At 60.1% G+C, this 57,671-nt stretch carries 52 protein-coding genes and 3 pseudogenes (2 of these 55 only partly in view); 32 read left to right on the forward strand and 23 right to left on the reverse strand.

Features of this window, described 5'->3' with window-relative positions; genetic code table 11:
• From ACA044_RS12565 to ACA044_RS12610, 10 genes are all read left to right on the forward strand, one after another.
• Positions 1-401: the 3' end of a GNAT family N-acetyltransferase gene (locus ACA044_RS12565; protein ID WP_497446621.1), read on the forward strand. 610 nt of this gene lie to the left of the window's left edge; the window shows 401 of its 1,011 coding nt (coding positions 611-1,011); its start codon lies beyond the left edge, outside the window; it ends in the stop codon at positions 399-401.
• A 62-nt stretch (positions 402-463) separates the two neighbouring features.
• Positions 464-1,294 carry a class I SAM-dependent methyltransferase gene (locus ACA044_RS12570; RefSeq protein ID WP_497446622.1) on the forward strand — a complete coding sequence of 277 codons (831 nt, stop codon included), beginning with the start codon at positions 464-466 and terminating at the stop codon, positions 1,292-1,294.
• Positions 1,295-1,301: 7 nt separating this feature from the next.
• Positions 1,302-2,048 carry an SDR family oxidoreductase gene (locus tag ACA044_RS12575; RefSeq protein WP_497446623.1) on the forward strand — a complete coding sequence of 249 codons (747 nt, stop codon included), beginning with the start codon at positions 1,302-1,304 and terminating at the stop codon, positions 2,046-2,048.
• Between the two features lie 78 nt (positions 2,049-2,126).
• Entirely contained in the window at positions 2,127-3,008 is an 882-nt protein-coding gene (aepX, locus tag ACA044_RS12580; RefSeq protein WP_497446624.1) for a phosphoenolpyruvate mutase, read from the forward strand.
• A 29-nt stretch (positions 3,009-3,037) separates the two neighbouring features.
• On the forward strand, positions 3,038-4,138 hold the full coding sequence (gene aepY, locus ACA044_RS12585) for a phosphonopyruvate decarboxylase (protein WP_497446625.1): 1,101 nt from the start codon (positions 3,038-3,040) through the stop codon (positions 4,136-4,138).
• 38 nt (positions 4,139-4,176) lie between these two features.
• On the forward strand, positions 4,177-5,409 hold the full coding sequence (locus ACA044_RS12590) for a pyridoxal phosphate-dependent aminotransferase (protein ID WP_497446626.1): 1,233 nt from the start codon (positions 4,177-4,179) through the stop codon (positions 5,407-5,409).
• 31 nt (positions 5,410-5,440) lie between these two features.
• On the forward strand, positions 5,441-6,286 hold the full coding sequence (locus ACA044_RS12595) for a phytanoyl-CoA dioxygenase family protein (protein WP_497446627.1): 846 nt from the start codon (positions 5,441-5,443) through the stop codon (positions 6,284-6,286).
• A 56-nt stretch (positions 6,287-6,342) separates the two neighbouring features.
• Positions 6,343-7,464 (forward strand): 2-aminoethylphosphonate--pyruvate transaminase, encoded by a 1,122-nt coding sequence (locus tag ACA044_RS12600; RefSeq protein ID WP_497446628.1) that lies wholly within the window; start codon positions 6,343-6,345, stop codon positions 7,462-7,464.
• Positions 7,457-8,548 carry a pyridoxal-phosphate-dependent aminotransferase family protein gene (locus ACA044_RS12605; RefSeq protein ID WP_497446629.1) on the forward strand — a complete coding sequence of 364 codons (1,092 nt, stop codon included), beginning with the start codon at positions 7,457-7,459 and terminating at the stop codon, positions 8,546-8,548. Before ACA044_RS12600 ends, ACA044_RS12605 begins: the two co-directional genes overlap by 8 nt.
• Positions 8,545-9,435, forward strand: a complete 891-nt coding sequence (locus ACA044_RS12610; RefSeq protein WP_497446630.1) for an EamA family transporter — start codon at positions 8,545-8,547, stop codon at positions 9,433-9,435. Before ACA044_RS12605 ends, ACA044_RS12610 begins: the two co-directional genes overlap by 4 nt.
• A gap of 106 nt (positions 9,436-9,541) precedes the next feature.
• Here ACA044_RS12610 and ACA044_RS12615 read toward each other — a convergent pair whose 3' ends face one another.
• From ACA044_RS12615 to ACA044_RS12635, 5 genes are all read right to left on the reverse strand, one after another.
• On the reverse strand, positions 9,542-10,561 hold the full coding sequence (locus tag ACA044_RS12615; RefSeq protein WP_497446631.1) for a branched-chain amino acid aminotransferase: 1,020 nt from the start codon (positions 10,559-10,561) through the stop codon (positions 9,542-9,544).
• A gap of 318 nt (positions 10,562-10,879) precedes the next feature.
• Positions 10,880-12,262, reverse strand: a complete 1,383-nt coding sequence (gene lpdA / locus ACA044_RS12620; RefSeq protein ID WP_497446632.1) for a dihydrolipoyl dehydrogenase — start codon at positions 12,260-12,262, stop codon at positions 10,880-10,882.
• 18 nt (positions 12,263-12,280) lie between these two features.
• Complete coding sequence (locus ACA044_RS12625) at positions 12,281-13,561, reverse strand: dihydrolipoamide acetyltransferase family protein (protein WP_497446633.1); 1,281 nt, start codon at positions 13,559-13,561, stop codon at positions 12,281-12,283.
• Positions 13,562-14,626 (reverse strand): alpha-ketoacid dehydrogenase subunit beta, encoded by a 1,065-nt coding sequence (locus tag ACA044_RS12630; RefSeq protein WP_497446634.1) that lies wholly within the window; start codon positions 14,624-14,626, stop codon positions 13,562-13,564. It lies immediately after the preceding gene.
• Between the two features lies 1 nt (position 14,627).
• Complete coding sequence (locus tag ACA044_RS12635) at positions 14,628-15,863, reverse strand: 3-methyl-2-oxobutanoate dehydrogenase (2-methylpropanoyl-transferring) subunit alpha (RefSeq protein ID WP_497446635.1); 1,236 nt, start codon at positions 15,861-15,863, stop codon at positions 14,628-14,630.
• 185 nt (positions 15,864-16,048) lie between these two features.
• Between ACA044_RS12635 and bkdR the strand changes: the two genes are divergently transcribed.
• Positions 16,049-16,537 carry a Bkd operon transcriptional regulator BkdR gene (gene bkdR, locus ACA044_RS12640; RefSeq protein ID WP_017339472.1) on the forward strand — a complete coding sequence of 163 codons (489 nt, stop codon included), beginning with the start codon at positions 16,049-16,051 and terminating at the stop codon, positions 16,535-16,537.
• Between the two features lie 161 nt (positions 16,538-16,698).
• Here the strand turns inward: bkdR and ACA044_RS12645 are convergent, their stop codons facing one another.
• Entirely contained in the window at positions 16,699-17,562 is an 864-nt protein-coding gene (locus ACA044_RS12645; RefSeq protein ID WP_497446636.1) for an MBL fold metallo-hydrolase, read from the reverse strand.
• A 104-nt stretch (positions 17,563-17,666) separates the two neighbouring features.
• Between ACA044_RS12645 and ACA044_RS12650 the strand changes: the two genes are divergently transcribed.
• From ACA044_RS12650 to nahK, 5 genes are all read left to right on the forward strand, one after another.
• A complete protein-coding gene (locus tag ACA044_RS12650) occupies positions 17,667-18,002 on the forward strand; it encodes an ArsR/SmtB family transcription factor (RefSeq protein WP_026331709.1) in 336 nt (111 codons plus the stop codon).
• A gap of 175 nt (positions 18,003-18,177) precedes the next feature.
• A complete protein-coding gene (locus ACA044_RS12655; RefSeq protein ID WP_497447216.1) occupies positions 18,178-19,422 on the forward strand; it encodes an NAD(P)/FAD-dependent oxidoreductase in 1,245 nt (414 codons plus the stop codon).
• A 9-nt stretch (positions 19,423-19,431) separates the two neighbouring features.
• Complete coding sequence (locus ACA044_RS12660) at positions 19,432-20,238, forward strand: sulfite exporter TauE/SafE family protein (protein WP_497446637.1); 807 nt, start codon at positions 19,432-19,434, stop codon at positions 20,236-20,238.
• 437 nt (positions 20,239-20,675) lie between these two features.
• Positions 20,676-21,839 carry a nitric oxide-sensing protein NosP gene (gene nosP / locus ACA044_RS12665; protein ID WP_497447217.1) on the forward strand — a complete coding sequence of 388 codons (1,164 nt, stop codon included), beginning with the start codon at positions 20,676-20,678 and terminating at the stop codon, positions 21,837-21,839.
• The gene (gene nahK / locus ACA044_RS12670) at positions 21,769-24,402 is read left to right on the forward strand and encodes a hybrid sensor histidine kinase/response regulator NahK/ErcS' (RefSeq protein WP_497446638.1); all 2,634 of its coding nucleotides are present in this window, start codon (positions 21,769-21,771) and stop codon (positions 24,400-24,402) included. Before nosP ends, nahK begins: the two co-directional genes overlap by 71 nt.
• Before the next feature lie 127 nt (positions 24,403-24,529).
• Here the strand turns inward: nahK and ACA044_RS12675 are convergent, their stop codons facing one another.
• From ACA044_RS12675 to ACA044_RS12695, 5 genes are all read right to left on the reverse strand, one after another.
• Entirely contained in the window at positions 24,530-25,195 is a 666-nt protein-coding gene (locus ACA044_RS12675) for a response regulator transcription factor (RefSeq protein ID WP_008005351.1), read from the reverse strand.
• A gap of 402 nt (positions 25,196-25,597) precedes the next feature.
• A complete protein-coding gene (locus tag ACA044_RS12680; protein ID WP_497446639.1) occupies positions 25,598-26,389 on the reverse strand; it encodes an ABC transporter permease in 792 nt (263 codons plus the stop codon).
• Positions 26,386-27,129, reverse strand: a complete 744-nt coding sequence (locus ACA044_RS12685) for an ATP-binding cassette domain-containing protein (RefSeq protein WP_497446640.1) — start codon at positions 27,127-27,129, stop codon at positions 26,386-26,388. The genes ACA044_RS12680 and ACA044_RS12685 overlap by 4 nt, the downstream gene beginning before the upstream one ends.
• Positions 27,126-28,085, reverse strand: coding sequence for a YVTN family beta-propeller repeat protein (locus ACA044_RS12690; protein WP_497446641.1), 960 nt, complete (start codon positions 28,083-28,085; stop codon positions 27,126-27,128). Before ACA044_RS12690 ends, ACA044_RS12685 begins: the two co-directional genes overlap by 4 nt.
• Positions 28,086-28,128: 43 nt before the next feature.
• The gene (locus tag ACA044_RS12695; RefSeq protein WP_497446642.1) at positions 28,129-29,313 is read right to left on the reverse strand and encodes an ABC transporter substrate-binding protein; all 1,185 of its coding nucleotides are present in this window, start codon (positions 29,311-29,313) and stop codon (positions 28,129-28,131) included.
• Between the two features lie 249 nt (positions 29,314-29,562).
• Between ACA044_RS12695 and pedF the strand changes: the two genes are divergently transcribed.
• The 11 genes and pseudogenes from pedF to ACA044_RS12750 all read left to right on the forward strand — a co-directional run bounded on the left by pedF (position 29,563) and on the right by ACA044_RS12750 (position 41,356).
• Positions 29,563-30,024 carry a cytochrome c-550 PedF gene (gene pedF / locus ACA044_RS12700; protein WP_497446643.1) on the forward strand — a complete coding sequence of 154 codons (462 nt, stop codon included), beginning with the start codon at positions 29,563-29,565 and terminating at the stop codon, positions 30,022-30,024.
• 3 nt (positions 30,025-30,027) lie between these two features.
• Positions 30,028-30,903, forward strand: coding sequence for a substrate-binding periplasmic protein (locus ACA044_RS12705; RefSeq protein ID WP_497446644.1), 876 nt, complete (start codon positions 30,028-30,030; stop codon positions 30,901-30,903).
• Positions 30,904-30,909: 6 nt separating this feature from the next.
• Positions 30,910-31,044: pseudogene (locus ACA044_RS12710) on the forward strand (quinoprotein relay system zinc metallohydrolase 1); the annotation flags it as partial.
• Positions 31,045-31,242: 198 nt separating this feature from the next.
• Positions 31,243-33,018: a PQQ-dependent methanol/ethanol family dehydrogenase gene (locus tag ACA044_RS12715; protein WP_497446645.1), complete on the forward strand. Its 1,776-nt coding sequence runs from the start codon at positions 31,243-31,245 to the stop codon at positions 33,016-33,018.
• A 304-nt stretch (positions 33,019-33,322) separates the two neighbouring features.
• Positions 33,323-34,843 (forward strand): acetaldehyde dehydrogenase ExaC, encoded by a 1,521-nt coding sequence (gene exaC, locus ACA044_RS12720; protein ID WP_497446646.1) that lies wholly within the window; start codon positions 33,323-33,325, stop codon positions 34,841-34,843.
• 318 nt (positions 34,844-35,161) lie between these two features.
• A complete protein-coding gene (gene pqqA / locus ACA044_RS12725) occupies positions 35,162-35,233 on the forward strand; it encodes a pyrroloquinoline quinone precursor peptide PqqA (protein WP_010455123.1) in 72 nt (23 codons plus the stop codon).
• A 53-nt stretch (positions 35,234-35,286) separates the two neighbouring features.
• Entirely contained in the window at positions 35,287-36,201 is a 915-nt protein-coding gene (gene pqqB / locus ACA044_RS12730; RefSeq protein ID WP_497446647.1) for a pyrroloquinoline quinone biosynthesis protein PqqB, read from the forward strand.
• A 155-nt stretch (positions 36,202-36,356) separates the two neighbouring features.
• Positions 36,357-37,109, forward strand: coding sequence for a pyrroloquinoline-quinone synthase PqqC (gene pqqC, locus ACA044_RS12735; RefSeq protein ID WP_497446648.1), 753 nt, complete (start codon positions 36,357-36,359; stop codon positions 37,107-37,109).
• Complete coding sequence (pqqE, locus tag ACA044_RS12740; RefSeq protein WP_497446649.1) at positions 37,106-38,239, forward strand: pyrroloquinoline quinone biosynthesis protein PqqE; 1,134 nt, start codon at positions 37,106-37,108, stop codon at positions 38,237-38,239. The genes pqqC and pqqE overlap by 4 nt, the downstream gene beginning before the upstream one ends.
• Before the next feature lie 242 nt (positions 38,240-38,481).
• Positions 38,482-39,645, forward strand: a complete 1,164-nt coding sequence (ercA, locus tag ACA044_RS12745; protein WP_497446650.1) for an alcohol dehydrogenase-like regulatory protein ErcA — start codon at positions 38,482-38,484, stop codon at positions 39,643-39,645.
• On the forward strand, positions 39,629-41,356 hold the full coding sequence (locus ACA044_RS12750) for a PAS domain-containing hybrid sensor histidine kinase/response regulator (protein WP_497446651.1): 1,728 nt from the start codon (positions 39,629-39,631) through the stop codon (positions 41,354-41,356). The genes ercA and ACA044_RS12750 overlap by 17 nt, the downstream gene beginning before the upstream one ends.
• A 92-nt stretch (positions 41,357-41,448) precedes the next feature.
• Here ACA044_RS12750 and ACA044_RS12755 read toward each other — a convergent pair.
• From ACA044_RS12755 to ACA044_RS12780, 6 genes and pseudogenes are all read right to left on the reverse strand, one after another.
• A pseudogene (locus ACA044_RS12755) lies at positions 41,449-41,539 on the reverse strand (aldose 1-epimerase); the annotation flags it as partial.
• 191 nt (positions 41,540-41,730) lie between these two features.
• Positions 41,731-43,011, reverse strand: a complete 1,281-nt coding sequence (locus tag ACA044_RS12760) for a TRAP transporter large permease (RefSeq protein ID WP_497446652.1) — start codon at positions 43,009-43,011, stop codon at positions 41,731-41,733.
• On the reverse strand, positions 43,012-43,539 hold the full coding sequence (locus tag ACA044_RS12765; protein ID WP_497446653.1) for a TRAP transporter small permease: 528 nt from the start codon (positions 43,537-43,539) through the stop codon (positions 43,012-43,014).
• Positions 43,540-43,615: 76 nt separating this feature from the next.
• Positions 43,616-44,599: a TRAP transporter substrate-binding protein gene (locus ACA044_RS12770; protein WP_497446654.1), complete on the reverse strand. Its 984-nt coding sequence runs from the start codon at positions 44,597-44,599 to the stop codon at positions 43,616-43,618.
• 60 nt (positions 44,600-44,659) lie between these two features.
• Positions 44,660-45,553, reverse strand: a complete 894-nt coding sequence (locus tag ACA044_RS12775; protein WP_497446655.1) for an SMP-30/gluconolactonase/LRE family protein — start codon at positions 45,551-45,553, stop codon at positions 44,660-44,662.
• 44 nt (positions 45,554-45,597) lie between these two features.
• Positions 45,598-46,422 (reverse strand): NAD-dependent epimerase/dehydratase family protein, encoded by an 825-nt coding sequence (locus ACA044_RS12780; protein WP_497446656.1) that lies wholly within the window; start codon positions 46,420-46,422, stop codon positions 45,598-45,600.
• Between the two features lie 203 nt (positions 46,423-46,625).
• On the opposite strand from ACA044_RS12780, the gene ACA044_RS12785 reads away from it, so the two are divergent.
• Positions 46,626-47,003: a hypothetical protein gene (locus tag ACA044_RS12785; RefSeq protein WP_497446657.1), complete on the forward strand. Its 378-nt coding sequence runs from the start codon at positions 46,626-46,628 to the stop codon at positions 47,001-47,003.
• Here the strand turns inward: ACA044_RS12785 and copD are convergent.
• On the reverse strand, positions 46,993-47,853 hold the full coding sequence (gene copD / locus ACA044_RS12790) for a copper homeostasis membrane protein CopD (RefSeq protein WP_497446658.1): 861 nt from the start codon (positions 47,851-47,853) through the stop codon (positions 46,993-46,995). The genes ACA044_RS12785 and copD overlap by 11 nt on opposite strands.
• 3 nt (positions 47,854-47,856) lie before the next feature.
• Positions 47,857-48,222, reverse strand: a complete 366-nt coding sequence (gene copC, locus ACA044_RS12795) for a copper homeostasis periplasmic binding protein CopC (protein WP_497446659.1) — start codon at positions 48,220-48,222, stop codon at positions 47,857-47,859.
• A 139-nt stretch (positions 48,223-48,361) separates the two neighbouring features.
• On the opposite strand from copC, the gene ACA044_RS12800 reads away from it, so the two are divergent.
• On the forward strand, positions 48,362-48,982 hold the full coding sequence (locus ACA044_RS12800) for a TetR/AcrR family transcriptional regulator (protein WP_497446660.1): 621 nt from the start codon (positions 48,362-48,364) through the stop codon (positions 48,980-48,982).
• A gap of 140 nt (positions 48,983-49,122) precedes the next feature.
• Here the strand turns inward: ACA044_RS12800 and preA are convergent, their stop codons facing one another.
• From preA to hydA, 3 genes are all read right to left on the reverse strand, one after another.
• Entirely contained in the window at positions 49,123-50,397 is a 1,275-nt protein-coding gene (gene preA, locus ACA044_RS12805) for an NAD-dependent dihydropyrimidine dehydrogenase subunit PreA (protein ID WP_497446661.1), read from the reverse strand.
• Positions 50,398-51,765, reverse strand: a complete 1,368-nt coding sequence (locus tag ACA044_RS12810) for an NAD(P)-dependent oxidoreductase (protein ID WP_497446662.1) — start codon at positions 51,763-51,765, stop codon at positions 50,398-50,400.
• Positions 51,766-51,912: 147 nt separating this feature from the next.
• Positions 51,913-53,352 carry a dihydropyrimidinase gene (gene hydA / locus ACA044_RS12815; protein ID WP_497446663.1) on the reverse strand — a complete coding sequence of 480 codons (1,440 nt, stop codon included), beginning with the start codon at positions 53,350-53,352 and terminating at the stop codon, positions 51,913-51,915.
• Between the two features lie 623 nt (positions 53,353-53,975).
• Between hydA and ACA044_RS12820 the strand changes: the two genes are divergently transcribed.
• Both ACA044_RS12820 and ACA044_RS12825 read left to right on the forward strand, forming a co-directional pair.
• Complete coding sequence (locus ACA044_RS12820) at positions 53,976-55,460, forward strand: NCS1 family nucleobase:cation symporter-1 (RefSeq protein WP_497446664.1); 1,485 nt, start codon at positions 53,976-53,978, stop codon at positions 55,458-55,460.
• Positions 55,461-55,601: 141 nt separating this feature from the next.
• On the forward strand, positions 55,602-56,885 hold the full coding sequence (locus tag ACA044_RS12825; RefSeq protein WP_497446665.1) for a Zn-dependent hydrolase: 1,284 nt from the start codon (positions 55,602-55,604) through the stop codon (positions 56,883-56,885).
• A gap of 184 nt (positions 56,886-57,069) precedes the next feature.
• Here ACA044_RS12825 and ACA044_RS12830 read toward each other — a convergent pair.
• Positions 57,070-57,177, reverse strand: a pseudogene (locus ACA044_RS12830) (OprD family outer membrane porin); the annotation flags it as partial.
• 152 nt (positions 57,178-57,329) lie between these two features.
• Here ACA044_RS12830 and ACA044_RS12835 point away from each other — a divergent pair.
• A protein-coding gene (locus ACA044_RS12835) for a LysR family transcriptional regulator (protein ID WP_497446666.1) crosses the window boundary here: on the forward strand, positions 57,330-57,671 show its start. 606 nt of this gene lie beyond the right edge of the window; the window shows 342 of its 948 coding nt (coding positions 1-342); the start codon lies at positions 57,330-57,332; its stop codon lies beyond the right edge, outside the window.

Raw genomic sequence — 57,671 nt, forward strand, 5'->3', positions numbered from 1 at the left:
TGGTACAGTCACTGCCGGTGTCGAATGTGGCACAAATCGCCGAGTTGGTATGTGTCACCAGTGCGCGGCATGGCACCCCGGATTATTATCCTCCGGCGGCGTTCAAGCCGTTTGTCGAAACCTGCGCAGGTCTGGTGCGGTTCATTACCGTGCAAGAACAAGAGCAAGTCGTTGGCGTGATGGTTTGTTTCGTTCATGGCAACACCCTGCATATATGGGCGGCCGGCATGTCTTATGACAAAACCGACTTTAGCCCTTACAGCGTGTGTATGCTCGAGGCTTTCCGTTATGCCAAACAGGAAGGGCTGGATACCATCGAAATCGGCAGGACCAACCACAAAATAAAGACCCGCATGGGTTTTAAAGCAAAAGAGCTGTTTTCCCTTATCGCGCCTGCCTGAACCTGTTTATTGGTTGTCAGAGACAGGCGTCAATACACTGTTAAATAAGACGAGAATGCCTTGTGAGTAAATACGAGCACTATAATGCGACGTCCGTCAATTATGATAAGACCCGAACAGCTGTCGGTATTGAAATTGTGTTGGGTTATCTGGCCAGGTTGAATAAGCCAGCTCATCTTATGACGGTGTTGGACGCGGGTTGTGGTACGGGGAACTATGCCCTTGAATTGGCGCAATCAGGCATTAATGTAGTGTGTGCAGACTACAGTGAAAACATGCTGGCGCAGTGCAAGCAAAAAATAGAAAGCCACGGCTTGAATAATGTTGTCTGGAAACAGTGTGACTTGTCGCTGTATTTGAGCGAAGGTCAGGTTTATGACGCGGTAATGTGCAATCAATCATTGCATCATCTGGATCCTGCGGATGACTTCAAGGCGGTGAAGCACTTTCTCGGCGAAGCGGTAAAGTCGCTCAAAGACGATGGAGTCATTCTCATCAACACCATTACGCATGACCAATTGGAAGACGGTGTGTGGTGGGGCCAGTTGATTGAAAAAGCGGTCGAGCGAATGAAACCGCGTTTTATCGAATATGAACCGTTGCAGGCGTTCTTGCGGAGCATCGGGTTCGAGATCACCGATCGTGTGGTCAACATCGACAGCATTATTCAGAAGTCAGGTTATTTCGATCCCCAATCCTTGGCCTCACTCGAGTTTCGTCAGGGTGACTCTCACTTTGCCTTGCTGGATGAAAAAGAACTCGAGGGCGTATTGAACCGACTGGAGCAGATGGTAAGCGACGGGTCCATCCAGGGTTATATTCTCGACCGGGATCGACTTCGCCAGCAAATCGGCCAGTTCACGTATTACGTGATCAAAAGGATCGAGGAGTGAACGAGCCATGTCTAAAGTGATGCTGATCTCCGGTGGTAGTCGCGGCATTGGCGCGGCCAGTGCCGTGCTGGCAGTGGAGCAGGGATATGCGGTATGCATCAACTACCTTCGGGATGTCCGGGCCGCCCAGGAACTGTGCCAGCGACTGGAAGCCTTGGGTGGCAAAGCCATTGCGGTGCAGGCCGACGTCAGCGTGGAGGAGGATGTCCAAAGGCTGTTTCTGGAAGTCGACAAGCGGTTGGGGCCGTTGACGGCGCTGATCAACAGCGCCGGCACGGTGGGCCAGGCGAGTCGACTGGAAAGCATGGACGGGCAGCGAATCAGCCAGGTTTTTGCCACAAATGTGTTTGGCACTGTGTTGTGTTGCAAGCACGCGATCCTGCGAATGTCGAACCGGCACGGCGGGGCGGGCGGTACCATCGTCAATGTATCTTCTGCCGCTTCCCGCTTGGGGTCGGCGGGCGAGTACGTGGATTACGCGGCCTCCAAAGGCGCAGTGGACAGTTTAACCATCGGCCTGGCCAAGGAGCTTGCGCCGGATGGCATCCGGGTCAACGCCGTACGCCCCGGTTTCATTCGTACCGGTTTTCACGCCTTGAGTGGCGATCCCGACCGCGTCGAGAAGCTCAAGTCCCGGTTACCCATGGGACGTGGAGGTGAACCGGAAGAAGTGGCAGCCGCTGTTCTGTGGTTGCTGTCTGAACAGTCCTCTTATGTGACGGGCAGTTTCATCGATCTGGCGGGAGGGTTGTGATCCGTCGGCAGTGGTAGTGCCTTGTCAGTGCAACAACGCTGTTCTTCATGGAATGCCCCCCCTTAAAGGAATACGACAATGAAAAAAACAACAACGTTGAAGTCATTGATTCAGGAAAAAAATACCAGTTTCCTCATGGAAGCCCACAACGCGCTCAGTGCTCGCATCGCGCAGGAGAGTGGTTTTAAAGGGCTCTGGGCATCGGGTCTGTCGATTTCTGCATCCCTGGGACTTTGCGACCGCAATGAAGCGTCCTGGACGCAGATTCTCGATATCGTCGAATTCATGAGCGACCACACGTCGGTGCCCATTCTGGTTGATGGAGACACCGGTTTCGGCAACTTCAACAACGTTCGTCGCTTGACCAAAAAACTTTGCCAGCGCGGCATTGCGGGGGTTTGTCTGGAAGACAAACTCTTTCCCAAGGTCAATTCGTTCATCTCCGGTGGCAATGACCTGGCCAACGCCGACGAGTTCTGCGGCAAGTTGCGCGCCGCCAAAGACAGCCAACTGGACGAAGACTTCATCGTCGTGGCTCGCGTGGAAGCGCTGATCAGCGGGCTGGGCATGGATGAAGCTCTGGAGCGGGCGCACAAGTATCACGGCGCCGGTGCCGACGCGATTCTGATTCACTCCAAGCGCAAGGACGCGAGCGAAGTGCTTGAGTTCAAGCAGCTATGGAAGGACCAGTGCCCGGTCATTATCGTGCCGACGAAATACTCAAGTGTGGAGACCAATCTTTATAAAGAGGCCGGCATCAGTACGGTCATCTGGGCAAACCATAGTTTGCGCGCCTCCATACATGCCATGAAGCGTATTACGCAACAGATCCAGATGAACGAAAACGTCTCGTTCATCGAAAAAGACATCGCCACCCTTGAAGAGATCTTCATGTTGACCGGCGAAGCAGAAGCGCAACTGGCTGAAGACAAGTATCTGTCGATGTCTGCAACCGCCTGACGTCATCACTGGCTAAATGAGGGATCACCATGATTGACGCATCTGATTTTGTCGATGAACTGGTCAGGGGTGGCATCCGCTATCTCACGGGTGTTCCCTGCTCATTCCTGACGCCTCTGATCAACGAAAGTATCGAGCGGCAAGATACCCGTTATCTTATCGCCTCAAGTGAAGGCGACGCCCTGTCCATTGCCAGCGGTCTGTGGCTGGGCGGTCAATCGGCGGCCGTGATGTGCCAGAACTCGGGGCTGGGGAACATGGTCAATCCGTTGACCTCCCTGAACGATACGTTCCAGATTCCGACGCTGCTGTTGGTGACCTGGCGTGGAACGCCCGGGGAAAAGGATGAGCCACAACATGCTCTGATGGGGAAAATCACGCCCGACTTGCTGACATTGCTGGGTGTACCCTGGCAGGTTTTACCGAAAGAACCGCAGGCCGCCCTGGCATTGTTGCGTGCCACGCAACTGGCGATCAAAACCGCTGAAAAGACCCATGCCCTGGTGATAGAAGGCGGCACTTTTACGGCATCGAAAGCCGACCCGGCCGCCGACCCGTCGCCGTCGTCCGCACAGTTGCCCAGCCGGGCCCAGGTTTTGAGAGCCATCGTGGCGAATGCACCGATGGACAGTATCCTGGTCGCCACCACAGGCAAAACCGGTCGCGAGTTGTTCACCATCGAAGACAGTCCGCGCAACTTCTATTGCGTGGGTTCGATGGGGTATGCCAGTTCCATCGCTCACGGCCTTTCGTTGGCAACGGATAAACCCGTCTATGTGCTGGATGGCGACGGCGCCGCGATCATGCACCTGGGCAATTTCACCAGCATTGCGATCAGCGAACCTCGCAATCTCACGCACATCGTTATCGATAACCAGACCTACGATTCGACGGGGGGGCAGAAGAGCGCCGCTTATAAAGTCGACTTTTGCGCCATCGCCATGGCGTGCGGTTATCGCGGTTCGACCCGGTGTCATTCAATAGACGACCTTCAAGTGGCCCTCGCACACCGCCATGAAGGGCCGCACCTGATTCATATGCCCGTCAATTGCGGTGCGCTCGACAATCTGGGGAGGCCAACCATGCCGCCGCCCGTGGTCGCGCGACGCCTCAAGGAAAACCTGGTGTAAACAACGTTCACTTTCTCCCTTAAAGGCAGCATTAACTTATGTCGAGTTCACCAAAAGAAATGCCGGTCAATTCCATTGTCCAGGCAATGGGTATCTACGCCTCCAAAGCCATCTCGAACAAGGCCAAGGAAGATCCATCGATCGCTGATTTGAGTTTCGGCGAGCCGGTATTCGGCCCACCGGATTACGCAATCGATGAAATCAAGAACAAAAACTTGAGTTATGAAACATTCCTTGACAGTGCCAAGCGTTATGAAGGCTCACAGGGGTCTTTGGGGTTGCGGCAGGCCGTGTCCGACTGGTATCGCCAGCGTTATGCACTGGAAGTAGACCCGCACACTGAAATCATGATTACCCATGGCGGGGTTGAAGCGATCACCCTGGCCATGTTGGCGGTGACGGGCGAGGGCGACGCCATTGCTCTGGCTGATCCCTCCTACATGCTCTACTCCAGAACGATCCAGTTGCTTAGCCGTCAGGTTGCCCAGGTTTCTCGGGCTGCCGGGGGCAACGAAGTGGCCAATCTGCTGAGCACCCAGTCGATCGACAAAGCCAGGGCTTTCATTATCAATTCTCCGGAGAACCCTAGTGGTTATGTCCTGAGCGCCGAGGACTGGAAGGCACTGGCGCTGTTCTCGAATCGCAATAACACCTGGATCATTCATGATGAGGTGTACGACACCATGACGTCCGGGCGTTCGCACACGCCGGCATTCGGTATCGAAGGGATGAGAGCCAACACCATCACCATCAATAGTTTCTCGAAAAAATTCGGGTTACCCGGTTTGCGCATCGGCTGGATGATTGCGCCTAAAGCGGTGATCGAACTGGCAAAGAAAATTCACGACTACATGTACCTGGGTGTGAATATTCAATACCAGGCCATCGCCGAAACCTTGTTGCGCCATCCCGCCCGCGACACGTGGCTGAGTTCCACCTCGCAGATGATCGCCTCGCGTGCGGAAATCAGCCGCGCCACCTTGACGTCTGAATTCGGTTTCACCTGGAACCGCGAACCTCATGGCGCCATGTTCCTGTTTCCGAACGTCAGCGGCCTCTACCGTTCACTGCCTTCCAGCTACAAGGGGTTGGCCAATACCGAAGGCGAAGCGGTGGCCGCTTATCTGCTCAATGAGCGAAAAGTCGCCGTGGTGCCTGGCTGTGTCTATGGCAAGGAAGGCGACAGCAGTGTCCGCATGGTGCTGTGCACCGCCGACCGCGTCTTTGACACGGCGCTCGAACGCCTGAGTTCAATGCCTCTGGGCGTCTGAGCACGAACATTATTTACGCCGGGAACAGGCCATGTCTTCGTATATCGATATCAAGCAACAAGGCTTCACCGTCTTGCGGCAGGGCCTGACGGCCGATGAGTTGGGGCACCTCGACGACACCTGCAAGCAGTTGCTCGTCGCGGGTCGCGAGGTGCTGGCCCGTCGCAGTCAGGACCCGGACATGACCGCCGCCAGGGAGCGGGATGAAAAGACTCCCGTGGTGGTCGGCGAATCGAACAATCCGCTGGAGGTCTGCCGGATCGAGTGGCTGGCCGGCAGTACCCCCTACATTCAGAACCACCTCAGCGGCAGGTTGCAACTAATCATCAACGACATCGCCCAGGGACCGTTTCATTTGTTCAAGGACAAATGCAACTTCAAGCACCCGGGCGGGGGGGCCTTCGGTGTCCATCAGGATATCGCCGCTTATCGTCATTTCGACACCCATTACCACATTACGGCTGCCATCGCGCTTGACCCCGCCACGCTGGAAAACGGTTGCCTGGAAGTCGCCCCCGGTTATCTGAACGAACACGATGCACGGGACGTGGAGCAAATTCTGGAAACCCCCATGGGGCCCAGGCCACTGTTCAACCATCATCGAGGTGGCGCGCTTAACGGCGACATCGAGGCGGCGACGAGTCAGAAGTTTGAGTGGCAACCGATCACCGCCCAGGCCGGTGATGTGATTCTGTTCGATTCCTATGTGCCGCATCGCTCGGCTCGTAACGATTCTGCCGTCGACCGACGAATGCTCTTTTTCACCTTCGCCGCCGGAGCGGCCCACAAGGACTTGTACGACACCTATTACGCGTCGAAACGAAATGATCCCGGCAATCCCATTTTCCACATATCAACGCCTACCCGGCATCGTTGATCCCTTTGCGGCGGCGCTCGACTTATGCCTGCTGGTCTATTCGGAGATAGCTGACTATGCACGACACAGATGCCCAGGTGCTTTTCACACCAGGCCCCTTGAACACCTCGGCCGCCGTGAAAAACGCCATGCTGGACGATATCGGTTCCAGGACAAAGATGTCGGCCGAGCTGACCGCACGGGTTTGTTCGAAACTGTTGGACGCTTACGACATCAGTGATGCTTTCGCGGCGATTCCGATCCAGGGCAGCGGTACTTTCGCTGTCGAAGCCATGCTGACCAGTTGCGTGCCAGCTGCCGATTACTGCGTGGGCGTGCTGGTCAACGGCGAATATAGCAAGCGAATGCTGGAGATCTGCGAAATTCACGGCCTCAATCATGTGCCGCTGCTGTGCAACGTCCAAGAGGCCATCGATCCTGCGTTGGTGGACGCTTTTGTGCTGCGCAATCCCCAGATCACTCATTTGGCGCTGGTGCATTTTGAGACAGGCCTGGGTGTACTCAATGACCTTGGGCGACTGATCGAGGTCGGTGAACGCCGCTCGGTCCAACTGCTGGTCGACGCTATCAGTACCTTCGGCGCAATGGCCATCCCGTTTGAGTCGACGGCCATCACCGCCGTTGCGTTATCGGCCAACAAGTGCCTGCACTCGGTGCCGGGCATCGCGTTTGTCATCACCCGCAAAACCGCGCTGCACAACACAGTGCGGCGCACCTTGAGCCTTGACCTCAACGCCCAGTGGCGCAAGCTGCAACACGGTCATCAGTGGCGTTTTACACCGCCTACCCATGTGTTGCTGGCGTTTGATCAGGCGCTGGATGAATGGGCAAGCCAGGGCAAGGCCGAGCGACGGCTGGAAAAATACCGAGAGCTCAATCGACAGTTGGTCAGGTTGCTGGCCGAGCAAGGCATCGTGCCGGTGCTCGAGGCACGTCACCGGGCGCCAATGATCACGACTTTCTTGTTTCCCGAGGCTTTTGCGCTGTCTTTCGAGCAGCTATACCAGCAGCTTGAAGCCGCACAATTGATTATTTATCCCAGCACTTACTCGACGGCCAGATCCTTCCGGATCGGCTGCATCGGTGAACTGGTCAGCGACGATATCGATCGGCTGGCCGCTGCACTGCGTCGCGCTGCAACGTCATCCTCTTTGATCGAGTCCGCCACCCATGCATGAAATCAACCTGCGCATCACCGGGCCGACACCCCTTGCACCTGCGGTGCTTGAAGCCATGAGTCAGCAGATGGTCAGCCATCGCAGTGATGAGTTCAAAAGTATGTATGCGGCGGTGGACAAGGACGTGCGTGCGTTGCTTGGCACCCGCCATCCTCCGGTTTTTCTGACGTGTTCGGGGACCGGCGGGCTGGAAGCCGCGGTACAAAATGTGCTGCGTCCCGGCGACAGGGTGTTGTCATTGCATACCGGTTTTTATGGTGAGTTGTTCGCGCAGATCACCGAGCGCTGGCTGCAAGCCCCCGAACAGTTGACCCGCCTTCAAAGCGTACCGGGGGAGTCGACTGACCCGCAGGCACTGGCGCAGCTGTTGCAGCGCCAGGAATTCGATGCGGTGCTGATCACGCACAATGAAAGTTCAACCGGCGTGCTCAACCCCCTCGAAGACCTGGTACGGATCATCAAGGGTCATTCAGACGCGCTTGTTCTGTGCGATGCCGTCAGCAGCGCCGGCACCACACCGATAGACATGGACCGCTGGGGCGTGGATGTCTTGATCACCGTGCCACAGAAAGGGTTGATGGCGCCGCCGGGCCTGGCCATCGTGATTGCCAACGACAGGGCGATGCAGCGTGCAACGGGTGCCCGGGTGTCTTTTTATTTCGATTTCGGGCGCGCCCTCGCCAGCGGACAACAGTTTCAAACCCCGTCGACTCCTTCGATCAGTTGTTTTCGTGGACTGCAAGCCAGCCTGCGACTGATGTTTGCCGAAGGGTTGGAGAATGTCTATGCGCGTCATGAGCAAGCCCGGGCAATCTGTCAGGGCGCCCTGGCGGGCCTGGGGCTCAGCAGCTTTGCGAGCACGCAGTATCGATCCCCTGGTGTCACCGCGATCAGCCTGCCAGAGCACATCAGTGCTTTATCGTTACAGCTGGCTCTGGAACAGAACTACAATTTGTTCGCCACTCCGGCCGCCGGTCACTGGCAGAACAGGGTGTTGCGCATTGCCCACATGGGCTGGTTCAGCCTTGCAGACATCGACCGGGCAATCATCTGTCTGACAGATCACATGAGAAGAACTTATTGAGTACCGAGATCAGCAATCTGGACCTCTCGTTGGCCAAGGGGTACACCCTCAACGTCGTCTATGCCGTGTTGACCGCGATAGCTATCGTTTTTCTCAGCCATGTCGGTGCGGGAATTCCCATGACGGTGGCGTTGTTCTACATGGCCATCGGCTCCAGTGCCGTGTTCAATGTCGTGGAGGCGGCGCGGTTCAAAACGTTGCATCTGGCTGTGCTCACGTATTGGCGCTATTGGCTCGGGATGTCGGTAGCGTTCATTTTGAATTGGGTGTTTTCCTATTACAGCGCCACGCATTCAACGGCCGAGTTCTACATATCGGTGTTTTTCCTGACGTCCGCCTGCTGCGCCAGTCTCAAGGCCCGGGACACCTGGAAAGCGCTGGTGTGCATGCTGGCCATCTATATTGCGTTCATCCTGACCCAAACCACCGTTGCCGCCTTGATTGCCGCCGTTCTTGCCGGTATCTCGGTTTATAGCTATTTCGTCCTTTCACACAGTTTCGCCACACGAGCCCACTTGTCGGCAAACTCGATTGTGGCTGTGCGCTGCTATTTATTGGCGTTGGCGGCGTTCCTCTATTTGCTGGTCAACGGTGAGCTCGCCAGCCTGATCGTTCCGATTTACCAGATACCGGAGCTGTTGTTTCTGGTGTTTTTCAACATGATCATTCCCTCGTTCCTTTCGCAGACCTGCCTGCACTATGTGGGGGTGACACGGTTCACCCAAATCAACTCGCTCATTCCGGTGATTGCGTTTGTGTTGCAGACGATTTTTCTGGGCGAATGGCGGTTGCCGATCCTGTTGATGTGCATCCTGGCGACACTGGCCCTCAACCATCAGTTTTTCCTGAAGCCAAGGTTTGGTAAGGGGAGCGCGACTCAGCGATAGTGGTTGGGGCATGAATAAAAAAGCCCACCCATCGCCGAAGCGCTGGGTGGGCTTTTGACATAAGGCTGACTTGAATGAAGCGGGTCGGCAACCTATGGAGGCGAAGTCAAACCTTGACGATCCAGCCCGCTGGCGCTTCGATCTCGCCGGTCTGTACACCGGTCAGCTCTTTGTAGAGCTTCTGGGTAGTCGGGCCGACTTCGGTTTCGCTGTGGAACACGTGCAGTTTGTCGTTGTAGCTGATGCCGCCGATCGGGGTGATCACTGCGGCAGTACCGCAAGCACCGGCTTCCTTGAAGTCGGACAGCTTGTCGATGAACACGTCACCTTCGACCACTTCCAGGCCCAGACGGGTTTTGGCCAGCTCGATCAACGACAGACGGGTGATACCCGGCAACACCGAAGGGGAATTCGGGGTGACGAACTTGTTGTCGTGGGTGATCCCGAAGAAGTTGGCCGAGCCGACTTCTTCGATTTTGGTGTGGGTCAGCGGGTCCAGGTAGATGCAGTCGGCAAAGTGTGCCTTCTTGGCCTGGGAGCCCGGCATCAGGCTGGCGGCATAGTTGCCACCGACCTTGGCCGCACCGGTGCCTTGTGGGGCGGCGCGGTCGTAGCTGGAGATCAGGAAGTTGTGCGGAGTCAGGCCGCCCTTGAAGTAGGCACCGACCGGGATGCAGAAGATCGAGAAGATGAACTCGGGCGCGGTACGCACGCCGATGTTGTCACCCACACCGATCACGAACGGGCGCAGGTACAGCGCGCCGCCAGTGCCATAAGGCGGGATGAAACGCTCGTTGGCACGCACCACGTCTTTGCACGCTTCGACGAACTGTTCGGTGGACACCTGCGGCATCAGCAGGCGACCGCAGCTGCGTTGCATGCGTGCGGCGTTCTGGTCCGGGCGGAACAGGTTGATCGAACCGTCCTTGCAACGGTAGGCCTTCAGGCCTTCGAAGCACTGCTGGCCATAGTGAAGGGCCGTGGAGCCTTCGCTGATGTGCAGCACGTTGTCAGAGGTTAAGGTGCCTTTGTCCCACTCGCCATTACGCCAGTGCGACAGATAGCGCTTGTCTGTCTTGATATAGTCAAAACCCAGCTTGTCCCAATTGATGCTTTCGTTACCCATGACACCCTCTATCACTTAACAACCGCCGAAACGGTTCAAGGCTTCTGACATTTTTCTGGATGGGGACAACAATACTTCATTCCGCGCCCATTTCGCAGCCCGGACTATCGGGTGATTGGCATATTTCTTAGCCTGCTCATGAAATACGCTGTCGATCCCGCATTGTTCGAAACTTTGTGGCGAGGGAGCTTGCTCCCGTTCCAGTGCGCAGCACTGGTAAAACCGGACACCGCGGTGCATCAGGCAAATCGCGGTGGTGCGGTTGGGGCCGCTTCGCAGCCCCGCGGGAGCAAGCTCCCTCGCCACAGTTGATCGCGTTTACAGGTGCAACGCGTGGCCCAAAGCACGCAACGCAGCTTCCTGCACCGCCTCGCCGAGCGTCGGATGCGCGTGGATGGTGCCGGCGATGTCTTCCAGACGAGCGCCCATTTCCAGGCTTTGACCGAACGCCGTCGACAACTCCGACACGCCTACACCCACTGCTTGCCAACCAACAATCACATGATTGTCGCGCCGCGCCACTACCCGCACGAAGCCGCTTTTCGACTCCAGGGTCATCGCCCGGCCATTGGCGGCGAACGGGAAGCTGGACACGATGCAGTCCAGCCCCGCAGCCTTGGCTTCGTCCGGGGTCTTGCCGACCACCACCAGCTCCGGGTCGGTGAAGCACACGGCGGCGATGGCGGTCGGGTTGAATTCGCGGTGTTTACCACTGATCAGCTCGGCAACCATCTCGCCTTGAGCCATGGCCCGGTGGGCGAGCATCGGTTCGCCGCTCAGGTCGCCGATGGCGTAGACGTTGCGCATGCTGGTCTGGCAACGGTTGTCGATCTTGATCGCCGAACCGTTCATCTCCAGATTCAACGCTTCGAGGTTCCAGTCTTGAGTGTTGGGTTTGCGACCGACGGCCACCAGTACCTGATCGGTTTCCAGGTTCAAAGTGTCGCCGTTCGGTTCACGAACTTGCAGAGTATTTCCTTGTGAATCAAAGCCTTCAACGCTTTGTTTCAAGTAAATCCTCACGCCGAGTTTTTTCAGTTCGTCGTGTACAGGCTGGGTCAGCTCGGCGTCGTAGGCTGGCAGGATGCGATCCTGCGCCTCGACCACGCTGACCTCGGCGCCGAGTTTGCGATAGGCAATCCCCAGCTCCAGGCCGATGTAACCGCCACCGACCACAATTAACCGTTTCGGCACGCTGGTCGGCGCCAGGGCTTCGGTGGAGGAGATGATCGGGCCGCCAATCGGCAGCATCGGCAGGTTCACGCTTTTCGAACCGGTGGCCAGCACCAGGTGCTCGCACTGAATACGCGTGTCGCCCACTTCGACGGTTTTACCGTCGATCACCTTGGCCCAGCCTTGAATGACCTGCACCTTGTGCTTCTTCAACAGCGCCGAGACGCCGGTGGTCAGGCGATCAACGATGCCGTCCTTCCACTCGACGCTTTTGCCGATGTCCAGGGTCGGCGCCGACACGCTAATGCCCAGCGCCGAGTGTTGGCTGTGGTGCTGCGTCTGGTGGAACTGTTCGGCGACGTGAATCAGCGCCTTCGACGGAATGCAGCCGATGTTCAGGCAGGTGCCGCCCAACGATTCGCCTTCCACCAGAATGGTCGAAATGCCCAGCTGACCGGCACGGATCGCCGTCACATAACCGCCAGGGCCGCCGCCGATGATCAGCAGCGTAGTGTTCAAAGTTTGCATGCCTTGCTCCACAAATGCTTATTCCACAAACAGCGTGGCGGGTTGTTCGAGCAGGCTGCGAACGGCCTGGATGAATTGCGCCGCATCCATGCCATCGACCACGCGGTGATCGAAGGAGCTGGAGAGGTTCATCATCTTGCGAATCACGATCTGGCCTTTGACGACCATTGGGCGTTCGACGATTTTGTTGACGCCGACGATCGCCACTTCCGGCAGGTTCAGTACCGGAGTGCTGACGATGCCGCCCAGGGCGCCGAGGCTGGTCAGGGTGATGGTCGAGCCGGACAGCTCATCGCGGCTGGCCTTGCCAGTGCGAGCGGCAGTTGCCAGGCGGGAGATTTCCGCCGCGCTGTCCCACAGGCTGCGGGCTTCGGCATGGCGCACCACCGGCACCATCAAACCGATGTCAGCTTGCGTGGCGACACCGACATGCACCGCGCCGAGGCGGGTGATGACCTGGGCTTCGTCGTCGTAGCGGGCGTTGATCTGCGGGAAGTCCCGCAGGGCCACGACCAGGGCGCGAACCAGAAACGGCAGCAAGGTCAGTTTGCCGCGAGTCGCGCCGTGTTTTTCGTTCAGATGTGCACGCAGTTCTTCGACGGCGGTGACGTCGATTTCTTCAACATAACTGAAGTGGGCGGCACGCTGGGTGGCGTCCTGCATGCGCTGGGCGATCTTGCGGCGCATGCCGATCACCGGGATCTGTTCTTCGTCGTTACGCTGGGCGTAAGCGGCCGTGGCGGTCGATGCATTCGACTGACCTTGGGCCTGACCCTGAGCTAGATAGGCATCGAGGTCTTCGTGCAGCACCCGACCGGCAGGGCCGCTGCCACGCACCAGACGCAATTGAATGCCGAGGTCCAGCGCATGCTTGCGCACGGCCGGGGAGGCCAGCGGGCGTTCATCGGCCTCGCGAGCAACCATTGGGCCTTGGCAGGCAGCGGCCGGGCGAGGTGCTGCAACCGGTTTGCTTTCAACAACCGCTTCAACTTTCGGCGCTGAAACCGGAGCTTCTTTAACCGCTACTGGCTGAGCCGATTCTTTAACGTTGCCCGCGCCTTCGACTTCAATGCTGATCAGGATGCTACCGACCGCCATGACTTCGCCTGGCTGGCCGCCCAGCGCAATGACCTTGCCATGCACCGGAGAAGGGATGTCGACCATCGCCTTGTCGGTCATCACATCGGCCAGCACCTGATCTTCGACGACCATGTCGCCGACCTTGACGTGCCACACCGACAATTCAACTTCTGCAATGCCTTCGCCAATGTCCGGCATCTTGATAACGTGCGTGCCCATTCAGACCTCCATAACCCGATGCAAAGCCGCGCCCACACGGGACGGGCCAGGGAAATACGCCCACTCTTGCGCGTGCGGATAGGGGGTGTCCCAACCGGTGACGCGCTCGATCGGCGCTTCCAGGTAGTGGAAGCAATGTTCTTGCACCAGCGCGACCAGTTCGGCGCCGAAACCGCAGGTGCGGGTCGCTTCGTGAACGATCACGCAACGGCCGGTTTTCTTCACCGACTTGACGATGGTGTCCAGATCCAGCGGCCACAGGCTGCGCAGGTCGATCACTTCAGCGTCGATACCGGTTTCTTCAGCGGCGACTTGCGACACATAAACCGTGGTGCCGTAGGTCAGGATGGTCACGTCTTTGCCCGGACGAGCGATGGCGGCGACGTCCAGCGGCACGGTGTAGTAGCCGTCCGGCACTTGCGCGGCGGGGTGTTTCGACCAAGGGGTTACCGGGCGATCGTGGTGGCCGTCGAACGGGCCGTTGTACAGGCGTTTCGGTTCAAGAAAGATCACCGGATCATCGTTTTCGATGGAGGCGATCAGCAGGCCTTTGGCGTCGTAAGGGTTGGACGGCATGACCGTGCGCAAACCGCAGACCTGGGTGAACATCGCCTCGATGCTCTGGCTGTGGGTCTGGCCGCCATAGATGCCGCCGCCGCATGGCATGCGCAGAGTCATCGGCGCGGTGAACTCGCCGGCCGAGCGATAGCGCAGACGGGCGGCTTCGGAAATGATCTGGTCCGATGCCGGGTAGACGTAATCGGCGAACTGGATTTCGGCCACCGGCCGCAAACCGTAAGCGCCCATGCCCACGGCGACGCCGACGATACCGCTTTCGGAAATCGGCGCATCGAACACCCGGGAGGTGCCGTACTTGTTCTGCAGCCCTTCGGTGCAACGGAACACGCCACCGAAGTAGCCCACGTCCTGGCCAAACACCACGACGTTGTCGTCACGCTCAAGCATCACATCCATGGCCGAGCGCAGGGCCTGGATCATGGTCATGGTGGTGGTGCTCATGGCGGTTTCCGTGTCCAGCTGAATAGTGTTGTTGTGATCGTTCATGTCAGATCCCCAACTCCTGACGCTGGCGCTTCAAGTGCTCCGGCATCTCTTTGTAGACGTCTTCGAACATGGTCGCGGCGCTCGGAATCTGGCCGCCGGCGAGGGTGCCGTACTGCTCGGCTTCTTTCTGCGCGGCGATCACTTCGGCTTCCAGTTCGGCGCTGACGGCGGCGTGTTCATCTTCGGACCACTGACCGATTGTGATCAGGTGCTGCTTGAGGCGCGCAATCGGGTCGCCCAACGGGAAGTAGCTCCAGTCGTCGGCAGGACGGTATTTGGACGGATCATCGGAGGTCGAGTGCGGGCCGGCGCGGTAAGTGACCCATTCGATCATGGTCGGGCCGAGGTTGCGGCGGGCGCGTTCGGCGGCCCAGGCAGAGGCGGCGTAAACCGCGATGAAATCGTTGCCATCGACTCGCAGGGAGGCGATGCCGCAACCGACGCCGCGTCCGGCAAAGGTAGTGGCTTCACCCCCGGCAATCGCCTGGAAGGTCGAAATCGCCCACTGGTTGTTGACCACGTTGAGGATCACCGGCGCACGGTAGACGTGGGCGAAGGTGAGGGCGGTGTGGAAGTCCGATTCGGCGGTGGCGCCGTCGCCGATCCAGGCCGAGGCGATTTTGGTGTCGCCCTTGATCGCCGAGGCCATGCCCCAGCCCACGCCCTGGACGAATTGGGTGGCGAGGTTGCCGGAAATGGTGAAGAAGCCGGCGTCTTTGACCGAGTACATGATCGGCAACTGACGGCCCTTGAGCGGGTCGCGCTCGTTGGACAGCAGTTGGCAGATCAGGTCCACCAGCGGCACTTCCCGGGCCATGAGGATGCTTTGCTGACGGTAGGTGGGGAAGCACATGTCGTCGATGTTCAAGGCCAGGGCCTGGGCGCTGCCGATGGCTTCTTCGCCAAGGCTTTGCATGTAGAACGACATTTTTTTCTGACGCTGGGCGACCACCATGCGGTTGTCGAAAATCCGCGTCTTGAGCATGGCGCGCATGCCTTTACGCAGGATCTCCACCGGCACGCCTTCGGCCCATGGGCCGAGGGCATTGCCCTGGTCATCGAGCACACGAATCAGGCCCTTGGCCAGATCAGCCGTGTCGGCGGGTTCTACGTCGATTGGGGGTTTGCGCACCAAGCCTGCGTCGGTCAGATGCAGGTAGGAGAAGTCGGTTTTGCAGCCGGGGCGGCCCGAAGGTTCGGGAACGTGCAGGCGCAGCGGTTCGTACGCTTGGTTCATGGCTTCTACGCTCGATCTTGTGAATTTCTTGTAGTGAGCTGGCAGTCATTCTTCGGTAAAAGAAATCTTGTCCTACAACAATCATAGGCCGGGCCAAGAAGAATATTTCTCTGTGTTTCGTTGCGCTGGAGGTCATTTGAGGATAAAAATTCTGCATAAACATAAAAAGCAGGTGGTTTTGTCTCATGCGCAAACTGGACCGTACCGATATCGGCATTCTCAACAGCCTTCAGGAGAACGCGCGCATCACCAACGCCGACCTCGCGCGCTCGGTGAACCTGTCGCCGACGCCGTGCTTCAATCGGGTCAAGGCGATGGAAGAGTTAGGGCTGATTCGCGAGCAAGTGACCCTGCTGGATGCGGACCTGCTGGGGCTGCATGTGAATGTGTTCATTCATGTGAGCCTGGAGAAACAGGTGGAGGAGGCGTTGCAGCATTTCGAAGAGGCAATCTCGGATCGCCCGGAAGTGATGGAGTGCTATTTGATGGCCGGTGACCCGGACTACCTGATCCGCGTGCTGGTGCCGACCATTCAGTCGCTGGAACGCTTCATGATGGACTTTCTGACCAAGGTGCCGGGGGTGGCGAACATTCGTTCGAGCTTTGCGCTCAAGCAGGTGCGCTATAAAACGGCGCTGCCGTTGCCCGCTAACGGGTTGACCCTGGCCAATTGAAGATCGCAGTTGTAGCAGCTGTCGAGCAACGCGAGGCAGCGCCCGGCGGCGAAGCCGTCGCAAAACCTGCAACCGAGTTCTTTCAGGTAAAACGCATTGGATGGATTGCGGCGGCTTCGCCGCCGGACGCTGCCTCGCGGTGCTCGACAGCTGCTACGGGACTAGAGTTGATTCAGGGGGATTTTAAGGTACACAACACCGTTGTCCTCGGCCGGCGGCAAATTCCCCGCCCGCACATTCACCTGAATCGCCGGCAACAACAACGTTGGCATGCACAACCCGGCATCGCGCTGGGTGCGCATGGCGACGAAGGTGGCCTCATCAATACCATCGTGAATGTGGATGTTGCTTTTGCGCTGTTCGCCCACCGTGCTCTGGCATTGCGGGGCACGGCCCGCGGGCGGGTAATCGTGGCAGACGTAGAGGCGCACGCTGGCGGGGAAGGCCAGCAGTTTGTGGATCGAAGCAAACATCTGGTTGGCGTTGCCGCCGGGGAAGTCGCAGCGCGCGGTGCCGACGTCCGGCATGAACAGCGTGTCACCCACCAGAATCACGTCACTGTCGATCAGATAAGCCATGTCTGCCGGGGTATGCCCGGGAACGTGCAGGGCCGTGGCCTTGAGATTGCCGATCCGGAATGACTCGTCCGGCGCGAACAGGTGATCGAACTGTGAGCCGTCGACACTGAATCCCGGTTCGAGGTTGAACAGTGCCTTGAACACACCCTGAACCTTGCTGATTGACTCACCAATCGCAATCTTGCCCCCCAGTTCCCGACGCAGATACGGCGCGGCCGACAGATGATCGGCATGGGCGTGGGTTTCCAGCAGCCATTGCACCTGCAACCGGCGTTCGCGCACAAAGGTGATGATCTTGTCGGCCTGGACGGTCGCGGTGTGCCCGGCGGCGGGGTCGTAATCCAGCACCGGGTCGACGATCGCGCAGTGCCCGCCATCGTGCTCGTAGATCACGTAGCTGTAGGTCGACGAGGCAGGGTCGAGGAAGGCTTCAATCAACGCGGACATGGGTACGAACCTGTGGAAAGGGGCGGAAGGACAATAACCGGTTGCAACACTTTATGTTTAAACATAATGTCCGCAGCTTAAGTGACGTCGAAGGCATCCTGCAAATGCAATCCAGTCTGACCGAATGTGAAGTCGCCCAGCTCCGGGCCTCGGCCTCCAAGGCTTGCGCGCTGCTCAAAGCCCTGGCCAACGAGGACCGCTTGCTGATTCTCTGCCAACTGACCCAGGGCGAGCGCAACGTCGGCGAACTGGAGAAAATGACCGGTGTGCGCCAGCCCACCCTGTCCCAACAACTGGGCATCCTGCGTGACGAGGGATTGGTCGCCACCCGTCGTGAAGGCAAGTACATATTCTATGGTTTAGCCAGTCACGAAGTGATTCAGGTGATGAAGACACTGTCCGGCCTGTACTGCGGAGCGGTGCTGAAAAGCTGGGGCTGAACCTGATGCCGGTCAGTTAAGCGAACCGCTTTTCGTAGGAGCCAGGCTTGCCGGCGAAGGCGCTCTGAAGGACGCCTTCGCCGGCAAGCCTGGCTCCTACATGTCCGATTTTTCCTTAACTGACTGGCATCAGGACTGAACCCGGCGCCATGCATGCAACAACAAGGAATGAATGATGAACGATCAACACTGGGGCCCATCCATCAGTGCCGACATCGTGGTAATAGGCGGCGGGACCGCCGGCATTGGCCTGGTGGCCAGCCTGCTAAAACGCGATCCGGGCTTGAACATCACCGTCATTGAACCCGACAGCCAGCATTACTATCAACCGGCATGGACGCTGGTGGGCGGCGGTGCTTACGCGGTGAAAAACACCGCGCGCCCGATGTCCTCGGTGATGCCGCGTCAGGCCACCTGGTTGCAGGCGTCCGTGACCGACATCGCCGTCGACAGCAAACAGCTGGCCCTCGACGATGGCCGCACCGTCAGTTATCAAAACCTCGTCGTCTGCCCCGGTTTGCGCCTGGCCTGGGAGAAAATCGAAGGCTTGCAGGACACCCTTGGCCGGAACGGTGTCACGTCCAACTATAGCTATCAGCATGCGACCTACACCTGGGAACTGGTCCAGGGATTACGCGGCGGCAAAGCAATCTTCACCCAGCCACCAATCCCGATCAAATGCGCCGGTGCGCCACAGAAAGCGTTGTATTTGTCCTGCGATCACTGGCGCAAAACCGGCGTTTTGAATGAGTTCGACGTTGAGTTCAATCTGGCCGGCGCTGCGTTGTTCGGCGTGGCGACCTTCGTGCCGCCGCTCATGAAGTACATCGAAAAATACAACGCCCGGCTGGCCTTCAACTCCAATCTGGTCAAGGTTGACGGGCCGTCGAAAACCGCGTGGTTCGAGGTGAAAGACGCCGCGGGTGTCGTGACCGTAGAAGAAAAAGCCTTCGACCTGCTGCACGTCGTGCCGCCTCAGGTTTCGCCGGATTTCATCCGCCACAGTCCGTTGGCCGATGCCGCCGGCTGGTGCGAAGTGAACCCGCACAGCCTGCAACATGTGCGCTATCCGGATGTATTCGCGTTGGGCGATGTCTGTTCCACCAGCAACGCGAAAACCGCCGCCGCCGCGCGCAAGCAGATCGTGGTGGTGGCGCAAAACCTGCTGGCCCTGCGCAAGCGGCAGCCATTGCCACTCAAGTACGACGGCTACGGTTCCTGCCCGCTGACGGTGGAGAAGGGCAAAGTGATCCTCGCCGAGTTCGGTTACGCCGGTAAATTGCTGCCGACCTTTCCCCTCGACCCGACGGTGGCGCGCCGTTCGGCCTGGTTTCTCAAGGCGACTCTGCTGCCGTGGTTCTACTGGAATGGCCTGCTCAAGGGTCGTGAATGGCTGACCCGCCTGTCCAGGATTGACTGAGAGACCCCTATGTTGCTGGCAAGTTTTTTCGGTGTGGTCATGGGCCTGGTGCTCGGTTTGACCGGTGCCGGTGGCGGCATTCTTGCGGTGCCGGCCCTGGTGCTGGGGTTGGGTTTGACCATGACTCAGGCGGCACCGGTGGCGCTGTTCGCGGTGGGCAGTGCGGCGGCGATCGGTGCGATTGATGGTTTGCGCCATGGCCTGGTGCGCTATCGCGCGGCGTTATTGATTGCACTGCTGGGCGCGGTGTTTTCGCCGGTGGGCATCTATTTCGCCCATCAGTTGCCGGAAAAAATCCTGATGGTCCTGTTCAGTCTGCTGATGGTCATGGTGGCCTGGCGGATGCTGCGCCGGGAAAAGCACGACGACGGCCCGAGCGACCACGGCCACGCCAACTGGGGCCAGAAGAACTGCATGCTCGATCAGCAGACCGGGCGTTTTTCCTGGACCGCCAAATGCACCGCGACCCTGGCGGCACTTGGCGCGGTGACCGGTGTGGTGTCGGGGTTGCTCGGGGTCGGTGGCGGTTTTCTGATTGTGCCGGCGTTCAAGCAGCTGACCGATGTGCAGATGCGCGGGATCGTCGCCACGTCGTTGATGGTGATCAGCCTGATCTCGGTGATCGGGGTGGTCGGCGCGTTTCAGGCCGGGGTGCGGATCGATGGTTTGGGCGTGGCGTTCATTGTCGCCAGCATCGTCGGGATGGTCCTCGGTCGAAAACTCTGCGCGCGGGTGCCGGCCCGAGGGTTGCAGATCGGCTTCGCCAGCGTCTGCGTGGTGATCGCCGTTTATATGCTGTTTAGAGCGCTCGCCTAGCGGACACCGGTTCCTGTGGACGCCAGTCTGCTCCACAGGCTTACACCCTAAGTTCCGGGCCTGTCCAGCGGGCTGGTCTTACACCGAATTTGCCGTGCTACACCGGCCAAACCAAAGCACCAGTTCGAAATCAATGGCCACGACACCAGCGCCCAGAACGAAGACACCGATACGTTCGCGGTGGGGGCGGTGTTGACCTGGTAACGCAGATCCTCTGTAGGATCGAGGCTTGCCCGCGAAAGCGGTGTGTCAGTCGACATTAATGTTGAATGTGACGGCCTCTTCGCGGGCAAGCCGCGCTCCTACAGGGGAATTCGGTGGTTTGAAGATGCCGTCCGGCTCTCATCCCATGGAACCACCTGACCGCTACCCAAGTAGCATTCGCCGCCGCCCGCAGGCTTCGTACACTCGAGCCTCATACAGGCGGGGGGGCGATGATGCAGCAGGTTCAGAGCGACGGTGTGGTCAGTGCCATGTCCCAGGCCACCGATGCCCAGCAAGCGGCCCAGGATCTGGCGCGGCAACTCTTGCATCCGCATTTGGGCTTCGTGCTGTTCTTCTGTTCCGCCGAGTACGACTTGCAGGCGCTGGGGCAGGCGTTGCAACAGAGCTTCGGCGGCATTCGTCTGGTGGGCTGCACCAGCGCCGGGGAAATCACGCCCCAAGGCTATGGCCGCAGCTGCGTGACGGCGGTGGGTTTCGATCATCGGCACTTTTCCATCTCCACCGAACTGATCGATGAGATGGAGCATTTCAGCCTGATCGATGCCCAGCAAATGGTCGAGCGCCTAGTCAGTGGTTGTCGCAGCAACACCCTGGCGCCGATCAAGGGCAACAGCTTTGCCCTGACCCTGCTCGATGGCTTGTCCAGCCGTGAAGAAATGGTTCTGGCGGCCTTGAGCGCGGCGTTGGGCGATATTCCGCATTTCGGCGGTTCGGCCGGCGACGACAACTACCTGACCCACACCCACGTGTATTTCAGCGGCGAGTTTCACAGCGGCGCGGCGGTGGTGGTGCTGGTCAATACCTGGCTGGATTTCGAAGTCTTCACCACCCACCACATCCTGCCCAGGGCTGAAAAACTGGTGGTCACCGCTGCCGACAGCGCCTCGCGCCGGGTGTTCGAGCTCAATGCCGAACCGGCCGCCGAAGAGTACGCCCGGCACATCGGCGTAGCGGTGGCCGACCTCGACTATCGGACCTTTGCCGCACACCCGTTGGCGGTGCGAATCAACGATCAGTATTACGTGCGGGCGATCCAGCAGGTTCATCCAGACCTGAGCCTGAGTTTTTACTGTGCGGTGGAAAACGGCATCGTTCTCACCGTCATGACCCCCGGCCCCATGCTGCCGAATCTGCAAAACCTGTTCGACGGTTTGCAGGAGCGTCTCGGGGACCTGTTGCTGACCATCGGCTGCGATTGTTTTCTCAGGCGTCTGGAACTGGAAGACGACGGCAGTCTCGAGCAGATCGGCGCGTTCTTGCGGGACCAGCGGGTGATGGGTTTCAACACCTACGGAGAACAGTTCAATGGCATGCACATCAACCAGACCTTCACCGGGGTTGCCATTGCCCGAGGCCGCGCCCCTGGACAGCGCTGACCTTCAGGCGCAGATCGCCAGCCTGCGGCACGAAAACCATAAACTGCAGCGCATCAATGGCGCGCTGATCGAGCGCATCGAGTCCGGCATCACCCGGGGCAACGACCCGTATGCGGCGTTCCAGCATTCGGTGGTGCTGGCCGAACAGGTGCGTGAGCGCACCGATGCCTTGAACCAGGCCATGGCTGAACTCAAGGCCGGCAATCACTTGCTCAGCGAGGCGCGGCTGCGGGCCGAAACCGCCCATCAACACTTGATCGACGCCATTGAGAGCATTTCCGACGCCTTTGTGCTGTTCGATGCCGAGCAGCGGATCGTGCTGTTCAACAGCCGCTTCAAGGCGTTTTGGAGCACCAGCCGGGTGCGGATCAACGCTGGCATGCGCCTGCGCGAGGTCAAACGGTTGATGACCTCGACCGGGCTGTTCAGCGAAGAACCCCGCGGGCATGCCGACGAAAACCTGCTCTATCGCCTGCACAACGGGCGCTGGCTGCAAGTCAGCGAACGACCGACCCAGGAAGGCGGGCGGGTGATCCTGTTCACTGACATTACCGACGTCAAACTCAGCGAAACCTTGCGCCGCGAGCAGGCGGTGGCGCAGAAGTCGCACTTGTTGCAACGGGCGGTCGACAACCTGTCCCAAGGGGTGGCGATGGTCAACGCCGAGGGCATTCTGGAACTGTGGAACCGGCGCTTCCTGGAACTCAGCGGCCTGGCCCCGGTGGCAGCCCATCGGCCGTTCGCCGAAGTGATCGCCGACAGCGAACTGAACCTGCTGACCCCGGCCAGTCGCGATGCCAACGGCCGGCCGGTGCAGGAATGTGAGCAGCGCCTCTACGATGGCCGGGTGCTGGAAATCCGCACCCATCCGTTGCCCACCGGCGGTTTCGTCAACACCTTCACCGACATCACCGAACGCTACCAGCATGCCGAAGCGCTCAGTGAAAGCGAGCGCTGGATTCGCCTGATCACCGACCATGTGCCAGCGCTGATCGCCTACCTGAATGCCGATCTGGTCTATGAATTCACTAACAAAGTCTACGAAGAATGGTACTGCTGGCCCCGGGGTGTGATGCTCGGGCAGAGCCTGCGCGAAGTGCACAGCGAGCAGCATTATCAGCGCCTGGAAGCCTACGTGGCGCGGGCCTTGGCCGGTGAGAGCGTGACGTTCGAGTTTGCCGAAACCAATATCAATAATCAGGAACGCTACATGCTGCGCTCCTACGTGCCCAATCGCCTGGCCACCGGGGAAGTGGTGGGGATTTTCGTATTGATCCGCGACATCACCGAGCGCCGCCGCACCGCCGAGGCGCTGCATCAGGCCTATCAGAACCTTGAGTTGCGGGTGCGCGAACGCACCACCGAACTGACCACCCTCAATGACCAATTGCTGCGCGAAATCGACGAGCGCCGCCGCGTGGAGTCACGCTTGCGCGAGGCCAAGCTCGAGGCCGAGCAGGCCAACCTGTCGAAGACCAAGTTTCTCGCCGCCGTCAGCCACGACCTGCTGCAACCGCTCAATGCCGCGCGGCTGTTTACCAGCGCGTTGCTGGAGCGCCGGGAGCCGGTGGCCAACGAGATTCTGGTGCGCAATGTCAGTAATTCCCTGGAAGACGTGGAAAACCTGCTGGGCACCCTGGTGGACATTTCCAAACTCGATGCCGGGGTGATCAAGGCCGACATTGCGCCATTTGCCCTGAGCGAATTGCTGGAAAACCTCGCCGCCGAATACACCCAGGTGGCCCGTAGTGAAGGTCTCGAGCTGCATTTCATTCCTTGTTCGGCGTTGGTGCGCAGTGACATTCAGTTGCTCGCGCGAATCCTGCGCAACCTGCTGAGCAATGCCATTCGCTACACCTACAGCGGGCGGGTGGTGCTCGGTTGCCGGCGTCATCACCAGCGGCTGACGATCGAAGTCTGGGACAGCGGCATGGGCATTGCGGAAAACCGTCTGGAGGAGATCTTTCAGGAGTTCAAACGCGGTGACGTGCAGCGCCCGGATCAGGATCGCGGCTTGGGGCTGGGCCTGGCGATTGTGGAGAAAATCGCCGGCATTCTCGGCCACCGGATTCACGTGCGTTCATGGCCGGGCAAGGGCTCTATGTTTTCCGTCGAAGTGCCGTTGAGTGCTACGGCGCCGAAGGCGTTGCCGAGCCTGCTGATGAGTGAGCCAATGCTCGAGCGCCTGCGCGGTGCACGGGTGTGGGTGCTGGACAACGATGCGGCCATTTGCGCCGGTATGCGCACCTTGCTCGAAGGTTGGGGCTGCCGGGTGGTCACGGCGCTGTCGGAGGAGGACCTGGCGCGGCAAGTGGATAATTATCACGCCGAAGCAGACCTGCTGATCGCTGACTATCACCTGGATGACGAGCAGAACGGTGTCGACGCCGTGGCCCGCATCAACGCCCGTCGCGCCTCGGCGATCCCGGCGATGATGATCACCGCCAACTACAGCAACGAACTCAAACAGCAAATCCGCGAACTGGGCCATACCCTGATGCACAAACCGGTGCGGCCGATGAAACTCAAGACGGCGATGAGTCATTTGCTTGGTCGGCCTTGAGTTTTCTGGTGTTTGTGAGGGCCTCATCGCGAGCAGGCTCGCTCCCACATTTGACCGAGTCATCTCAGACCTAATGTGGGAGCGAGCCTGCTCGCGATAGGGGCGACGCGGTCTTTCTGAAGAAGCATCAACGCCGCAAATAAGACCCGAAATCAATATCCCCGGCACTCAAAATCGCCTGCACCCGATTGTGCACATTGAGTTTGCGCAATATCGCCGAGACGTGGGCCTTGACCGTGGTTTCGGCGATTTCCAGGGTGTAGGCGATCTGTTTGTTCGATTCGCCTTTGGTCATACGCTCAAGTACCAGCAACTGCTTGCGGGTCAGCGCCTGGAGCAATTCGGGCGGGAAGCTCGGGGTGTCATTCATCCGGCGATGGGTGCCGCTTTTTTGCGTGCGGATGATGTCCGGCGGCAGGTAGACGTTGCCATTGAGGATCTGCTGGATGGCCTCGGTCATCTGCACCCGTGGCGATGACTTGGTGATGAACCCCACCGCGCCATAGGTGATGGCTTGCAGCACGATTTGTTTGTCCTGTTCGGCCGAGACGATCACCACCGGAATGGTCGGCGCCTCGTTGCGCAGGTTGATCAGGCCATTGAGGCCATGCATGCCAGGCATGTTCAGGTCGAGCAGGATCAGGTCCAGGTCATCGTGTTCCTGGGTCAGGGCCAGGGCGCTGTCGAGGTCGGCGGTTTCCATGACCTCACTGCCGGGGAAACCGTCGCTGATGACGTTATGAATGGCTTCGCGAAACAGCGGGTGATCGTCGGCAATCAGAATTTTGTACATGGCCTTTCACCTCATTATTTTTTTGATCAGGGTGTGGCAGCAACACGCAAGCGCTCAAGTCAGGGAAAGGGCTGGGGCCGGGCAGGGGGCACGGGCAGATTCGCCGCCAGCGGTTGCGCGAGATCGCCTGCGGTCAATGCCTTCAGGTTACGCGCAAAATAGCCCTGCCGCGGCATGGGGTTCATTACATGCCAGTCGCGGTGCGTTTGGAATGCGACGATAGACAGGTAAACCAGTACTAAAGTAGTAATTTTGCCCGGATTGCCGGGTGCTTTGCCTGTGTACACCTCAGAACAACTGTGGGAGCGAGCCTGCTCGCGAAGAGGCCATCACATCCAGCATTGATGTTGACTGACACACCGCTATCGCGAGCAGGCTCGCTCCCACAGGGGAATCGTGTTTTCAGTTGGTTTTGCGCAGGGCCGCATGCTGCGGGTTGAAGGTGAGCACGGCCAGCAGGGCAAACACCAGCGTCAGCCCGATGCACACCACCAGCGCCAACGGGTTGAAGCGTTCGTACAGGGCAAACCGCACCAGTTCCACCGCATGGGTGAACGGGTTCAAGGCGCATAGCCAATACAGCCACTCGCTGGACTCGCGCATTTTCCACAGCGGATACAGCGCCGATGACAGGAAAAACAGCGGAAAGATCACGAAGTTCATCACCCCGGCAAAGTTCTCCAGTTGGCGAATCGCGTTGGACAGCAACAGGCCCAGCGCGCTGAGCATCAACGCCACCAGCAGCAACGCCGGCAACGCCAGTAGCAGACCCATAGCCGGCGGTTGCACGCCGTACAGCCAGGCAATCGCCAGAAAGGCGTACACCTGCAACAACGAAATCAGCGACGTCGCCAGCAATTTGCTGCACAGCAGGAAGGTCCGGGGCAGAGGGCTGGTCAGCAGCACGCGCATGCTGCCCATCTCCCGGTCATAAACCATCGACAGCGAACCTTGCATGCCGTTGAACAACAGGATCATGCAGGCCAGCCCCGGGATGATGTAAACCTCATAGGGAATGTAGGTGTCGTAGGGCTCGATGATGGCGATGCCGAGAGCCGCGCGAAAACCGGCGGCGAACACCAGCAGCCACAGCAATGGCCGCACCAGTGCGCTGAGAAATCGCGTGCGCTGCAACACAAAGCGCAGCCATTCGCGCAGCACGATACCGCTGAAACATTGCCAGTAAGCGTTCATTGGACGACTGCCCCTGAAGAGACCGAGGTGGTCAGGCGAGCGAAGGCCGAACTGAGGTTGCCGCCATGTTCCAGGCTCAGCGCATCAGCCTGTCCGCTGGCCACCAACCGCCCTTGATGCAGGATCAGCAAGTCGTCGCTGGGCTGCACTTCGTCGAGTAAATGGGTGGCCCAGAGCACGCTGATGTTGTGCTCGCGGCACAGGCTGCGAATGTGTTGGTTGAGCGCCAGACGGCTGGCCGGGTCGAGGCCGACGCTGGCCTCGTCGAGCAGCAGCAGGCTTGGCTCGTGCAGCAACGCGCGGGCGATCTCCACTCGCCGACGATGGCCGCCATTGAGTTCGCGCACTCGTTCGCGACGGCGCTCGGTCAGGGCCTGACGGGCCAGTTCGGCATCGACTCGAAGCCCGGCCTGGCGTCGGGACAGACCATGCAGCGCCGCGTGGTACCGCAGGTTTTGCTCGACGCTGAGGTCCAGATCCAAGGTGCTTTGCTGGAACACCACACCCAATTGCTTCAACGCCGGGCGCGCTGCGGTGCGCAAGGACCAACCGCCGACCCGAATCTCACCGCGCTGCACATCATAGAGGCGGGTGAGTAAGGCGATCAGCGTCGATTTACCCGCGCCATTCGGTCCCAGCAGCGCCACGAAGCACCCCGATGCCAGGCTGAAGTTCACCTGATGCAGAGCCTCACGCGCGCCGTAAGCGAAACTCAGGTCGCTGACTTCAAGGGCGTTCATGGCGTCACCACTACGCCCCAGGGATAGCGTCCGACCTTCACCGATTTGGTCACCTTGAGGCTGTCGACATCGATCACCGACACATCGCCACTGACGCCGTTGGTGGCCAGTAATTGCCGTTGATCCGGGGTGAACGACATCTGCCAGACCCGTCGGCCCACCAGCAGGTAATCAACAATCTCCAAGGTCTTGGCGTCGATCACCGCCACATGATTGGCCGGGCCGAGGGCAACGAAGCCGTACTTGCCGTCGGCGCTGAGTTTGATCCCCACCGGCTGGACCTTGTCCGGGTGCACGCCCTTGATCTGGAAGGTCAGGGTCTTGAGGACCTTGCGGCTGGCGACGTCGAGAATCGTCACCGTGCCGCCGATTTCCGCCGAGGCCCAGAGTTGCGAGCCGTCGGGATTGAACTCGACGAAACGTGGCCGCTGGTCCACCAAGGTATTGTCGGTCAGGGTCTGGGTGCTGGTGTCGATCCAGTGCAGCATGTTCGTGGTTTCGCTGGTGTTCACCGCCCACTTGCCGTCGGGGCTGACGGCCATGCCTTCGGGCTCGACGCCAACGTTGATCTGACCCAGCACTTTGGAGGTTTCGGTGTCGATCACCGTCACCAGCGCATCGTCCTCGTTGGAGACGTACAACCAGCGGTTGTTGGGGTGCAGGGCGAATTGCTCGGGGTCCTTGCCCGAGGGCAGTTCCTTGATGATCTTGCGCGTGGCGACGTCCATCACCTGGACCCGGTCCGAATCACTGGCGCAGATGTACAGCAGCTTGTTGTCGTGGGACAGCAACAGACCGCGCGGGCGCTGGCCGACGGGCAGGGTGTCGGTGACTTGCAAGGTCTGCATATCGATCAGGCTCAGGCTGTTGTCCTTTTCGTTGGAGACCCAGGCGGTGCTGGCAGCGGCGTGCCCGGCAGCGAGCAACAGGGCGCAAGAAAGCAGGGTGCGGCGCATGGCAGATTCCTTATTGTTGTTGTCGTTGTTGTGAAAAAAGGGATCAGAGAAAGCGGCAGCTGACCTCGGCTTTGTCGTAACCCAGGCTGTCCATTTCGTTGAAAGGGTGTAGAAAACCCTCCTGCGGCGATGTGCTGACCAGCGCCCGGGGCTGCACGATGGGGATCGGCTGGCGCAACTGACCGTTCCACGGTCGATAACTGAGCTTGCGGCCCTTGAAGCCGTCCAGCGGCAATTGCTCGCTGATTTCAAGCGTACGGATCGCCATGGCATCGACCTGACCCAGTTTTCCTACCGCGCTGGCAATGCTGCGCACGGCCATCCACGCGGCGAAATCCCGGTCGTTCATCCAGCGCCCGGCCAGTGCTTCGAAGCGCTTCTGCAACTGCGCGGCACCGTAGGTTTCGACGGTCTTGTGCCAGCCCACCGGGGTCAGGCCCTGAGTGCCGGCGACCGGTCGTGGATACCAGGTCTGGTAGGGCACGTACTCGCCGAAGTCGCCGCGTTCATCGGCCACCAGCACCACGTCGTACTCGGCGGTCTGGGTGAACAGCGGCATGTCGGCCTGGGCGCTGCGGCGCTGGTCGTTATCGAAGCTCCAGGCTTTTTCCGCCACCAATTGCAGGCCAAAGCGTTTGGCCGCCCGACGGAGGGCGGCGGCATAGGCTTGATCGTCCGGGGTCGGGCCGACGATCAGCAGCGCTCGTTGCCATTTGCGCAGCACCAGAAATTGCGCCAGCGCATCGGCCAGCATTGCGCGGCTTGGCAGGCTGTGCAGCACGTTCGGCAGGCAATCGGTGATGCGCAGGCTGTCATCCGGGCTGCCGGCATTGAACAGCAGGCTGTCGGGTAGCGCGGCACTGAGTTGGCGCAGGCTGGCCGCCGGCGCATTCACCACGAACAGCCGCAGACCTTGCTCGTATTGGGCCTTGGCCGCTTCGAGCAAGGCTTCGGGATTGTCGACATTGACGCTGACCAGGTCGTAGCGGTGGTTGAGAAAGCGACCGGTGCTGTTGCTGTCGGTGATCGCCAGTTCGGCGCCCCTCAGGCCGGCATCGGTCGGTTCAGGAATGACGTTCGACAGCAGCGGGCCTGGATCGGGGCGATAACCCAGGTAGCCGATCCGCACCTGCAACGGCGCGTCTGCCGCCTGACTCTGGGTCGCCAGCCCGGCGGCGCAGGCAATCGCCAGCAGGTAGGTCAAGGCGTAAGGGGCAAGCTGGCGCATAGGACACTCCATTACAGGTAGCGCCAGCATAGGAACCCTCGGCAGGCGGGGAAATATGCAGAAAGTACCGATGGGCCAGTACCAAGGTAGTAACGGCGTCCGAAACACACCTGGGCGTGCGCCACAAGCCCTACTACCAAGGGAGTAGGGCGCGGCCACCAAAGCAGCATACGGCTGGCGCAACGGCGTTCCTAAGATGGGGTCTAGCCTCTGCCAAGAGGTTTTGCGTGCAATCTTGAGGGCATAACAATGACACCAAAACGCAACGCCTTGCTCGTTGCCGGACTGCTGGCCGGTTTCATCAACGCAGGTTCCGTCTGGGCCCACGGCAACGTGGTACCCCAAGCCGTCGAAACCCAGGGACTGACCCCGATCAAGGAGGCCGGTGTGCAGGTCGATGCCGATGGCTGGGCGGCGGCGAACCCTTACCGATCCTCCCCGGAACGCGATAAAGCCGTGCAAATCGGCTCCTCGGCCTACAACCAGAACTGCGCGGCCTGTCATGGTCTGGAAGCCAAGTCCGGCGGCATTGCCCCCGACTTGCGCATGCTCGACGTCGGCGAGGCCGGTGATGAATGGTTCGTCGAACGCGTGCGCCATGGCGCCGTGCGTGACGGCCGGGTGTACATGCCAAAAATGGCCGACTACCTGAGTCAGGAAGCCCTGTGGGCGGTGCGCACTTATCTGGACAGCGTGCACGTCGAGGAGTAACCCATGCGCCTGCTCGCGGTGTTGATCAGCGCTGTGTGGCTGTGCTGCCAGACAGCGCAGGCGCAAGTCCGTACCTATGACGAAATGATCGCCGCCGCAGAGCTGAAAGTCGCGGTCTACAAGGACTTCGCGCCCTACAGTTTTGAAGAGGCAGGGCAGGCTCGCGGAGTCGATGTCGAACTTGCCCAGGCCTTGGCCAAGGCCATGGGGGTACGCCTGAAACTGATCTGGGCACCTGCCGGGGAGAAGCTCGACGACGACCTGCGCGATTACATCTGGCGGGCCAGTCAGTTGCACAACCAGCAGCTGGCCGACCTGATGATGCGCGTGCCCTACGATCGCGATTACTCACAGAAACGCAATGAACTGGGCGAACTGGAGAACGGTCATGTGGTGATGTTCGGGCCGTACCAGACCGAACAATGGCAAGTGGCTTATGACCGCCGTCGGCTGAACTCGGTGGGCAGCGTCGCCGTGTTTCAGCAGCACCCGATCGGCGTCGAAGTCGACAGCGTGCCGTCGTTCTACCTGACCTCGGTGTTCAACGGCATGCTCGCCGCCAAAACACGCCATTACCCAGGCGTACCCCAGGCGTTTGCCGCGATGAAGGCCGGCGAGGTCGACGCGGTGATGGCCATGCGCGGCGAGATCGACTGGCAAGTCCATCAGGCCGCTGATCCGCAAGTGGCGCTGGCGGAAAACACCTACCCGAACATGGGTAAACAGCTTTGGGAGATCGGCATGGCGGTGCATGAAAGCAACCGACAACTGGCCTACGCCGTGGAAGAGGCGCTGGAAGCGTTGATTCGCGAGGGCGCGGTCAACAGCATTTATGCCCGTTACGGCCTGCGCTATGACGTACCGGACATGTACCAATAGGCGCCGCCGGGTGTACGAAGTTTTGGGAATCACGATTTGCGCCTGCTGGGCCTGGGTGGGCACACCGGCGCGGATCTGGCTATTCTCGACCGGAAAACCGGCGTGCTGTTTGCCGGGGATCTGGTGTTTTATCAACGCGCCTGACACACCGCCTTCGCGGGCAAGCCCGCTCCCACGGGATCCAGTTTCTATCGATGGCCCTCATCTCATTCGACCCTGTACTAACGGACTAGCAATCTCAGCCCTGCGGGCAATTGTTGCAGGGGCGGCGGCGCCCAAGAATCTGCACCAGACCGGGAAAATTTCCCGGGTATAACAAAAACCGCAGAGGTAGCCGTCATGACCCAACCCGCACGTCGCCAACCCTTCGCCTTGAGCGTGCTGCTCAGTGCCATGCTGTTGTCCGGCCAGGCATTGGCCGCAGTCTCCGATCAAGACATCCTCCAGGACCCAAAGAACCCGGAGCAGATCGTCACCAACGGCCTGGGCGTCCAGGGTCAGCGCTACAGCCCGCTGGACACCCTCAATGTCGACAACGTGAAGGACCTGCGACCGGTCTGGGCCTTTTCGTTCGGCGGAGAAAAACAGCGCGGTCAGCAGGCGCAGCCGATGATCAAGGACGGCGTGATGTACATGACCGGCTCCTACTCGCGGGTGTTCGCGGTGGATGCGCGCACTGGCAGGAAGCTCTGGCAATACGACGCGCGCCTGCCCGATGACATCCGCCCGTGCTGTGACGTGATCAATCGTGGCGTTGCGCTGTACGGCGATCTGGTGATTTTCGGCACCCTCGACGCCAAGCTTGTGGCCCTGAACAAGGACACCGGCAAAGTGGTGTGGAGTAAGAAAGTCGCCGACCACAAGGAAGGCTATTCCATCAGCGCAGCGCCGTTGGTAATCAACGGCAAATTGATCACTGGTGTGGCCGGTGGCGAGTTCGGGGTGGTGGGCAAGATCGAAGCCTACGACCCGAAAAACGGCAACCTGTTGTGGACCCGGCCAACGGTCGAAGGCCACATGGGCTACGTCTACAAGGATGGCAAAGCGGTAGAGAACGGCATCTCTGGCGGCGAAGCGGGCAAGACCTGGCCGGGCGACTTGTGGAAAACCGGCGGCGCGGCGCCTTGGCTGGGCGGCTACTACGACCCGGAAACCAATCTGCTGCTGTTCGGCACCGGCAACCCGGCGCCATGGAACTCGCACCTGCGCCCTGGCGACAACCTCTACTCGTCCTCGCGCCTGGCGCTGAACCCGGATGACGGCACCATCAAATGGCACTTCCAGAGCACGCCCCACGACGGCTGGGACTATGACGGCGTGAACGAACTGGTGTCGTTCAACTACAGCGAAGGCGGCAAGGAAATCAAAGCGGCGGCCACCGCGGACCGTAACGGCTTCTTCTACGTGCTCGATCGCACCAACGGCAAATTCATCCGTGGCTTCCCGTTCGTGGACAAGATCACCTGGGCCAGCGGCCTGGATAAGGACGGTCGGCCGATCTACAACGAAACCAGCCGTCCGGGTGCACCGGGCTCCGAGGCCAAAGGCAGTTCGGTGTTCGTCGCGCCCGCGTTCCTCGGGGCAAAAAACTGGATGCCGATGGCCTACAACCGCGACACCGGCCTGTTCTACGTGCCATCCAACGAGTGGGGCATGGACATCTGGAACGAAGGCATCGCCTACAAGAAAGGCGCGGCGTTCCTCGGTGCCGGTTTCACCATCAAACCGTTGAATGAAGACTATATCGGCGTGCTGCGCGCCATCGACCCGAAAACCGGCAAGGAAGTCTGGCGCCACAAGAACTTCGCGCCGCTGTGGGGCGGAGTGCTGACCACCAAGGGCAACCTGGTGTTCACCGGTACGCCGGAAGGTTTCCTGCAAGCGTTCAACGCCAGGACCGGCGAGAAAGTCTGGGAATTCCAGACCGGTTCCGGCGTGCTCGGCTCGCCCGTGACCTGGGAAATGGACGGCGAGCAATACGTCTCGGTGCTGTCTGGTTGGGGTGGTGCTGTTCCGCTGTGGGGCGGCGAAGTGGCCAAGCGCATCAAGGACTTCAACCAGGGCGGAATGCTCTGGACGTTCAAGCTGCCTAAAGATCTCGTTGCCAAACACTAACCCCTGTGGGAGCGGGCTTGTGTGGCGAGGGGGCTTGCCCCCGTTGGGGTGCGAAGCGCCCCCCAAAACCAGTCGCCGCGATCTTGAATTAGAAAAGTGGTGACAGATTTACGATTGCTTCGCAATCGAACGGGGGCAAGCCCCCTCGCCACACAAGCCCGCTCCCACATTCGATTTGCGCAAACCTACTACCAAATAACGAGAATCCCCCTGCCAACGGCGCATTCGTCTGGCAGGCGGGGCTCTCTACTATCGGTTCATCGCCTGTTGGCCTGACAGGCATCGACCCAGACAGAGGCCCACCATGATCTATGCACAACCCGGAACACCCGGCGCCGTCGTTTCCTTCAAGCCGCGCTACGGCAATTTCATCGGCGGCGAGTTCGTTGCCCCGGTCAACGGCGAGTACTTCACCAACACCTCACCGGTCACCGGTGAAGTCATCGCCGAGTTCCCGCGCTCCAGCGCCGCCGACATCGAAAAAGCCCTCGATGCCGCCCATACCGCCGCCGATGCCTGGGGCAAAACCTCGGTGCAGGATCGCTCGCGGGTGCTGCTGAAAATCGCCGACCGCATCGAGCAGAACCTGGAAATCCTCGCCGTCACCGAAACCTGGGACAACGGCAAGGCTGTGCGCGAAACCCTCAACGCCGACGTACCTTTGGCCGCCGACCACTTCCGTTACTTCGCCGGTTGCATCCGTGCCCAGGAAGGCGGCGCCGCCGAGATCAACGAACTGACCACCGCCTATCATTTCCACGAACCGCTGGGCGTGGTCGGGCAGATCATCCCGTGGAATTTCCCGCTGCTGATGGCCGCCTGGAAACTTGCCCCGGCCCTGGCTGCCGGCAACTGCATCGTGCTCAAACCCGCCGAACAAACGCCGCTGTCGATCATGGTGTTCGCCGAGTTGATCGCCGATTTGCTGCCGGCCGGCGTGCTGAACATCGTCCAGGGGTTCGGTCGCGAAGCCGGTGAAGCGCTGGCCACCAGCAAGCGCATTGCCAAGATCGCCTTCACCGGTTCCACCCCGATCGGCGCGCACATCATGCATTGCGCCGCCGAGAACATCATTCCAAGCACCGTTGAACTGGGCGGCAAGTCGCCGAACATTTTCTTCGAAGACATCATGAACGCCGAGCCACAGTTCATCGAAAAAGCCGCCGAAGGCCTGGTTCTGGCGTTCTTCAACCAGGGCGAAGTCTGCACCTGTCCGTCCCGGGCACTGGTGCAGGAATCGATCTACAAGCCGTTCATGGCCGAGGTGATGAAGAAGATCGTCAAGATCAAGCGCGGCAACCCGCTGGACACTGAAACCATGGTCGGCGCCCAGGCGTCCGAGCAGCAGTACGACAAGATCCTCTCGTACCTGAAAATCGCCCAGGAGGAGGGCGCCGAACTGCTCACCGGCGGTGCGGCCGAGCGTCTTGAAGGCGACTTGTCGAGCGGTTATTACATCCAGCCGACCCTGCTCAAGGGCCACAACAAAATGCGCGTGTTCCAGGAAGAAATCTTCGGCCCGGTGGTGGGTATCACCACCTTCAAGGACGAAGCCGAAGCCCTGGCGATTGCCAACGACAGCGAGTTCGGCCTCGGCGCCGGCCTGTGGACCCGCGACATCAACCGCGCCTACCGCATGGGCCGGGCGATCAAGGCCGGGCGCGTCTGGACCAACTGCTACCACCTGTACCCGGCCCACGCCGCGTTCGGTGGCTACAAGAAGTCCGGTGTCGGCCGTGAGAACCACAAGATGATGCTCGACCACTACCAGCAGACCAAAAACCTGTTGGTGAGCTACGACATCAATCCGCTGGGGTTCTTCTGATTCGGCTCGAAATCGGGTGATGGCTTTCGCGGGCAAGCCTCGCTCCTACAGGTTATGTGTTAGCCGTGAAATCCGCGCAACCCTGTAGGAGCGAGGCTTGCCCGCGAAGGCGTCGTCACATTCCACAAAAAAGTCGACTGACACTCCGCCATCGCGAGCAGGCTCGCTCCCACATTGGTTTTGTGTGTTTCCAGGCTCTGCGCGACACCCCCTACCAACGCACCCCACAACCTCCTTCGAAAGTAGCATTCGGTCACTTCGCCCCCCGTGCATTAATGGCTTTACCGGAATCGTCCGGCACAAGAAGAGGATTAACCCATGTGGAATAAACCCGCGTTTACCGATCTGCGCATTGGCTTCGAAGTGACGATGTATTTCGCCAACCGTTGATTGATCGCCCGGTCAGCCGATGCGTTGGCCGGGCCTGCCTTCTGGAGCCTCCCATGCACATCCGCGTTCTCGGTTCCGCCGCCGGCGGTGGATTTCCACAATGGAACTGCAACTGCCGTCAATGCGCCGCTATGCGCAACGGCAACCTGCGCGCGCAACGCCGCACGCAGTCGTCCATTGCCCTGAGCGACGATGGTGTGGAGTGGGTACTCTGCAATGCTTCACCGGACATTCGCGCGCAACTCGAGAGCTTCCCGGCGCTGCAACCAGCCCGACGCTTGCGTGACACGGCGATTGCCGGTGTCGTCCTGCTGGACAGTCAGATCGACCATTGCACCGGCCTGTTGAGCCTGCGCGAAGGCTGCCCGCATTCGGTCTGGTGCACCGAGCGGGTTCATCAAGACCTCAGCAGCGGCTTTCCCTTGTTCACCATGCTCAAGCACTGGAACGGTGGCTTGCAGTGGCAACCCATCGGGCTGGACCGCGAGCCGTTCAGTATCTCGGCTTGCCAACACCTGCAATTTCGCGCGATTCCGTTGGTCAGCAACGCACCGCCGTATTCCCCCAACCGTGGCAACCCTCAACCGGGGGACACCATTGGCCTGTTCATCGAAGACCTGCGCAGCGGTGCAGCGGTTTTCTATGCGCCGGGGCTGGGACAGGTCGACGCCGAGGTATTGAGCTGGATGCAGCGCGCCGACTGCCTGCTGCTGGACGGCACGCTGTGGCGCGACGATGAAATGCGCGTGTGCGAAGTCGGCCAGAGCCTGGGCCGCGAAATGGGTCACCTGCCACAAAGCGGTCCCGGCGGCATGCTCGACGTTCTGGAGGGGTTCAATCGCCAGCGCAAGGTGCTGATCCACATCAACAACACCAACCCGATCCTCGATGAAGACTCGGCCGAGCGCGCATTGCTGGAGCGGCGCGGGATTGAAGTGGCTTATGACGGCATGGACATTGTCTTGTAGCTGAAGGCCCCATCGCGAGCAGGCTCGCTCCCACAGGAGTCCGGGTCGTACCCGATTTTCTGTGCAAAGCAGGTCCATTGTGGGAGCGAGCCTGCTCGCGATGAGGCCAGACCAGACACCGCAGAACCCAACGGTTATTCCCCTGGAGAACCGCAATGACTGACACTCCCATGACCCCCGCCGAATTCGAAGCAGCCCTGCGCGCCAAAGGCGCCTATTACCATATCCACCACCCATTTCACCAAGCCATGTACGCCGGGCGTGCCACCCGCGAGCAGATCCAAGGCTGGGTCGCCAATCGCTTCTATTACCAGGTGAACATCCCGCTCAAGGATGCCGCCATCCTCGCCAACTGCCCGGACCGCGATGTGCGCCGGGAATGGCTGCAACGGATCCTCGACCACGATGGCGTCCCCGGTAGCGAAGGCGGGATCGAAGCCTGGTTGCGCCTAGGCGAAGCGGTGGGGCTGGATCGCGAACAAATCCTCTCGCAAGAGCGGGTGCTGCCGGGCGTGCGGTTTGCCGTGGACGCCTACGTCAATTTCGCCCGTCGTGCTTGTTGGCAGGAAGCGGCCAGCAGTTCGCTGACCGAACTGTTCGCGCCGCAGATCCACCAGTCCCGGCTCGACGCCTGGCCCACCCATTACCCGTGGATCGACCCGACCGGTTACGACTATTTCCGTACGCGTCTGAGCCAGGCGCGGCGCGATGTCGAGCATGGTTTGCGCATCACTCTGGCGCATTACGTCACTGTCGAGGGTCAGCAGCGAATGCTGGAGATTCTGCAGTTCAAACTCGACGTGCTGTGGAGCATGCTCGACGCGATGAGCATGGCTTATGAGCTGAATCGCCCGCCGTATCACACCGTCACCACCGAGCGGGTCTGGCACCGGGGGATCATCTTGTGAGCCTGATCGAACAGCAACCCGGCCCACCGCTGTGGTTGTTGGCGGAGCTGACCTATCGCTGCCCGCTGCAATGCCCGTATTGCTCCAACCCGCTGGACTTCGCCCAACAGGGCGAGGAATTGAGCACAGAAGAGTGGATTCGGGTGTTCCGCGAGGCGCGGGAAATGGGCGCTGCACAATTGGGTTTTTCCGGTGGCGAGCCGTTGGTGCGCCAAGACCTGGCCGAGTTGATCAAGGCCGCGCGGGACATGGGTTACTACACCAACCTGATCACCTCAGGCGTCGGCCTGACCGAACAGAAGGTCCGCGACTTTAAGGTCGCCGGGCTGGACCATATCCAGATCAGCTTTCAGGCCGCCGACGAAGAGGTGAACAACCTGCTCGCCGGTTCGCGCAAGGCCTTCGCCCAGAAACTGGCCATGGCCCGGGCGGTGAAAGCCCAGGGCTACCCGATGGTGCTGAATTTCGTCACCCATCGGCACAACATCGACCAGATCGCGCAGATCATCGAACTGTGCCTGGAGCTGGAGGCGGATTTCGTCGAATTGGCCACATGCCAGTTCTATGGTTGGGCCGAACTCAACCGCGTCGGCCTGTTGCCGACCCGCGAACAGTTGCAGCGCGCCGAGCGGATTACCAATGAATACCGCCAGCGGCTTGAGGCCGAAGGCCACCCGTGCAAGCTGATTTTCGTCACCCCGGATTACTACGAAGAACGCCCCAAGACCTGCATGAATGGCTGGGCCAACCTGTTTCTCGATATCACCCCGGACGGTACGGCGCTGCCTTGTCATAGCGCTCGCCAGTTGCCGGTGCAGTTTCCCAACGTGCGCGAGCACAGCATCGAACACATCTGGAACGACTCCTTCGGTTTCAACCGTTTTCGTGGCGATGACTGGATGAAAGAGCCGTGCCGTTCCTGCGATGAAAAACACCAGGACCTCGGTGGCTGCCGCTGTCAGGCGTTCATGCTCACCGGTGATGCCGCCAACGCCGACCCGGTGTGCAGCAAGTCGCCGCACCACGACGTTATTCTCAAGGCCCGGGACGAAGCCGACACGCCAGGGCAGGGCATGGAGCACCTGACCTTGCGCAATGAAAAGGCTTCGCGGCTGATCTATCGTGGATGAATTGTGAGCTGACACAAGTCCCCTGTGGGAGCGAGCCTGCTCGCGATAGCGGAGTGTCAGACAACATCATTTTGACTGGAAGACAGCCATCGCGAGCAGGCTCGCTCCCACAGGGGATCTTCGGTGAATACAAAAACCGAGTACACCCCGGGCTGGTTCGCTATCCATTGGTCTGATTGCATTCGCAGCCGGATGCTTTAGTGTGGACTTTACCTTCCAAAACAATAAAAACAGGCTTTCCAATGAGCCAGAATCTCAGCCAGCTGCGTAAATTCGTTTCGCCTGAAATCATCTTCGGTGCCGGCTGTCGGCACAATGTAGGCAACTACGCCAAGACCTTTGGCGCCCGCAAGGTGCTGGTGGTCAGCGACCCCGGTGTGATTGCCGCCGGTTGGGTCGCCGATGTCGAGGCCAGCCTGCAAGCCCAGGGCATTGATTTCTTTTTGTATAGCGACGTTTCGCCCAACCCGCGGATCGAAGAGGTCATGCTCGGCGCCGAGCTGTACCGGGAGAATCACTGCGATGTGATCGTGGCGATCGGCGGCGGCAGCCCGATGGACTGCGGCAAAGGCATCGGCATCGTCGTCGCCCACGGGCGCAACATCCTTGAATTCGAGGGCGTGGACACCCTGCGCATGCCCAGCCCGCCGCTGATCCTGATTCCGACCACCGCCGGCACGTCGGCCGATGTGTCGCAGTTCGTGATCATCTCCAATCAGCAAGAACGCATGAAGTTCTCTATCGTCAGCAAGGCCGCGGTGCCGGATGTGTCGCTGATCGATCCGGAAACCACCCTGAGCATGGACCCGTTCCTGTCAGCCTGTACCGGCATCGACGCGTTGGTCCACGCCATCGAAGCCTTTGTCTCCACCGGCCACGGGCCGCTCACCGACCCTCACGCGCTGGAGGCGATGCGGCTGATCAACGGCAATCTGGTGCAAATGATCGCCAACCCGAACGACATCGCCCTGCGGGAAAAAATCATGCTCGGCAGCATGCAGGCCGGGCTGGCGTTCTCCAATGCGATCCTCGGCGCGGTGCACGCCATGTCCCACAGCCTCGGTGGATTCCTTGATCTGCCTCACGGCTTGTGCAACGCGGTGCTGGTGGAACATGTGGTGGCGTTCAACTACAGCTCGGCGCCGGAGCGTTTCAAGGTGATCGCCGAGACGTTCGGCATCGATTGCCGCGGCCTGAATCACCGGCAGATTTGCGGGCGTCTGGTCGAACACCTGATCGCCCTCAAACACGCCATCGGCTTCCACGAAACCCTCGGTCTGCACGGGGTGAGTACGGCGGATATTCCGTTCCTGTCGCAACACGCCATGCACGACCCGTGCATCCTTACCAACCCGCGCGAATCCAGTCAGCGCGACGTCGAGGTCGTCTATGGCGAAGCCCTCTGACGAACAGCAACGGGCGCTGGCCGGGTTACTCGGCTTGGGCAACCACTCGGCGCGCAAGAGTCATTACCCGGAACTGGCCGCGCGCCTGGATGAACTGGAAACCGAACGTAACCGCTATAAATGGCTGTTCGAAAACGCGGTGCACGGGATCTTCCAGGCGAGCCTGCTGGAAGGCATGCGCGCCGCCAACCCGGCACTGGCGCGGATGCTCGGCTATCAGGACCCGCAGGAGGTGCTGTTTTCCCTGACGGACCTGGCGGGCACGCTGTTCGTCGGGGGCGCGCAGGAGCTGGAAAGCATCGGCGAAATCCTCCGGCGCGAGCGCAGCCTGCTGGCCTATGAAACTCAGCTGCGACGCAAGGATGGCAGCGTCCTCGACGTATTGATGAACCTGCTGCTCAAACCGGATCAGGAAGGCCTGGTGGAGGGCTTTGTCGCCGACATCACCGAACGAAAACTGGCCCAGCAGCGCCTGCAACAACTCAATGACCAACTGGAGCAGCGGGTCACCGCGCGCACCAACGAGTTGCTGGACGCCAACCGCAATCTGCAACAGCAGATCATCCAGCGCAAACAGATATCAGAAGCCTTGCGCGACGCCCGTGATGCCGCCGAGGCGGCCAATCGCAGCAAAGACAAATACCTCGCCGCCGCCAGTCACGACCTGCTGCAACCGCTCAACGCCGCGCGTTTGCTGATCTCGACCTTGCGCGAACGGCACTTGCCCGACGTCGAACAGGTGCTGGTGGAGCGCACGCATCAGGCGCTGGAAGGGGCCGAAGACTTGCTCACCGATCTGCTGGATATTTCCCGGCTCGATCAGGCGGCGGTGAAGCCGGACATCGCCCTGTACCGCCTCGACGAATTGCTCGCGCCGCTTGTTTCGGAGTTTCAGTCGGTGGCCGCGGCGGCCGGGTTGAACCTGCGGGTGCACATGGGCGATTACGCCATTCACACCGACTTGCGCCTGATGACGCGGATTCTGCGCAACTTCCTCAGCAATGCCTGCCGCTACACCGACGACGGCAGCATCCTGCTGGGAGCCCGGCGCCGGGGCGATGCGCTGCGTATTGAAGTCTGGGACACCGGGCGCGGGATCCCGGCGGATCGTCTTGACTCGATCTTCCTCGAGTTCAATCAACTGGATGTCGGGCGCGCCGCCGATCGCAAGGGCGTGGGCCTGGGGCTGGCCATCGTCGAACGCATCGCCAAGATCCTCGATTACAGGATTCAGGTGCATTCGCTGCCGGGGCGCGGTTCGATGTTCAGCATCGAAGTGCCGATTTCCCATGAGATTCCGCAGCCCATCAGCCTGGCGGCGCCACAACCAGGCACCGGCAACCCGTTGCCGGGCCGGCGCCTGTTGGTGTTGGACAACGAAATCAGCATTCTTGAAAGCATGAGCGCGTTGCTCGGACAGTGGGGTTGCGAGGTGGTCACCGCCACCGACGAGGCCACCGCGCTGGTGGCTTTGCAGGGACAGGCGCCGGAACTGATTCTGGCGGACTATCACCTGGATCACGGGGTGGTGGGCTGTGAGGTGGTCCGGCATTTGCGCGAGCATTTCAGCCAGGCGATTCCGGCGGTGATCATCACCGCAGACCGCACCGATCAGTGTCGGCGTTCATTGCAGCGGCTCGACGCGCCCTTGCTGAACAAACCGGTGAAGCCCGGCAAGTTGCGCGCGGTGCTGAGTCAGCTGTTGGCGTAGCGATAGCGCAGGCTGAAACCGAGTTCGGCGGATTGGCTGTGCTCCAGCAAACGCAACCCTGGCCGACCCGGCAAGTGATGGGCGTTGACCGTGCGAGACGATCTGCCACGGCTGTTGCCAGGCGCTGCCGTGAATCGGCAGCGGGTCGGTGAGGCTGTTGGGCGTCAGCGCGAGCCAGCCACCTTCTGTGGCGAGGGGGCTTGCCCCCGTTGGGTCGCGTAGCGGCCCCAATAATCTTTCAGGCATACCGAGTTGTCTGGATTGCGACTGCTTCGCAGCCGAACGGGGCGATGCGGCGTTCCGACAAGCCCCCTCGCCACAAAAAGCCCGTGCCCGCAGGAATATTCCATTGAGCACGGTGCATTCTTGATTTATTACAACACCAAATGCGGCAACCACAGCGAAATGGCGGGAATGTAGGTCACGGCCATCAGCACCAGGAACAGCACGCCGTAGAACGGCAGCAGCGCTTTCACGGTGCTTTCGATGCTGACCTTGCCCACCGCCGAACCGACAAACAATACCGCGCCCACCGGCGGTGTGATCAAACCGATCCCCAGGTTCACCAGCATGATCATGCCGAACTGCACCGGGTCCACGCCGATGCCCAGAATCACCGGCATCAGAATCGGCGTAAGGATCAGGATCAGCGGCGCCATGTCCATCACCGTGCCGAGCAACAGCAGCATCACGTTGATGCACATCAGAATCACGTAACGGTTGTCCGACAGGGTCAGGAACATTGTGGTGATCTTCGCCGGGATCTGCATCAGCGTCATGATGTAGCCGAAGCTGGCGGCGAAGCCAATCAGTATCATCACGATCGAGATGGTGCGCACCGTGCGGTGCATCAACTTGGGCAGCTCACGCCACTTGTAGTCGCGGTAGATGAACATGGTGACGAAGAACGACCACAACACCGCAATCGCCGCCGATTCGGTGGCCGTGAAGATGCCCGAGAGAATGCCGCCGAGAATGATGACCATCGCCATCATGCCCCACATCGCTTCACCGCAGATTTTCAGCGCTTGGCGCATGGGGATGACTTCGCCCTTGGGGTAGTTGCGCTTTCTGGCGAAGATCAGGCACAGCACCATCAGGCACGCGCTCATCATCAGGCCCGGCACCACGCCGGCCATGAACAGCGAAGCGATCGAAACGGTACCGCCGGCGGCCAGCGAGTACAGCACTGAGTTATGGCTGGGCGGCGTCAACAGAGCCTGGACCGAACCGCTGACCGTCACCGCAGTGGAGAAATCCCGCGGGTAGCCGCGCCGCTCCATTTCCGGAATCAGCACCGAACCGACCGACGCCGTGTCTGCCACCGAAGAACCGGAAATCGCGCCGAAGAAGGTCGAAGCCATGATGTTCACCAGCGATAACCCGCCGCGCACGAAACCCACCAACACCCCGGCGAACGCCACCAGCCTGCGGGACATGCCGCCCTCGGCCATGATCGCGCCGGCGAGCACGAAGAAGGGAATCGCCAGCAACGAGAATTTGTTCACACCGCCCGCGACCTGAATCATCAGTGCCTGGAACGGGATGTCGATCCACCACGCGCCGATCAGGGCAGAAAGCCCCAGGGCGTAGGCGACCGGCATGCCGATCAGGATCAAAGCGATAAAACTGCCGAGCAGAATCAGAGCGTCCATTTATGCGGCACCTTCGCTTTCTTCAACCAGGTCGAAACGCACGACCCGACGGTTGCTCTGATCACCGAGCAAGAGTTTTTCCAGCACAAAAATCAGCGTCAGCCCACCGCCCACGGGGATCGGCATGTAGGTGATGCCCACGCGCAGGGTGGGCAGGGCGCTCATGAACTGGTTCCAGGTGGACAGACAGAGCTTGGTGCCCCAGATGGCCATGAACAGGCAAATGGTTGCCATCAGCAGTTGCGAAACGATGCTCATGGTCTTGCGCAGTTCGGGGGGCATGCGGTCAGTGAGCATGGCCACGGCCATGTGCGCACCGGCGCGATAACTGGCGGCGGCGCCGATGAAGGTGAAGACCATCATCAGCAAAATCGCGGTGGGCTCCGGCCAACTGGAGCCGGTGCCGAGGACGTAACGGGCGAAGACGCCCCACGGAATGATCAGGGAAATAGTCAGGACCGACAGGCCGGCGACCCAGATGCAGGTCATGTAAATCCTGTCGTTGATGCGCAGCAGCAGATTCTTCATCGGGTTTCACCGTAACCGGGCACCGCTGACGATCCATTCGTCAACGGTGCCGGGCCTTTCATGAATGCAGGGAGGGTTACTGAACGGCTTCGATGCGCTTGATCAGGTCGGCGTAAGGCGCACCATATTTTTCGCGGATTGACGCCGTAGCTTCATAGAAAGGTTTCTTGTCGACGGTGATGAACTCGACGCCGGCTGCCTTGAGTTTTTCTTCACTGCTGGCCGACTTCGCATCCCACAGCGTGCGTTCCTGGGCCTGTGCGGCTTTGGCGGCTTTTTTCACCAGCACTTGTTGGTCGGGGCTGAGTTTTTCCCAGGTGATTTTCGACATCACGATCGGCTCGGGCAGGATCAGGTGCCCGGTCAGGCTGTAGAACTTGGCGTTCTGATAGTGGTTGTGTTCGAGCAGGGTCGGCGGGTTGTTTTCCGCGCCGTCGATCACCCCGGTCTGCAAGGCGCTGAAAATCTCGCCGGTGTCCATGGCAATGCCGTTGCCGCCCATGGCATTGATGGTGTCGATGAACATTGGGTTGCCTTGCACGCGGATCCTCATGCCTTTGAGGTCGGCGAGGCTGCGTACCGGTTTCTTGGTGTAGATGTTACGCGTGCCGCCGTCCATCCAGGCCAGGGCGACCAGGTTGAATTCGGAGTGGGTGATCTTGTCGAGGATCTCATCGCCGACCTCACCGTCGATGACTTTACGCATGTGCGCCTGGTCGCGGAACACGAACGGCATGTTGAACACGTTCACGTCCGGCACCACCGGCCCGACGATGCCGAGGCTGACCCGGGCCATCTGAATGGCGCCGACCTGGGCCTGTTCGATGACTTCCTTTTCCGAGCCGAGTACACCGCCGGCGAACATCTTGAAGGTCAGCTTGCCGTCGCTATCGGCCACCAGGGTTTTGCCCAGCTGTTCCTCGGCGACCACGGTCGGGTAACCGGCGGGATGGATGTCGGCGAATTTGATTTCCAGCGCCTGGGCGGCGCTGCTGAGGGTGAAGGTGAGTGCTGCAGTGATGGGAAGTGCGGCGGCGAGCAAGGTGCGTTTGAAGTCCATGGGTTGCGTCTCCAGTCTTGTTGTTTTTTTATTCAAGGCACAGCGATGCAGCAGAGGGGGTTAAAGCCATTCGTTGAACACCGGTTCCGGCAAGCCTTTGACGCCGGGGTTGAGGGCGAACACGCCGCCGGCCAGCGACTGTTCGTCATGGTCGTCAGCGGGGCGGATCGAGGTCACAAACAGTGTGTCGAGCTGGCCGCCACCGAAGGCGCACATGGTCGGTTTCTTCACCGGCACGGGGAGGGAACGATCCAGTCGGCCATCGGGGGTGAAACGGTGAATCAGCCCCGCGTCGTTGGCGCAGATCCAGTAGCAACCTTCGGCATCCACTGCCGCGCCATCGGGGCGGCCAAGAAAGTGATGCATGTCGACGAACAGCCGGGGTTTGGACGGCGTGCCGCTGTCGGTGTCGTAATCGAAGGCCCAGATCTGCTGCACGTTGGGGTGCGAATCCGAGAGGTACATCGTCTTGCCGTCCGGGCTGAAGCCCAGGCCGTTGGGCACGATGAAACCGCTGAGCCGGGCGTCGAGCGGTCCGTGTTGCCCGGCGCTGTAACGATAGAGCGTGCCATCGGTGGCATTGGCGCCCATGTCCAGCACCATGCTGGCGGCCCAGAAACGGCCCTGACGATCACAGCGGCCATCGTTCAGGCGCATGTCGGGGCGAGCGTGATCGACGTGGGCCAGCAGTTCGCTGTCGAGGCTGCCATCGTTGTGCGGGTGCAGGTAAAAAAAACCGCTCTCCATGCCGGCGACCCAGCCACCCGCGCTGTGACGGGCGATGCAGGCGAGCATTTGCGGAGCTTTCCAGGCGTGAACATGGCCACTGTCGGCGCTCCAGCGCTGCAGTCCACCGGCCGGAATATCGACCCAGTACAGGGCGTTTTCCTCGGGGACCCACACCGGGCTTTCACCGACCGCATTGCGGGCATCGACAATCAATTCGGCTTGCATGGCAACTCATTCCCTTGGGTTGTTATGGGGGGATCGGTGTGGGCTCAGTCGTCGAACGGCCCGGCCGCGACAAAGGCGCCACCCTGATAAACCCGGGCCGGATCATCCTCGGCTGGCATTGGCTGGGCTTCGACTTTTTCGCGGAAGATTTCGGACGTGTCCTGGGGCGCATAACCCAGGTTTGCCGCGAGACGGTTGTCCCACCAGACGTGCGTGTTGTCGGACATGCCATACACCACGGTGTGGCCGACGTCCGGGGTGTACAACGCGCGTTCGAGCAATTGGGTCAGGTCATCGAAGCTCAGCCAGGTGCTCATCATTCGGCGGTTTTGCGGTTCCGGGAACGAGGAGCCGATGCGAATGCTGACGGTCTCGATGCCATAGCGATCGAAGTAGAAGCTGGCCATGTCTTCGCCGTAGGACTTGGACAAACCGTAGTAGCCGTCCGGACGGCGAGGGGAGTGGGCGTCGAGGGTTTCATCCTGCTTGTAAAAGCCGATGACGTGGTTGGAACTGGCGAAAATCACCCGCTTCACGCCGTGGCGACGGGCCGCTTCGTAGATATGGAACACGCCGCAGATGTTGGCGCCGAGGATCTCTTCGAACGGACGCTCCACCGACACGCCGCCGAAATGCAGGATCGCATCCACGCCTTCGACCAGTTGATGCACCGCCTGCTTATCGGCGAGGTCGCACGGCACGACTTCTTCGCGCCCATCAATGGCCGGTGCCATGTTGGCGATGTCGGACAGGCGGATCACGTTGGCGTAGGGCCGCAGGCGTTCGCGCAACACGTTGCCGAGGCCACCGGCGGCACCGGTCAGGAGCAGGCGATTGAACGGCGCGCGGGCTGTGGGTGTGGTCGTCATGAAAGTCCCTGTACACAAAATTGTGGTTATTGGATTTGTTGTAGGTTGTCGTATGACTTGGTGAAGTATTGGTAGGCTTTCCGGTGCTTGTCAACGCGACGTTGGTTGAAATTGACGGAGGGTCATGTTCCTTCATCCCACATGAATCTGCTGAACCTGTGGGAGCGGGCTTGCTCGCGAAGGCGGTGTGTCAGGCGACACCAATGTTGACTGTGCCACCGTATTCGCGAGCAAGCCCGCACACATGGATTTATGCCAACCTGCAAAGGTGCCCCGCCTTACAACAACGAAATCGGGTAACTAATAAAGATGCGGTTCTCGTGGAACTCATTGGTGCTGAAGTCGCGGCGGATGGTCGGGTTGCGCAGGTTGAGCGTGGCCTTGGCGTCATCGACGAAACCTTCGGCCTGGCTGCTGCAACCGATCAGGCTCAGGGTATGGCGGCGGGCGAACGTGGGGCGAGGGGGGTGGCGAAGGAATCACGGGCGAGTCTGCTCACAGCTAACGCTCCTTATTTTTTTGTTGTTTTTATTTTTTGTTATGCTTCGTCGTACAACATTGGATTTGTGTTCAGGTGGTAATCATCGGAGGCAGGGTGCCGAGCAGCGAAACCGCCGCCACCGCGCCGATCCCCAGTAACCACTCCAGCACGACGCTGGTACGCAACAGGCCCAGGCGCTGCTGGCAATCCTTGACCCGCAGCCGATTGAACAGCGCCAACCCCAGCATCCCGATCACCAGCACAACCTTGATCAACAGGATCAGCGCAAACCCCGACAGCAACGGCGTTGGCCAGAACGCGCCGGTCAATACCCGCACGTTGATCAGCCCGGTCATCACCAGTCCCGCCACCAAGGCGTAACCGATACCGCTGAAGCGTTGCAGTATGGCGCTCAAGGGATGATCGGCCGGGTGGCGCAGGATCATCACCAACAACATCAACCCGCCGAGCCAGGCGCCGACGCAGGCCAGGTGAATGATCTGGTTGAGGATCAGCAATTGGCCTTGCAGACCATCGAGCATGGCGCCATGACCGACCGGGGCCAGGGTCGCCAGCAGCAGGCTGGTAAGACCGATGCGCCAGAGCACGCTGGAGCGCCAGGGTGTCAGCAGCAGGGCCATGAGCAACAGATTGAGCAGCAGATGCCAGCACCAGACCTGACCGAAAAAGGTAGTGCTCAGCACCAGGCGCAGCGTCACCGGATCGAATGCCGCGTCCGGGGCGCCGGCCATGCTGGCGGTGATCAGCAGCAACCAGCCGACGCCGCTGAGCAACGCCACCGCGCTGAGCCAGCGGGTCACTCGCGCCAGAGACGGATCCAGCCACGCCGTTTCACGGCCCAACAGCAGAGGCCTGAACACCCAGGCCCCGAACAGCATCAGCACCACGGTGAAATGCAGGAAGCGGCACAGCACCAGCGCATCGGTCATGAATTACTGACCCACCTTGAAGCGGTAGGCGCCTTCACTTTTATGGGTGTCGACCGACACGGCGTGCCATTCGACTTTGTAATCGCCTGCGGCCAATGGCGCTGCCGGGGTGACGATCAGGGTTTTCTTGTCGCTGCCTTCGGTGGCGAGGCTTTTCACTGGCACGTCGGCGCCGTCCTTGCTGATCGTCACTTTGGTGAACGTCGCCTCAACCCCTTCGGAGAACACCAGGCGCAGCTCCGCAGGCGCGCTCACGGTGCTGTCGGCCGCCGGGGTCTGGCTTTTCAGGTGGGCGTGGGCAAACACTGATGAGGCGGCGAGCAGCGAGCCGAGGAGGGCGGTGGTGGTCAGGGCGTTCTTGAGCAGCATCGTGAAGACCTCAGTGGCAGGTTCAAAGAGGCGGCCAGTTTACCTGCGGCAAGACCGCTGTACGAAGTTTCGTTTTCCCCTGTCGCCCCGATCCAGAGCGGATGCTAGTCTTGACCAACGCTGTTGTCAGGGAGCCCTCATGGGCAATCACAAGATCGAGATTCGTCGCAGTAACGTCGAAAAAATCCTGCTGGCGGCCGAAAAAGTCTTCGCCGAAAAAGGTTTCGGCAGCACTGCCATGGCCGACATCGCCGCCGAAGTGCAACTGCCGCGTTCCAATCTGCATTACTACTTCAGCACCAAGAGCGAGCTGTACAGCGCGGTGCTGCTGGGGTTGCTGGAGGTCTGGAAGCAGGACGCCTTGTGCTTCGAGATGTTCGACGACCCGCGAGTGGTGCTCAGCAGCTACATCCGCGCGAAGATGAACCATTCCCGCAGCCGGCCGTACGGTTCAAAAGTCTGGGCCAACGAAATCATCCATGGCGCGCCGACACTGGGTGAGAAGCTGGATGCGAGCCTGTACGACTGGGCCAAGATGAAAGAAGCGAAAATTCGCCAGTGGGTGGACGACAAACGCATCCTGCCGGTGGAGCCTTCCAGCCTGCTGTACATGATCTGGGCCTCGACCCAGCATTACGCCGACTTCGATCACCAGGTGAACATCCTCAACGATCATCAGCCGTTGTCGGACATGCAGTTCGAACGGGCGGTGCAGACGGTGACCAGTGTGATATTGCGCGGGATCGGGTTGGAGCCTTGAGGTCTTCGTTGTTGCGGCTGGCCTCATCGCGGGCAAGCCCGCTCCCACAGGATTCTCGGTGTACACGGAATTTGTGTACGACATAAATCACTGTGGGAGCGGGCTTGCCCGCGAAGGCGTCAGTTCAGGCGCCGCTGAGTTCAAACGGCAACGTGATACGGATTCCTCGGATCATGGTTCCAATCCAGAAACGGCTTACCGGTATCCATCGGCACCATCTCGATGCAATCCTGCACCGGACACGTGATCTGGCACAGGTTGCACCCCACACACTCATCATCGATCACTTCATATTTATGCGTCCCGTCCGCCTGCTTAAGGCTCGCAATCGCCTGGTGCGAGGTGTCTTCGCAAGCGATGTGGCAGCGACCGCAACCGATGCACGCCTCCTGATCAATCTTCGCAATCACCTGATAGTTGATGTCCAGGTACTTCCAGTCCGTAGTATTGCCCACCGCACGCCCGGAAAACTCCGACACGCTGGCGTAGCCCTGACTGTCCATCCAGCGTGACAAACCGTCCTTCATCTCCTCGACAATCCGGAAACCATGCAGCATCGCTGCCGTGCACACCTGCACCGCGCCGCTGCCCAGCGCGATGAATTCCGCCGCATCGCGCCAACTGCCAATCCCGCCAATGCCGCAGATCGGCAAGCCTTGGGTCTGCGGATCGCGGGCGATTTCGGCGACCATGTTCAGCGCAATCGGCTTCACCGCCGAACCGCAATAACCGCCATGGGTGCTTTGGCTGCCGACGGCGGGATTGGCGACCATGCGTTCCAGATTGACACTGGTGATCGAGTTGATGGTGTTGATCAGCGACACCGCATCAGCCCCGCCACGGTGCGCGGCACGGGCGGCGACGCGGATGTCGGTGATGTTCGGCGTGAGTTTGACGATCACCGGCAACGAGCAATAGGTCTTGCACCAGCGAGTGACCTGCTCGACGTATTCCGGCACCTGGCCGACTGCCGCGCCCATGCCCCGTTCGGGCATGCCGTGGGGGCAGCCGAAATTCAGCTCGATGCCATCGGCCCCGGTGGCTTCCACCAGCGGCAGGATGTTTTTCCACGACTCTTCGACGCAGGGCACCATCAGCGACACGATCAGCGCGCGGTCCGGCCAGTCTTTTTTGACCTGGGTGATTTCCCGCAGGTTGATCTCCAGCGAACGGTCGGTGATCAGCTCGATGTTGTTGAAACCCATCACTTCACGGTTTGCCCCGAAGTGCGCCGAGTAGCGCGATGACACGTTGACCGCCGCCGGGTCTTCACCCAGGGTTTTCCAGACCACACCACCCCAGCCGGCCTCAAACGCGCGGACCACGTTGTAGGCTTTGTCGGTTGGCGGCGCGGAAGCGAGCCAGAACGGGTTGGGGGCCTTGATGCCGGCGAAAACAATCGAGAGATCGGCCATTTACGCAGCCTCCACGTTGAGCATGAGTTGAGCGTTGATGGCCTCGGCGGCCAGCTTGCCGTGCTGCACGGCCTGCACGGTGAGGTCCTGATCGAGGTTGGTGCAGTCGCCGCCGGCATACACGCCGGGGATGCTGGTGCGCAGCTGTTCGTCGACGAGGATGCGGTCGCCCTGACGCTTGAGTTCACGGGCCAGCGGATCGGTGAGGGCATCACTGTCGAAGGCTTGGCCGATGGCTTTGAAGATCGCGTCGGCGGCCAGTTCGAAGGTTTCGCCGGTGGTTTGCAGGCGACCTTCCGTCAACCGGGTGCGGGCGAAGCGCATGCCGCGCACGGTGCCTTGATCGTCGAGCAGCACCTCTTGCGGTTGAGCCCAAGTCAGCAGGCGCACCTGATTGGCCTTGGCGATGTCCTGTTCGTGGCCGGTGGCGCCCATGTCCGGGGCGCCGCGGCGGTACACCAGATTTACGTCCCGGGCACCGAGGCGGGCCATTTGCACGGCCATGTCGATGGCGGTATTGCCGGCACCGAGGACGATGCAGCGCTCGGCCAGTGGTAGTTGCGTCAGGTCATCGGCCTGGCGCAGTTCGCGGATGTAGTCGGTGGCGGCAAGCAGGCCGGGGGCATCCTCATGGGCCAGCCCCAACTGTTTACTGGCGGCCAGGCCGAGGCCGAGGAACACCGCGTCGAATTGTTGATGCAGTTCGCTGAGGGTCAGGTTGTCGCCGAGCTTCTGCCCGTGGCGAATCTCGATCCCGCCAATCCCCATCAGGAATTCAAGCTCCTTCTGTGCGTAATCGTCCACCAGTTTGTACTTGGCGATCCCGTACTCGTTGAGGCCACCAGCCTTTTCCCGCGCCTCGAAAATCACCACGTCATGACCGTGCATGGCGCTGCGGTGCGCACACGACAAACCGGCCGGGCCGGCACCGACCACGGCGATGCGCTTGCCGGTTGCGGCGGCGCGTTGGAACGGGTGTTCGTTGAAGTGTGCGTTGTCCACGGCATAGCGTTGCAACAGGCCGATCAGCACCGGTGCGCATTCCTGGGCGTTGTTGCGCACGCAGGCTTGCTGGCACAGGATTTCCGTCGGGCAGACCCGGGCGCAACTGCCGCCGAGGATATTCGCCGAGAGGATTTTCTGCGCGGCACCCTGAACGTTTTCCTGATGGATATTGCGGATGAACGATGGAATGTCGATGTCGCTTGGACAGGCATTCACGCACGGTGCGTCGTAGCAATACAGGCAGCGCGAGGCTTCCAGATGCGCCTGACGGTCGTTGAGCGGCGGCGCCAGATCGGTGAAATGGCCGGCGAGGGCGGCCGCGTCCTCATGGGGGTGCGGGAGGTGGTTAAGGGTCTTGATCACGGTGTTGGCCTCACGGTTATTTGAGGTACTGCCTCTGGTGGGCATTGGTTTTTGTGTTGTCTGTGCCGGCCTCTTCGCGGGCAGCCTCGCTCCTACAGGGGTGTGCATTCCAAATGTAGGAGCGAGGCTTGCCCGCGAAGGCCGCTCTCAGCGTTTCACAGCAACCGGCCTGCACAACTCAGCCCGCTTGCTGAGCAAATCAAACACCGCCGGATACGCCGGCCGTTCGACATACCGACCCGCACCCCGCTCGGCCCGCAAATCACCATCGGCCCACACCACTCGGCCCTGGCTGACGGTGTGGCTCGGCACACCGCGCACGGTCTTGCCTTCGAAGATGTTGAAGTCGACTTGCTGGTGATGGGTCTTGGCCGAAATCGTCCGCGTACCTTCCGGGTCCCACAGCACCAGATCCGCATCAGCGCCAACGCGGATCGCCCCTTTGCGCGGATAGAGGTTGAAGATCTTCGCGGTGTTGGTGGAGGTGAGCGCCACGAAGTGCTGCATCGACAAGCGCCCGGTATTCACCCCTTCATCCCAGAGCACGGCCATGCGGTCTTCGATACCGGCGGTGCCGTTGGGGATCTTGCTGAAGTCGTCACGGCCGGCGGCTTTTTGCTCGGCGCAGAAGCAGCAATGGTCAGTGGCGGTGGTGTGCAGGTTGCCTGATTGCAGGCCATGCCAAAGGGCTTCTTGATGACCGCGAGGACGAAAGGGCGGGCTCATCACGTAACCGGCGGCGGTCTGCCAATCCGGGTGTTGGTAAACACTGTCGTCCAGCAGCAGATGCCCGGCCAGCACTTCGCCGTAGACCTGTTGGCCCTTGCTGCGGGCATAGGTGATTTCGTCGAGGGCTTCCTTGGTCGAGACGTGCACCAGATACAACGGCGTGCCGAGTGTTTCGGCAATGCGGATCGCCCGGCTCGCAGCTTCGCCTTCCACCTGCGAAGGCCGCGACAGCGGATGCGCTTCCGGCCCGGTCATGCCTTGGGCCATCAATTTGCGTTGCAGGTGATAGACCAGCTCGCCGTTTTCCGCGTGCACGGTCGGCACCGCGCCCAATTCCAGGCAACGTTCGAAACTCGCCACCAGCGTGTCGTCGGCGGCCATGATCGCGTTCTTGTAGGCCATGAAATGCTTGAAGCTGTTGACCCCGTGATGGCTGACCAGCTCGGCCATTTCTTCGCGGACCTGCTCGCTCCACCAGGTGATAGCGACGTGGAAACCGTAGTCCGACGCCGACTTCTCGGCCCAGCCGCGCCATTGATGAAATGCCTCCATCAACGATTGCTGCGGGTTGGGGATCACGAAGTCGATGATTGAAGTGGTACCGCCGGCAAGCCCCGCCGCGGTGCCGCTGAAGAAGTCTTCGCTGGCGACCGTGCCCATGAAGGGCAGCTGCATATGAGTGTGCGGGTCGATGCCGCCGGGCATCAGGTATTGGCCGCTGCCGTCGAGCACTTCGGCATCGGCGGGAACATCGAGGTTTTCACCGATGGCTTTGATCACGCCCTCGGCGCAATAGACGTCGGCGCGACAACTTTCATCATGGGTAATAACGGTGGCGCCACGGATCAACAGAGACATTCCGAGTTCCTCACAGGCATTGACCGACTGATGCCGGTTCTAGATGTTTTTATATGAAGCAGACGCCAATCGATGTATTCCTGTCAGCGCTGTCAAGAATAGACGCTAGCTGCAGTTTACCGATTGAGCAAGAATATTTTTTATAAGCTTATGACTGTTTTAACTAATTGAAAAATAACGATAAAAACTGAAAATCACCAAAATGGTGAGGCCTCTCACCATTTTGACGCACTTGACAGGTTCCAAAAATAGACGAGATTTTCTATGTGAAATCAGCCGCTTGTGGATGGTCTATGGTTGAGGCGCAGTATTGAAAAAAAGATCGACGCACCAGATTGAGTCCTGACTGTTCGGACAACTTGCCTGACATTCGGCCTGAGTGGCATGGCAACTCACCGCGGATTCAATGGTTGGATAAATAAAGCTGATTAACATCAGTTGGTTAGCAAAATTTTATGGCACGGCCCGATGCACAAGCGGGGCACCCGGCACGTTTATTGATGCCGCCGCTGACACCTTGGCCGGTCCGTAAAAGTTGTCAGTTTCTCCGGCCATCGTCCGGCTCGCGCGCGTTGCGCCAGCCCCTGATGAGCAAAAATAATCAAAAGAACAGTGGAGCGGCCATGCAACAGATCAGATCGCAAGTGACCGAGCGCGACGGCTTGTTTGAGCTCGAAGCCGGCAGCGACGTCCTCGACAGTCCCCGTTACAACCACGACATGGCACCGACCAAGGTGCACGAACGAACCTGGAACAAATGGCACATCACCGCCTTATGGGTCGGCATGGCGATCTGCGTGCCGACCTACACCCTCGGCGGCGTGCTCACCGCTTATTTCGGTCTGAGCGTCGGCGAAGCGCTGCTGGCGATTCTGTTCGCCAACATCATCGTGCTGATCCCGCTGACCCTGAACGCCTTCCCCGGCACCAAGTACGGCATTCCGTTTCCAGTGTTGCTGCGCTCGTCCTTCGGCATCCTCGGTTCCAACATTCCGTGCTTGATCCGTGCCCTGGTGGCGTGCGGCTGGTTCGGCATCCAGACCATGTTCGGGGGGCTGGCGATTCACCTGTTTCTCGGCTCGGTGTTCGATGACTGGAAAGCCCTCGGCGGCACCGGTGAAGTGATCGGCTTCATGGTGTTCTGGGCCTTGAACCTGTGGGTGGTGATTCGCGGCGCGGACTCGATCAAATGGCTGGAAACCCTCTCGGCACCCTTGTTGGTGCTGGTGGGCGTGGGGCTGCTGGTGTGGGCGATGCCGAACGTATCGATGAGCGAATTGATGGCGATCCCGGCCAAGCGTCCAGAAGGGGCCAGCGTGGTCAGTTACTTTGCCGCGGGGCTGACCGCCATGGTCGGGTTCTGGGCCACTTTGTCGCTGAACATTCCGGACTTCAGCCGCTACGCGAAAAGCCAGAAGGACCAGATCGTCGGGCAGATTATCGGCTTGCCCCTGACCATGTTCCTGTTCGCCTCCCTCGGTGTGGTGATGACGGCCGCCTCGGTCAAACTGGTGGGCGTCACTGTTTCCGATCCGGTCACATTGATCGGCCATATCCAGAGCCCGGTCTGGGTCGCCCTGGCCATGGCACTGATCATCATCGCCACGTTGTCGACCAACACCGCGGCCAACATTGTGTCTCCGACCAACGACTTCCAGAACGTCGCGCCCAAGATCATCAACCGCACCAAAGCGGTGATGCTCACGGGTTTGGTCGGCTTGGCGCTGATGGCCCATGAACTGCTGAAGAAGCTCGGGCTGATCGTCTCGGATTTAAGCCTGGAGACGGTGTATTCCAACTGGTTGCTGGGCTATTCGAGCCTGCTGGGGCCGATCGCCGGGATCATGGTAGTGGACTATTTCCTGATCAAGAAGCAGCAACTGGATCTGGCTGGCCTCTACCGTGACGACGTTTACCCGGCGTGGAACTGGTTTGGTTTTATTGCCTTTGGCGTGCCGGTGGCGTTGACGCTGCTGTCGCTGGGCAGCGATGCATTCAGTTGGTTCTACAGCTACGGCTGGTTCACCGGCTCGGCGCTTGGTGGGCTGATTTATTACGGGTTGAGTGTGATGCGACCTAGCCCGACTGCTGTGAAATCTCCGGTGTGAACACTGGCCTCTTCGCGGGCAAGCCTCGCTCCTACAGGTTCGCGTATTCCTTGTAGGAGCGAAGCTTGCTCGCGAAGGCGGCCTCAAAAACACCCAAGAAATGCCTGAAGAAATCCATAAGAACTGCCTGAGGAGATCACCATGAACGCTGCCATAGACGTTCTGCAGTCCACCCATCAGCACATCAACCGCGACCGTCTGTGGCAGTCGCTCATGGACCTGGCCAAACTGGGTGCCACGGTCAAGGGCGGTGTCTGCCGGCTGGCCCTGACCGACCTCGACCGCCAGGCGCGGGATATCTTCGTGAGCTGGTGCGAGGAGGCCGGTTGCACCGTCAGCATCGACGCTGTCGGCAACATCTTCGCCCGCCGTCCGGGGCGCAATCCGAACCTGCCGCCGGTGATGACCGGCAGCCACATCGACACCCAGCCCACCGGCGGCAAGTTCGACGGTTGCTTCGGCGTGCTGGCCGGGGTCGAAGTGCTGCGCACCCTCAATGACCTGGGCGTGGAAACCGAAGCGCCGCTGGAAGTGGTGGTCTGGACTAACGAAGAGGGCTCCCGTTTCGCCCCGTGCATGATGGGCTCCGGCGTGTTTGCGGAAAAATTCACCCTCGAAGAAACCCTGGCCAAGGTCGATGCCGAGGGCGTGACCGTCGGCGAAGCCCTGAACGCCATTGGCTATGCCGGGCCGCGCAAGGTCAGCGGCCATGCCGTCGGTGCGTATTTCGAGGCGCACATCGAACAAGGCCCGATTCTTGAGGACGAGCGCAAAACCATCGGCGTGGTGATGGGGGCGCTGGGGCAGAAATGGTTCGACCTGAAACTGCGCGGCGTCGAGGCCCACGCCGGCCCGACGCCGATGCACCTGCGCAAGGACGCTCTGGTCGGCGCCTCAGTGATCGTCGGCGCGGTCAATCGCGCCGCCCTTGGCCATCAACCCCACGCCTGCGGCACGGTCGGTTGCCTGCAAGCCTACCCCGGCTCGCGCAACGTGATTCCCGGCGAAGTGCGCATGACCCTGGACTTCCGTCATTTGGAACCGGCTCGTCTGGACTCGATGATCGCTGAAGTCCGCGAGGTGATCGAAACCACCTGCGAGGAACACGGCCTGACCTTCGAACTGACACCCACCGCCGACTTCCCGCCGCTGTACTTCGACAAGGGCTGCGTCGAAGCAGTACGCGGCGCGGCGCAAGGGTTGGGTTTGTCGCACATGGACATCGTCAGCGGGGCAGGGCACGACGCAATCTTCCTCGCCGAACTCGGCCCTGCCGGGATGATCTTCGTGCCCTGCGAAGGCGGCATCAGCCACAACGAAATTGAAAACGCCGCGCCGGATGACCTGGCCGCCGGGTGTGCGGTGTTGTTGCGGGCGATGCTGGCGGCTTCGGCTGCGATTGCCAGTGGTGAACTTGCGGCCTGAAGGTCAAAAGATCGCAGGCTTCGCCAGCTCCTGCAGGGGTTGCGTACATCCGCGGGTGTACACAAACACCTGCTGCACCTGCGTGCCCGAATCGCCTGTCTGAAAAAGGTGAGGATTGATGAGGGAAAGCCGATTCCGTGCGGCTTCCCTATCAACTACTCCTGGACCACCGATTTGTTGAAAATTACCAAAGCGCCAAGGTATAGCTAACGATCAGGCGGTTCTCATCCAGATCGTTGCCGAAGTTCGAACGCACCGACGCGTTACGCCATTTAAAGCCCAAGCCTTTCATCAAACGGGAAAAAAGCGAGGTTAGGCATAAGAAAATTTGATGCACCGGCGACGAGTTCTGGAGTAACAATTGCTACGCGCCGAACACTTATCTCTGTGGGAGAACCGTCACCGCCCCCACCTCCATGCATCACGAAAGCCGCGAGAGCCGCCATGAACCTCAAATTCCTCGAAACCTTCGTCTGGGTCGCCCGCCTGCAAAGCTTCAGCCTGACCGCAGAAAAAATGTTCAGCACTCAGGCCGCTATCTCCAGCCGGATTGCCGCGCTGGAAGACGAGTTGGGCCTGCGCCTGTTCGTGCGTGATTCACGCGGGGTATCGCTGACGCCTGAAGGTCTCAAGGTACTCGACTACGCCGAGCAGATGCTTGAGGTCCAGCGAGCGTTGAAACACTCTCTGAAAAGCACCAGCCCGCAGCAGGGGCTGGTGCGCATCGGCGTGATGGATACGGTGGTCCACACTTGGTTCAGCCCATTGATGTCGATCTTGATGCAG

It is taken from the genome of Pseudomonas sp. LBUM1673 (assembly GCF_059695645.1).

Coding starts and splice junctions, on each gene's coding strand:
- ACA044_RS12625 (WP_497446633.1), bottom strand. CDS start 13,561: ATGGGCACGCACGTTATCAAGATGCCGGACATTGGCGAAGGCATTGCA.
- preA (WP_497446661.1), bottom strand. CDS start 50,397: ATGGCCGATCTCTCGATTGTTTTCGCCGGCATCAAGGCCCCCAACCCG.
- copC (WP_497446659.1), bottom strand. CDS start 48,222: ATGCTGCTCAAGAACGCCCTGACCACCACCGCCCTCCTCGGCTCGCTG.
- ACA044_RS12630 (WP_497446634.1), bottom strand. CDS start 14,626: ATGAACGATCACAACAACACTATTCAGCTGGACACGGAAACCGCCATG.
- nahK (WP_497446638.1), top strand. CDS start 21,769: ATGGCATGCACATCAACCAGACCTTCACCGGGGTTGCCATTGCCCGAG.
- ACA044_RS12715 (WP_497446645.1), top strand. CDS start 31,243: ATGACCCAACCCGCACGTCGCCAACCCTTCGCCTTGAGCGTGCTGCTC.
- ACA044_RS12645 (WP_497446636.1), bottom strand. CDS start 17,562: ATGTCCGCGTTGATTGAAGCCTTCCTCGACCCTGCCTCGTCGACCTAC.
- ACA044_RS12600 (WP_497446628.1), top strand. CDS start 6,343: ATGCACGACACAGATGCCCAGGTGCTTTTCACACCAGGCCCCTTGAAC.
- ACA044_RS12760 (WP_497446652.1), bottom strand. CDS start 43,011: ATGGACGCTCTGATTCTGCTCGGCAGTTTTATCGCTTTGATCCTGATC.
- copD (WP_497446658.1), bottom strand. CDS start 47,853: ATGACCGATGCGCTGGTGCTGTGCCGCTTCCTGCATTTCACCGTGGTG.
- ACA044_RS12595 (WP_497446627.1), top strand. CDS start 5,441: ATGTCTTCGTATATCGATATCAAGCAACAAGGCTTCACCGTCTTGCGG.
- ACA044_RS12575 (WP_497446623.1), top strand. CDS start 1,302: ATGTCTAAAGTGATGCTGATCTCCGGTGGTAGTCGCGGCATTGGCGCG.
- ACA044_RS12655 (WP_497447216.1), top strand. CDS start 18,178: ATGAACGATCAACACTGGGGCCCATCCATCAGTGCCGACATCGTGGTA.
- ACA044_RS12685 (WP_497446640.1), bottom strand. CDS start 27,129: ATGAACGCCCTTGAAGTCAGCGACCTGAGTTTCGCTTACGGCGCGCGT.
- ercA (WP_497446650.1), top strand. CDS start 38,482: ATGAGCCAGAATCTCAGCCAGCTGCGTAAATTCGTTTCGCCTGAAATC.
- pqqB (WP_497446647.1), top strand. CDS start 35,287: ATGCACATCCGCGTTCTCGGTTCCGCCGCCGGCGGTGGATTTCCACAA.
- ACA044_RS12695 (WP_497446642.1), bottom strand. CDS start 29,313: ATGCGCCAGCTTGCCCCTTACGCCTTGACCTACCTGCTGGCGATTGCC.
- exaC (WP_497446646.1), top strand. CDS start 33,323: ATGATCTATGCACAACCCGGAACACCCGGCGCCGTCGTTTCCTTCAAG.
- ACA044_RS12785 (WP_497446657.1), top strand. CDS start 46,626: ATGTTGACTGTGCCACCGTATTCGCGAGCAAGCCCGCACACATGGATT.
- ACA044_RS12660 (WP_497446637.1), top strand. CDS start 19,432: ATGTTGCTGGCAAGTTTTTTCGGTGTGGTCATGGGCCTGGTGCTCGGT.
- pqqC (WP_497446648.1), top strand. CDS start 36,357: ATGACTGACACTCCCATGACCCCCGCCGAATTCGAAGCAGCCCTGCGC.
- ACA044_RS12590 (WP_497446626.1), top strand. CDS start 4,177: ATGTCGAGTTCACCAAAAGAAATGCCGGTCAATTCCATTGTCCAGGCA.
- hydA (WP_497446663.1), bottom strand. CDS start 53,352: ATGTCTCTGTTGATCCGTGGCGCCACCGTTATTACCCATGATGAAAGT.
- ACA044_RS12825 (WP_497446665.1), top strand. CDS start 55,602: ATGAACGCTGCCATAGACGTTCTGCAGTCCACCCATCAGCACATCAAC.
- ACA044_RS12780 (WP_497446656.1), bottom strand. CDS start 46,422: ATGACGACCACACCCACAGCCCGCGCGCCGTTCAATCGCCTGCTCCTG.
- aepY (WP_497446625.1), top strand. CDS start 3,038: ATGATTGACGCATCTGATTTTGTCGATGAACTGGTCAGGGGTGGCATC.
- ACA044_RS12800 (WP_497446660.1), top strand. CDS start 48,362: ATGGGCAATCACAAGATCGAGATTCGTCGCAGTAACGTCGAAAAAATC.
- ACA044_RS12650 (WP_026331709.1), top strand. CDS start 17,667: ATGCAATCCAGTCTGACCGAATGTGAAGTCGCCCAGCTCCGGGCCTCG.
- ACA044_RS12680 (WP_497446639.1), bottom strand. CDS start 26,389: ATGAACGCTTACTGGCAATGTTTCAGCGGTATCGTGCTGCGCGAATGG.
- pedF (WP_497446643.1), top strand. CDS start 29,563: ATGACACCAAAACGCAACGCCTTGCTCGTTGCCGGACTGCTGGCCGGT.
- ACA044_RS12675 (WP_008005351.1), bottom strand. CDS start 25,195: ATGTACAAAATTCTGATTGCCGACGATCACCCGCTGTTTCGCGAAGCC.
- bkdR (WP_017339472.1), top strand. CDS start 16,049: ATGCGCAAACTGGACCGTACCGATATCGGCATTCTCAACAGCCTTCAG.
- ACA044_RS12765 (WP_497446653.1), bottom strand. CDS start 43,539: ATGAAGAATCTGCTGCTGCGCATCAACGACAGGATTTACATGACCTGC.
- ACA044_RS12690 (WP_497446641.1), bottom strand. CDS start 28,085: ATGCGCCGCACCCTGCTTTCTTGCGCCCTGTTGCTCGCTGCCGGGCAC.
- ACA044_RS12750 (WP_497446651.1), top strand. CDS start 39,629: ATGGCGAAGCCCTCTGACGAACAGCAACGGGCGCTGGCCGGGTTACTC.
- ACA044_RS12635 (WP_497446635.1), bottom strand. CDS start 15,863: ATGAACCAAGCGTACGAACCGCTGCGCCTGCACGTTCCCGAACCTTCG.
- ACA044_RS12770 (WP_497446654.1), bottom strand. CDS start 44,599: ATGGACTTCAAACGCACCTTGCTCGCCGCCGCACTTCCCATCACTGCA.
- aepX (WP_497446624.1), top strand. CDS start 2,127: ATGAAAAAAACAACAACGTTGAAGTCATTGATTCAGGAAAAAAATACC.
- ACA044_RS12820 (WP_497446664.1), top strand. CDS start 53,976: ATGCAACAGATCAGATCGCAAGTGACCGAGCGCGACGGCTTGTTTGAG.
- ACA044_RS12615 (WP_497446631.1), bottom strand. CDS start 10,561: ATGGGTAACGAAAGCATCAATTGGGACAAGCTGGGTTTTGACTATATC.
- nosP (WP_497447217.1), top strand. CDS start 20,676: ATGCAGCAGGTTCAGAGCGACGGTGTGGTCAGTGCCATGTCCCAGGCC.
- ACA044_RS12705 (WP_497446644.1), top strand. CDS start 30,028: ATGCGCCTGCTCGCGGTGTTGATCAGCGCTGTGTGGCTGTGCTGCCAG.
- ACA044_RS12775 (WP_497446655.1), bottom strand. CDS start 45,553: ATGCAAGCCGAATTGATTGTCGATGCCCGCAATGCGGTCGGTGAAAGC.
- lpdA (WP_497446632.1), bottom strand. CDS start 12,262: ATGCAAACTTTGAACACTACGCTGCTGATCATCGGCGGCGGCCCTGGC.
- ACA044_RS12605 (WP_497446629.1), top strand. CDS start 7,457: ATGCATGAAATCAACCTGCGCATCACCGGGCCGACACCCCTTGCACCT.